The following is a 56977-nucleotide window of genomic DNA, read 5'->3' as shown; positions in this document are numbered from 1 at the left end:
TCTGCCCGTACATGGCGCCCAGCAACGCCACCTTGGCCCGGGGACGGTCACCGCCGAACGACTCCCGCGCCAGCGCGGCATAGAGGTCACCGGCCCCACCCGCCGCCGCCAACCGCCCGTCCCCGGAGACCGCGGCCAGGACGCGGGGCTCCAACTGGCCGGCATCGGCCACCACCAGCCGCCAGCCCGGGTCGGCCACCACCGCCCGACGGATCACCTTGGGGATCTGCAACGCGCCACCGCCACGGGTCGCCCAGCGGCCGGAGACGACCCCGCCCGGCACGTACTCCGGCTGGAACCGCCCGTCGCGAACCCACTGCTCACGCCAGGACCAGCCGTGCGCCGTCCAGATCCGGTACAGCTCCTTGTATTCCAGGACCAACGGCACCGCCGGATGGTCCACGCCGCGCAGCACCCAGGCCCGGGTGTTGGGCAGCTCCACGCCGGCCCGGGCGAACGCCCGGAGCAACTCGGCCGGAGAGTCGGCGTGCAGCCGCCGGACGCCGAACGCGTCGGCGATCCGGGCCGCCAACTCGGCCAACCGGCGCGGCGGCCCGCCGACCGGGGACGGCTCACCCAGCAGCTCGGCGAGGATCTCGTCGTGCACGTCCGCACGCCAGGGCAGCCCGGCGGCACCCATCTCGGCAGCGATCAGGGCGCCAGCCGACTCGGCGGCCACCAGCAACCGGAACCGGCCGGGGTGCTCGGTCCGCAAGACCCGGGCGAGCTGATCGGCGTACACCTGGGTCAGTGCCTCAAGGCCCGGGCCCGGCGGGCCCGGCAGCGTATCGAAGAGCGCGCCCTGGCCGTGCCCGGGCGGCGCGGCGGCACGCGGCGGCGGGTCGGCCGGCACCGGCCCGCCGGTCAGGCGGGCCCAGGCGGCGGCCAGCGCGCGGGGCTCGCCCCACCGACCGGCGTGCCCGAGCAGCAACGCCTCGGTCAACTCCACGTCGTGGCACCGCTCGACCCGCACCCCGGCCCGTAGCAGCGCCGGGTAGATCGTGCCCGCGCTCGCCCAGACCCAGCGCGGGCGCGCGACCGCCTCCCGGGCGGCCACCGCAGACGCGAGGTCGGTGACGGTCTCGGTCGGGCCGGCGGGGCGGCCGGCGGCGTCGAGCGGGCACAGCTCTCCCCCGCCCTGCTCATCTGCCACCACCGCCACCAGCACGAATGTGATTCTGCCTGCACCCTCCGACAGGAAAACGGGTCGGTGGGTCGGCCCGCCGCTCGGTAGCGTTACCGAGTGCCCGTCCAGATCCCGCACCCCGACCCTGGCACCCCCGACACCCGTGGTCCGATGCGGTACCTGTGGTGGCTGGTGCGTCGCCAGCCCGGCCGGGTGCTGCGCGGCAGCCTGCTCGGCACGGCCTGGATGGTCGGGCTGTCGGTCCGGCCCTACCTGATCGCCCGGGCCGTCGACGACGGGCTGCGCGACCGCGACACCCCTGCCCTGGTCCTGTGGGTCGCGGCGATCGTCGTGGCGGGTGTGGGGTTGTCGTACCTGGGGATCATGCGGCACCGCACGATGACCTTCATCCGGGAGGACGCCAAGGCCCGCTCCGCCGAGGTGCTGCTGCGGCACCTGTCCCGGGTCGGCGCGGCGCTGCCGCGCCGCTCCGCCGCCGGTGAGGTGGCCACCGTCGGCGGGTCCGACATCGAGTGGTCGGCGCAGGTGCTGACGCTGACCGGCCCCGGGGTCGGGGCGGTCGTCGCGTACGGGGTCATCGCCGTGGTGCTCTGGTCGATCTCCCCGCTGCTGGCGCTCTGCGTGCTGGTGGGCGTGCCGGCGGTCGCGCTCGTCGTCGGGCCGCTGCTGCGCCGGCTCGAACGGGCCGAGTCGGTCTACCGCGGGCAGCAGGGCGCGCTGACCGCCCGGTCCGGCGACATCGTGGCCGGGCTCCGGGTGCTCGCCGGGGTGGGTGGCCGGGACCTCTTCGCCCGCCGGTACGCGGCCCGATCGCAGGCCCTGCGGGCCGAGGGCTACCGCGTCGGAGCGGTGGTCAGTTGGATCGACGCGGCGACGGTCGCCATCCCCGGCCTCTTCCTGGCGGCGGTGGTGTGGCTGACCGCGCGGATGGCCGTCACCGGCGACGTCACGGTCGGCGAGCTGGTCGCCGTCTACGGCTACGTGGCGACGCTGATCGTGCCGGTCTGGTTCCTGCTGGAGGGCAGTCACCAGCTCATCCGGGGTCGGGTCGCCGCCCGACGGATCGCCGGCCTGCTCCGGCTCGCCCCGGACGACGTCGGTGGGCCGGGCCGCCGGTGGCCGGCCGGGGTCCCCGGCGCCCGCGACCCGCACGCCGTCCCCGCGCCGACCGGTCCCGCCAACCTGCACGACCCGTCGACCGGGCTCAGGGTACGCGCCGGCCAGCTGACCGCGGTGGCCGCCGACGACCCGGCCGACGCCGTGGCGCTGGCCGACCGGCTCGGCCGGTACGTGACCAGCGACGTCACCTGGGGCGGCGTACCGCTGACCGCAGTCGCCCTCGACGAGGTCCGGGCCCGGATCCTGGTCGCCGACCACGACTCGTACCTCTTCGCCGGCACGCTGCGCGACGTGCTGAGTTCGGGCGCCGACGACGCCGAGATCCGCGCCGCCCTGCGGACCGCGTCGGCCGACGACATCGTCGACGCCCTGCCGGCCGGGCTGGACACCCCGCTGGACCCCCGCGCCCGGACGCTGTCCGGCGGTCAACGCCAACGGGTACGGCTGGCCCGGGCGCTGCTCGCCGAGCCGGAGGTGCTGATCCTCGTGGACCCCACCTCGGCCGTGGACGCGCACACCGAGGCCCGGATCGCCGAGCGGCTCCGGACCGCGCGGGCCGGGCTGACCACCGTTGTGCTCGCCACGTCACCCCTGCTGCTCGGCCGCGCCGACGAGGTCGCGTACCTGACCGGGGGCGGGATCACCGCCACCGGCACCCACGACGGCCTGCTCGAATACGTCCCCGGTTACCGGCACCTGGTGGCCCGGGGCAGCGATGACGAGCAGCACTCCGACGCCGAGGAGGCGTACCAGTGAGCCGCCTGCCGGTCGCCGACCGCGGCACCGTACGCCACGCCCTGCGGGACATGATCAGCAGACATCGCCGGGCGGTCGGCGTCGTGCTGGCGCTGCACAGCGCCGCCGCGCTCGCCGGGCTGGCCCCGCCGTGGCTGCTGGGCACCATCGTCGACCGGGTCACGGCCGGCGCGGGCGTGGCGACGGTGGACCGGCTGGCCCTGGCGATCGCCGGCTGCGTCGTGGTGAGCGCGCTGCTCGCCCGGTACGCCCAGTACGCCGGTCACCGCTTCGGCGAACGCGCCGTCGCCGAGCTGCGCGAACAGTTCGTCGACCGGACGCTCGCGCTGCCCGTGTCGGTCGTGGAGCGGGCCGGCGCCGGGGACCTGGCGACCCGCAGTTCGGTGGACGTGGCGACCGTCGGCACCACGGTCCGGGACGTGGCGCCCACCATCGTCATCGCCTCGGTGCAGTTGACGTTGCTGTTCGGCGCGGTGTTCCTGCTGCACCCCCTGCTCGGGCTCGCGGCGCTGGCCGGGCTGCCGTCGATCGTGGCGGCGACCCGGTGGTACCTGCGGCGGGCCAGCTCCGCGTACCTCACCGAGGGCGCGGAGGCGGCCGAGCTGACCGAGGCGTTGACCACGACCGCCGAGGGCGCCCGCACGGTCGAGGCGCTGCGGCTGGCCGACGACCGCTTCCGGTACGGCACCGCCCGCGTCGCCCGCGTGTGGCAGGCCCGCCGGGCGACGCTCGCCCTGCGTACGGTGTTCTTCTCGGTGGTCGAGGCCAGCTATCCCCTGCCGATCGCCCTGGTGCTCCTGGTCGGCGGCTATCTGCTCTCCGCCGACCTGGTGTCCCTCGGATCGGTGGTCGCCGCCGCGCTCTACCTGCAACAGGCCATCGACCCGATGGACCGCTTGTTGCAGTGGACCGAGCAGGCGCAACGTGGGTTCGCGTCGTACGCCCGGGTGCTCGGGGTCGGGCTGGTCCCGCCCGAGCCGCCCGGCGGCACGGCCACGTCGCGGGGCGAGCGGCTCGTCGTGACCGAGGCGCGGTTCTCGTACGCCGACGGCCACGACGTGCTGCACGGCATCGACCTGGAGGTGCGGCCCGGCGAACGGCTGGCGATCGTCGGCCCGTCGGGCGCGGGCAAGTCGACGCTGGCCCGGCTGCTCGCCGGGATCGACGCTCCCCGGCAGGGCGTCGTCAGCATCGGCGGTTGCCCGGTCACCGACCTGGACCCGGCCGAACGACGACGGCGGATCGCCCTGGTCACCCAGGAGCACCACGTCTTCATCGGCTCGGTCCGCGACAACCTCGCGTTCGCCGCCCCGGACGCCACCGACGACCAGATGCGCGCCGCGCTCGCCACGGTGGGCGCCGACTGGTTCGACGCGCTGCCCGACGGTCTGGACACGGCGCTCGGCGACGGCGCCCGGCAGCTCGGCGCGGCCGAGGCCCAGCAGGTGGCGCTGGCCCGGTTGGTGCTCGCCGACCCGCACACGCTGATCCTGGACGAGGCGACCGCGGCCCTCGACCCGAGCACCGCCCGGCGGACCGAGCGGGCCCTCGCGGCGGTGCTCGTCGGGCGGACGGTCATCGCCATCGCGCACCGGCTGAACACCGCGCACGACGCCGACCGGGTGGCCGTCCTGGCGGACGGCCGGATCACCGAGATCGGTAGCCACGACGACCTGGTGGCGGCCGGCGGGGCGTACGCGGCGCTCTGGCGCTCGTGGCACGCCCGCGCCGACGCGCGGTGACCGGAGTTACTTGACCGCGCCGGAGGTGAGCCCCGCCTGGATCTGCCGCTGGAACACCGCGTACACGATGATCATCGGGAGGATGGCGATGGTCAGCGCGGCGAACAGCCCGGACCAGTCGGCCTCGTAGCCGGCGTTGACCGAGATGTCGGCGATGCCCTGGGTGAGCACCCACTTGTCCTTGGCGTTGGAGAGCAGCACCAACGGAAGCTGGTACTGCGCCCACTGGCCGATGATGTTGAAGATCGCCACGCTGATCAGGCCCGGCTTCGCCATCGGCATCATGACCTGGAAGAACAGCCGGGTGTGCCCCGCGCCGTCGATCATCCCCGCCTCGGCGACCGAAGTCGGCAGCGTCTTGAAAAACGCGGCCAGGAAGAAGATCGTGAACGGCAGCGAGTAGGCGATGTAGACCAGGATGACGCCCTGGTAGGTGTCCAGCATGCCGAGCTGCTTGACCACGAAGAAGAGCGGCACCAGAGCCAGGAACACCGGGAACGCCAGCCCCGAGACGAACAGGTAGTAGATCGCCCGGTTGCCCCAGAACTTGTACCGGGCCAGCACATACGCGGCCATCGAGCCGAGCAGCATGGTGCCGAAGGTGCTGCACGCGACCACGAAGACGCTGTTGAGGAAGTACCGGCCGACGTTCGCCTTGGTCCATGCCCGGCCGAAGTTCTCCCAGCGCAGCTCGGCCGGCAGGGTCCACGGGCTGCTGAAGATCTCGCTGGTGTTCTTGAACGCGGCGAGGAACGTCCACAGGATCGGGACGATCACGATCACCGCCCACACGGCGAGCGCGATGTGCCCGAGGCTGGCGAAGAGCCGTACCTCCGAACGGGGGCCCCTGCCCCGCCGGCCGCCGGTCGCGGACGGATCGCCGGTCTTCGGCGGTAGCGCCGCCGGCGTCGGCGGCAGCGTCGACTGCGGGTTCATCAGTACTCCACGCTTTCCCGCTTGGTGAGCCGCAGCGTCAGCGCCGCGAACGTGAGGGTGAGGAAGAACAGCGCCACGCCCATCGCGGAGGCGTAGCCGTACTTCGAGTAGACGAACGCGTTGCGGTAGATCTCCATGGCCAGGACGGTGGTGGCGCCGTCCGGGCCACCGCCGTCCACCGAGAGCACGGCCACGATGGCGAACGCGTCGAACGCCGCGATGCCCAGGTAGACCCACGCGACCTGGAGGGTGTCCCAGAGCAGCGGCAGGGTGACCCGGAAGAACAGCGTCACCTTCGTCGCCCCGTCCATCTCCGCGGCCTCGTAGATCTCGCCCGGGATGGAGGCCATCCCGGCCGAGAAGAGCACCACGTAGAAGCCGACGGCCTGCCAGACCAGCACCGCGATGATCGACCAGAGCGCCAGGTTCGGCTTGATGAGGAAGAGGATCGGCTCCAGGCCGAACTTCATCAGCACACCGTTGATCAGACCGGACTCGTTCGGCCGGTAGACCATCTGGAACAGCACCGCGATGATCGCCACCGCCAGGACCTGGGGGAAGAAGAACACCACCCGGTAGAACTTCGCCCCCCAGACCCCCTGGCGTTGACCGCCGCTGCTCTTGCCACCCACGTTGAGCAGGAAGGCGAAGAACAGCGCGATGGCGATCGTGATCAGCGGCAGGGCAAGCAGCAGTACGCCGTGGTGCTGGACCGCCTTCCAGAAGGCGCCGTCGTCGAGCAGCCTCCGGTAGTTGTCGAAGCCCACCCACTGCGGGGCGGAGAGCCCTCGCCAGTTGGTCATCGAGATCTGGAACGCCTGCGCGTACGGCCAGATCACGAATGTCACGTACAGCGTGACCGGGAGGAACAGGAACCCGACCACGAAGGGATACTTGCCGTGCCGCATGACCCTAGCTCCGATCGATCAGCGCTTGAACTTGGCGACCGAGCTGTCCTTCTTGATCGCGTCGGCGCGCTTCTGGATCCGCTCCACGAAGGCGTCCGCGTTGATCCGGCCGAACATCAGCTCGTTGGTGGCGCTGCGCGCCTCCGTGTCGAGCTCCTTGTACCAGCCGTCGAAGTACAGGTTGAACACGTCCTGACCGGCCGCCTTGAGAGCGGCCTGCGAGCTGGCCACACCGGGCGGGAAGGCGAAGCCCTCCGAACCGGCGGTGACCACGGTCGGGGCCTTGACCACCTCGGTGAAGCCCTTCGCGCCCTCCTTGGACAGCATCTGGCGCATGTACTCCAGACCGCCCTTGGGGTTCTTGCTCTTGGCCGAGACGAAGTAGCCCTCGCCCGCGGTGGCCCGCAGCGCGGTGGCCGGCAGCTTGTCCGACGCGGTGAGGCTCGGCACCGGCATGAGCTGGTAGTCGAAGCCGGCTGGGGTGTCCTTCTTCTGCTCGCCCTCCAGCCAGTCACCGCTGGGGTACAGGGCCACCTTGTACTGGTTCTGCCGCAGCTGCACGTCGGTGTGCTTGAGCCCTTCGAAGCTCTTGTCGCTGAACTTCGCCCCGACCTCGGCCCACGCCGTGGCCGCCTGCTTGACCGCGTCCTGCTTCCAGGCGCCGTCCTCCAGGTTGTCGATGTTCTTCAGCACGTCGGTGCCGCCGATCTTGGCGGCCTGGGTGAGGATCACGTTCCACTGGTAGTAGGCCGCGTTCGCGCCCGCGTACCCGTACGGCGTGATGCCCTTGGCCTTGATGGCGGTGAGCAGCTTGATGAAGTCGTCCCAGGTCTTCGCCGGGGCCCAGCCGTTGTCCTTGAACAGCTTGGCCGAGTACCAGATGCCGAAGACGGTGGAGACGTAGTAGAGCACGTACGGCTTGCCGTTGAACGAGCCCGCCTCGACGGTGCCCGGCACCACGGTGTCGCGGACCTTCTTGGCCGGGTCGTCGACCGACGGGGCGTCCCACAGCTCGGTGAGGTCCTGGAGCTGACCGTCGGCGACCAGCGAGCCGAAGTCGATCAGCTTCTCGCCCGAGTTGTTGACGAACTCCGGCGGGTTGCCGGACGCGAACCGCGGCTGGAGCACCGTGGAGACGGCCTGCGTGGACTGGTGCTTGATCTCCGCCTTGGGGAACGCCTTCTTGTACAGCGGCTCGTGCACGTCGGTCGCGTACTTCTCGCCGTAACCGCCGTTGAAGATGATCACCTCGATGGGAGCGTCTTCCTTGACGCCCAGCGGGTTCTTCTCGCTCTTGGTGCCCTCGGCGGCCTTCTCACTGTCCTTGTCACCGCCGCTGCTCGTCGCGCAGGCGCTGAGCAGGCCGATGGCCGGGGTGGCGAGCATGCCCACGGCGGCGGCGCGACGCAGCACCGTGCGGCGGTCGAGCGCGGCCGGGTGCTCGGGGGTAATCGACATCGTCGTCTCTCCTTGTGGAATTCGGGTCAGGCGGTACGCCGGAGACGTCCGGCGTACCGCGACTCGAGGGCGATGTTGTGCTCGTCCCCACCGGGGACGTTGGCGGAGAGGTAGATAGGGGGCACCTCTCCGGCCTGGTGGAACCGTCGTACGACCTCAGCGGTCAGCAACTGCGCCAGCAGCGCGGTGGTGACCGAGGAGACCGCACAGACCGCGCCGCCGCCCTCGAGCGGCAGCAGTGCGTCACCGTACGGCGCGCCGTTGTCCAGCACGACGTCGGCGAGGTCGGCGAGCCGTTGACCGGACGGGTGCCGTGGCGCCACCCGCGCGGTGTGCTCGACCGAGGTGACCGCGATCAACGGGTGACCGCGCTCGGTGACCAGCGCCGCCAGCTCGACCACCGAGCCGTTGATGCCGGACTGGGACGCCACCACGAACACGTCGCGCGGCTGGGGCGCCGCGAGCGCGTAGATCTGGTGGGCGATGGAGGGATCACGTTCCAGCTTCGGGTCGGCGAGCACGTCGCGTGGGGCGTCGCCGTGCACCACCAGGTCCCGTACCGAGAGCCGGTTCGTGGGGACCAGCCCGCCGGCACGCGCGACCAGCTCGGCGGCGAACGCCTCGGAGTGCCCGGCCCCGAACGCCTGGAGCACGCCGCCGGCACGCAGGCTGTCGGTGATCAGGTCGGCGGCCCGGGTGATCCCGTCGGCCTCCGAGTCGAGCAGGCGGTCGAGCACCGGCCGGACCGCGTCCGCGTACCCCTGTGCACTGATCATGAGAGGACCCCCTTGGCGGCCTTGTGTCCGTCGACGGCCTGCGCGGTACGCCGGAAGGCCGCGTGGGCGCGGTCGTGGGTGCGCTGTGCGACGGCGATGTAGAGCAGGTCGAGCACCACCAGTTGCGGGTGGCGGGCGGAGAGCGCGTCCGGCCGGAAGGTGGTCGCCTGGCTGGCCGTGAGCAGCACGATGTCGGCTAGCTCGGCCAACGGCGAGCGGGGGAAGCCGGTCAGGGCGAGGGTCGTGGCGCCCCGGCTGCCCGCCTCGGCGAGCATCTCGATGGTCTCCCGGGTCTGGCCGGTGTGCGAGATGCCGAGCGCGACGTCGCCGACGCCGAGCAGCGCGGCGCTGGCCAGCCCCTCGTGCACGTCGCTCCACGCCCAGGCGGCCACCCCGATGCGGTGCAGGCTGAACTGCATCTCCTCGCCCACCAGGGCGCTGCCGCTGGCCCCGAAGATGTTCACCCGGGTGGCGCCGGCGATCGCCACGGCGGCGCGTTCCACCTCGCCGAGGTCGAGCAGCGCGGCGGTGTCGTGCATGGCCCGGGTGTCGGCGGCCATGATCTGGTCGAGGACCCGACCGAGGGGGTCGTTCGGCTGGATCTCGCGGCCGATGTCGACGGTCCAGCCGGCCGAGCGGGCCCGCCCGGTCTCGGCGGCGATCCCGAGGCGCAGGTCGGCGTACCCCTCGAAGCCCATGGCCCGGCAGAAACGGGTGATGGTGGCCGGTGAGGTGCCGCTGCGCTCGGCCAGCTCCACGATGGTCGAGCGCGCCGCGGCCTCGGGGTCGCTGAGCACGTGCTCGGCGACCCGGCGTAGCGCGCCGGTCAGCTCGCCGAGCCCGTTGCGCACCCGGGCCAGCACCCCGTCGGAGGCCGCGCTCCTTCGGTCGATCGCGTGGGCGTCGACCACCGCGGTCCCCGCGGCGGTGTCCACCTCGTGATCAACCATGGGACGCCTCACCTTTCCGAAAAGACTGTTAACTGTTAGTGGTAAAAGTTCTTACTGAACGGCCCTCCGTGTCAAGACTGTGGGCGAAGTTTTCAAACTGTTACCTGGCGCACAGCCGTCCGGGCCCTCCCGGAGTTGCCCTCCACGGCCGTGCCGACCAGCATGAACAGGCCCGTGACCGCGCAGCGCAAGGAGGCCCGTGCCGATGTCCGACACCGTCGTGGTCGGTCTCGACGTCGGGGGTACGTCCACCCGGGCGACCGCCCTGACCCTCGCCGGCGAACGCCTCGGCACCGGCAAGGCCGGGGGTGGCAACCCCACCAGCCACGGCGCCGAACGGGCCGCCGCCGAGGTGCTGACCGCGCTGCGCGCCGCGCTCGCCGACGTCGACCCGACCCGGGTGGCCGCCGGCACCATCGGGCTGGCCGGCGCACCCCGTCTGCTCGCCGACCCCGCCGGACGCGCCGCCTTCGACTCCGCCTGGCACGACGCCGGCCTGCGCTGCCCGTACGCCGTGCACGGCGACGCCCTCGTCGCCTACGCCTCCGGCACCGCCGAGCCCAACGGGACGATCCTCATCGCCGGCACCGGCGCGATCACCGCGCAGGTCGTTGACCTGCGGCTCGACCGGGTCGCCGACGGGCACGGCTGGCTGCTCGGCGACGCCGGATCGGGCTTCTGGCTCGGCCGCGAAGCGGTCCGCCGACTCCTCGCCGACCTGGACGCCGGTCACACCCCGGGCAGGCTGGGCGCGGCCGTGCTCACCGAACTGCTGGGCAGCGCCGACGTGGCCCCCCGCCCCCGCGACACGGTGGACGCCACGATCCAGGCGGTCACCCAACGACCGCCGATCGACCTCGCCCGGCTGGCGCCGCTCGTCGTCACCGCGGCGACCGACGGCGAGCCGGTCGCCACCGCCCTGATCGCCGAGGCCGCCGCCCACCTGGCCGAGAGCGTCACCCGCATCCGCTCGGCGGAGTCGACGACGCCGGTCGTGCTCGGCGGTGGACTGCTCATCGCGGACACCCCGCTCGCCAGCGCCGTCCGCGCCGAGATCGGTCGACGCTGGCCGACGGCGCCCCTGCGTACCGCCGGCGACGGCGCGGCCGCAGCCGCCTGGCTCGCCGCCCGCGACCTACCCGAGGTCACCGACCCGGCAGCCCTACACACCCTCCTCTTCCCCACCCCCTGACCACCCGCGCCGCCACGCCGCCGTGCCCGCACGCGCGGCCCCGCCGCCACACCGTCCCGCCGCTACGCGACCGTGCCCGCACACGCCGTCCCGCCGCCACGCCGCCACACCGCTGTGCGACCGTGCCCGCACGCGCGGCCCCACCCCCTTGATCGCGCTCGAACCAGGATGTAGTGGCCTCACACCGCGAGGAGGGGACTACATCCAGGATCGAGCACGATCAAGGCGACGCCCGACCCTCCAGATGCGCCTCGACGCGCTCACCCCTACGCCCGCCCCCTCCGCCCGCCCCCTCCGCCCGCGCCGCACAAGATCCGCGCACTTTCTGGGAAACTGCTGCCTCAAGACGCGCTGAGGCAGCAGTTTCCCCGTAGTTGCGCGGATCTTGACAGAGGCTGGCCGGCCCCTGGCCTCCAACCTGGTGATCAAGAGATTTGCGTCAGCAGGAGCGCGTTCCATGACGCAAACCTCTTGATCACCGAGATCGGGCGGTGGGTGGGGGTGGGGGTGGGGGTGGGGGGGGAAGGGGTGGGGGGTGGGTGATCGGGATCGGTCAGGTTTGGGTGGGGAAGCCGAGGTTCACGCCACCGTGGCGCGGGTCCAGCCACCGGCTGGTGACCACCTTGCTCCGGGTGAAGAAGCGCACCCCGTCCTCGCCGTGGGCGTGCAGGTCGCCGAAGAGGGACGACTTCCAGCCGCCGAACGAGTGGTACGCCATGGGCACCGGGATGGGCACGTTGATGCCGACCATGCCGACCTCCACCTCGTGCTGGTAGCGGCGGGCCGCCCCGCCGTCGTTGGTGAAGATCGCCGTGCCGTTGCCGTACGGGCTGGCGTTGACCAGTGCCACGGCCTCGTCGTACGAGCCCACCCGTACGACGCTGAGCACCGGCCCGAAGATCTCGTCGGTGTAGATCGACATGTCCGGGGTCACCCGATCAAAAAGGGTCGGGCCGAGCCAGAAGCCGTCCGGGTCGCCGTCGGGCGTCACCTCCCGCCCGTCGACGACCGGTACCGCCCCGGCGGTCACACCCGCGTCCACATAGGACCGCACCCGCTCGGCGTGCGCGGCGCTGACCAGCGGCCCCATGTCGCAGCCCCGCCGGCCGTCACCGGTGCGCAGCCCGGCCATCCGGGCGGCGATCCGCTCCACGAGGGCGTCCGCGACCGGCTCCACCGCCACCAGCACGGAGATGGCCATGCACCGCTCCCCCGCCGAGCCGAACCCGGCGTTGACCGCCGCGTCGGCCGCCAGGTCCAGGTCGGCGTCGGGGAGCACCACCAGGTGGTTCTTGGCCCCACCGAGCGCCTGCACCCGCTTACCGGCGGCGGTGCCGCGTTGGTAGACGTGCCGGGCGATCGGGGTGGAGCCGACGAACGACACCGCGCGCACCTCGGGATGGTCCAGCAGCGCGTCGACCGCCTCGGCGTCACCGTTGACCACGTTGAACACCCCGTCCGGCAGGCCGGCCTCGGCGAACCACTCGGCCAGCAGCAGCGCCGCGCTCGGGTCCTTCTCGCTCGGCTTGAGCACCACCGCGTTCCCGCAGGCCACCGCCACCGGCACGAACCACAGCGGCACCATCACCGGGAAGTTGAACGGCGAGATCACCGCCACCACGCCGACCGACTGCCGGATCGTGTACGAGTCGACCTCGGTGGACACGTTCTCGCTGAACGCACCGCGCAGCGCCGCGGGCATTCCGCACGCGTACTCGATGACCTCCAGGCCGCGCTGCACCTCGCCGGCGGCGTCGGCGAGCACCTTGCCGTGCTCGGCGGTGATCACCTCGGCGAGCCGGTCCCGGCGGGCGTGCACCAACTCCCGGAAGGCGAACAGCACGGCGGACCGCCGGGCCAGCGACGCGTCGCGCCAGGTGCGGGCCGCCTGGGCGGCGGCCCGCACCGCGACGTCCACGTCCGCGGTCGAGGCCAGCTCGACCTCGGCGGTACGACGACCCGTGGCCGGATCGAAGACGTCACCCCGTCGCTCGGACGTGCCGCCGACCCGCTTGCCGTCGACGAAGTGGCCGATGCTCACGCCGCCCAGACCGCCCGTGCTCACCCCGCCCAGACCGCCCGTGCTCACGCCACCCAGACCGCCGGTGCTCACGCCACCCAGACCGCCGGTGCTCACGCCGCCCAGACCGCCGGTGCTCATGCCGTCACCTCCGCCGACGAGCGGATCGCGTCGACCAGGATCGCCAGGCCCTCGCGGGCCTCGTCCTCGGTGAGCGTCAACGGTGGACCCATCCGCAGTACGTTGCCGTAGAGCCCGCCCTTTCCGGTGAGCAGACCACGGTCGCGGCACGCCTCGAAGACCCGGTTGGTCAACGCCGGATCCGGCTCGCCGCTGCCCGGCCGGACGAACTCGACGCCCAGCATGAGCCCCTTTCCGCGTACCTCGGCGACGCAGTCGAGGCCGCCCACGGCGGACCGCAGGCCGTCGGCGAGGATCGCACCGACGCGGGCCGCGTTCGCCTGGAGGTCGTGCGCCACCAGGTAGTCGAGCACCGCGTTGCCGGCCGCCGTCGAGATCGGGTTGCCGCCGAAGGTGGAGAAGCTGATCCCCGGCACCGCCTCGAGCACCTCGGCCCGGCCGACCACCCCGGCCAGGGCGAAACCGTTGCCGATGCCCTTGGCGAAGGTGAGCAGGTCCGGGGTCACACCGTGGGCCTGGTAGCCCCAGAAGTGCTCCCCGGTACGCCCCCAGCCGGTCTGCACCTCGTCGGCGATGAACAGGATGCCGTGCTCGTCGAGGACCTTCTTCCAGGCGGCGAAGAGCCCGTCCGGTGGGTGCACGAACCCGCCCACGCCCTGGATCGGCTCGGCGATCAACGCGGCCACGTCGCCGGACGTCTGGGTGGCCAGCACCTCGCGCAGATCCTCCACGGCCACGTCGAGGCGCTCGTCGGCGCTCAACCGGGCCAGCAGGCCGCGTACCCGGTCACCGGAGTGCAGCCAGGCCACCTGCAACGGGTTGAGCGCGCTGGCCGACCAGGTGCGGTTGCCGGTGACGCCCATCGCCGCGTACGACCGGCCGTGGTAGCTGTTGCGCACCGCCAGGACCTGGTGCGAGCGGCGGTAATTGGTGGCGACCAGCAACGCCGCCTCGTTCGCCTCGGTGCCCGAGTTGGTGAAGAACACCCGGGCGTCCGGGATACCGGAGCGCTGGGCGATCTTCTCGGCCAGCTCGACCTGCTGACGGATCAGGTAGAGCGTCGAGGTGTGCACGATGCCGGTGGCGAGCTGCCGCTCGACGGCCTCCCGGATCTCCGGGATGTCGTACCCGAGCATGTTGGTCAGCACGCCGCCGAAGAAGTCCAGGTAGCTGCGGCCCTGCGCGTCGGTGACCCGGCGGCCGGAGCCGGAGACCAGCTCGATCGGCTCGGCGTAGTACAGCGGCATCCAGGGTGGGAGAACGGCCCGGTGCCGGGCCAGCAGGTCGTCGGTCATCGTGGCACCCTTCAGCGGCGTTCGTGGATACCGCACGCTCCCACCGGCGGCGAGCGCGGACAACTGGCAGGGTGTAGCGCAGAGCGGGTACGACCTGACAGGTACGTCCGCCGTCGCGCGGCCGACTGTCCGGGCTGGCCCGTGCCCGGCTCAGGACCCGCGCGGACGCGGCGGCAGGTGCAGGGCGGTGGCGACCACCGCGAAGGCCAACCAGCCCGCCCCCAGCGCGCCGGCCGACGAGACGTCCTGGACGTAGTGGTAAGCGGTGAGGAAGCCGACGAGCGCGAGGCTGTTGCGGGCGAAGTGCCCGCTGAACTCGGACAACTGGTGTCGGGCCTCGACGGCGACCAACACCCCCGAGTACGGGAACGTCACCACCATGCCCCGCAGCACCGCGCCGAGCAACGCGGTGAGGATCGCCCCGACGAGGATGACCACCAGCTTGAGCAGCGCCGGCAGTCCGGCGGCACGCCCTCCTGCGGCTGCCTCGTCGGCGGCGGCGACGGTGGGCGGGCGGGCGCGACGGCGACGCAGCAGCATGGCCGCCAGCCAGAGCGCGACCGTGCCGGCGAGGGCCGCCTCGAACGGGATGTGGACGGCCACCAGGCCGGCGCTCAACGCCACGTACGCGGCGATCCCCGCGCCGTCGGCGAGCAGGATGGGCCAGCGCAGCCGCTGGTAGGTGACCGCCACGATGCCGAAGAAGAGGTTCAGCCCCAGCACACCGAGCACCTGCGCGCCGTCCACGCCGTAGGGGGTGCTGACCAGGGCGAGCGTCATCGGCAACGGGAGGCTGTAGACCAACGCGCGGAGCCGCACCGAGCGGATCACGCTGACCGCCCAGACGACGGCCGTCACCAGCAGGACCGCGCTCCACGTCATGGGGTCGCCGTCGTGTCCTCGAAGGTCGCCGCGCCCACGCAGGCGTCGAACACGCGGGTGAGACGCTCGACGTCCGTGCGGTTGACCGAGAACTGGTTCTCACCGATCTCACCGTGGGCGGTCATCCGGGCCTCCCAGCAGCTCACGGAGTCCCAGAGCGTCAGGTTGACAAGGAGGTGCGGACCCACCGCGCCGAAGGGCAGCAGGCCCACCCGGGCCCCGGCCGCGCGTTGCCGGCCGACCAGGTCGGACAGCTCGTCGGTCAACGTGGCGTACACGAAGACCCGGGTGATCCGGACGCCGCGTCGCAGGGCATCGACGTTCGCCTCCCAGTAGCGGCGGCCGATCTCGCCACGCCACCAGCTCAGCTCCCCGCTCGCCCGGGGCATCACGTTCGTCAACGCGTCCAGCCGGTGCGCGCAGGTGCGGGTAGCGCCGACCAGATCCTCGTCCTCGTCGCCGCGCCGGATGATCCGCCCCTGCGCGAGATGCTCGGCCTCCAGCCGGAACTGCTCGTAGCGTCGCTGCGCCTCCACCGCCACCCGGGTGCCCGCGTGCTGTTCGGCCGCCGCGCGCATCGCGGCGGCCACCTCCGTGGTGGTATGGACGAGCCACGGCGGGCCGTCCAGCAACGTCCGTAGGTGAAACCGGCGCTCCGCGCGGGCCAGCGAGTCCACCAGCAGCGAGATGGTGATGCCCATCAGGCCGGCCAGCAGCGACTCCACCCCGGAGGCCGCGTTGGTGAGGTCGAGCAGGACGCTGAGGCTGATCGACAGTGTGATGCCGACCAACGCCACCGGGTCGGTGTGCGCCACCAGCCGGAGGAAACCGCCCGCGGAGGTGCCGCCCCATCCCCGCCGACGCGCACCGTCACGGGTCATCGGAGTCCCCCCTCAGCCGCTGCCGCCAGCGTAAACAGCGGCTACAACCGCGGACGCCGCCGCGGCGGCCGGTAGCATCCGGCAGGTGCAGGAAGCGGAGACGGTCCCCTCGGCAGGTTCGGCCGCCGAGCGGATCATGCCCGACGTCGAGGCCTGGGTCTGCTCCACCGCGCTGCGCGGCCTGGTACGGAACTTCGGCGGCGACTGGCCCACCGGCGACCTCGCCGAGGTACTGCGGTTCCTGGACGACTTCTCCGCCCGCCACTGGGACTTCCGGGGCGGGCGGGAACGACCCGACGCGCGCGAGCCGGACCTCGATCCGGCCACCGCGACGCTGGTCCTCGACGCGGCCGCCGCGCTCGGGCTCGTCCACCCGGTACCGCCGGCCCGGTCGGCGTACGCCCATCTGGTCGTGCTCGGCGGCCTGGCGCACGCCTGCGTGCGGCGCGTCGGGTACGCGGCGCACCTGCTGCGCGCCGGCCTGACGGTACGGGGCGAGGTCGCCGTGCTGGGCAGCTTCCGCCCACTGTCCGAGTGGGAACGGGCCACCCTCGCCGACGCGGGTCTGCCGGCCGACGAGACCGAGGTCGACGTGCTGGACACCGCCGTCCGGCGGGTGTTCGGGGTGGCCGCACCGGCGGAGCAGGCCGGTGTCGACGCCGGCCACCCCCACCACTCCTGGTCGTCGCGGACCTACCGGCTGGCAGGCCTGCCACCGGTACGGGTGCTGGCCGCGCCGTCCAGCGAACCGGACCGGCGGCGGGCGCACACCGCCGACACCCAGCGGTTCTGGGCCGGGCACGTCCGGCTCGCGCCGGGCGACGAGGTGCTGACGGTCACCGCGCCCATCTACGTGCCGTTCCAGCACTGCGACGCGCTGCGCACCCTGGCCCTGCCCTACGGCTGCGACATCAACACGGTCGGGGTGGATCCGGCGGTGGCCGACGTGGCGGTGCTACCCGAGCAGACCCTCACACCGGGCCGCTACCTCCAGGAGATCCGCTCGGCGATCCGCTCGATGCGCGCCCTGCACGAGAGCCTGGTCGCCCAGCGGTGACCCGACCGACCTGCCTCATCATCCTGTTGCCCGCCGGGTCATCCCGTCGCGGATTCGGCGGGTGCGGCACGCCCGGTGGTCGTGGCCGGCGCGAGGCGGCGGTGCCGCGGTAGCACGACGCCGGCGGCGGTGGCCGCGAAGGCGAGCGCGGCGGAGACGCCCATCGCCGGGACGTAGCCGTCGCTGAACACGCCAGCGGTGGCGTAGCCGCCGGCCGTGGCGAAGACGGCACCGGTGAGGGCGACCCCGAACGCGCCGCCGAACTGCCGGAGGGTGCTGAAGGTGCCCGATGCCCGGCCGATGTCCTGCGGCGCGACACGGCTGACGACCGATTTGGTGACGGCGGGAAGGGCCAGCGAGAACCCGAGGCCACCGACGGTCATCGCCACGGCGGTCGTGGCGTAGCCGATGCCGGGCTCGGAGATCAGCGCGATCCAACCCATGCCGACGCCGAGCAGGAGAGTGCCGGCGATGACCAGCGCCCGTTCGCCGATTCGATCGGTGAGCGCGCCCGCCCGTGGCGCGATCAGGAACGGTGCGATGCCCCACGGCAACAGCCGCAAGCCGGCCTGTACCGCACCGTGGCCGAGGGCGACCTGCTGGAACTGAGCGGTGAAGAAGATCGCGCTGGTCAGCGACGCGTTGATGAAGAACACTGCGGCGTTGCCGGCGGAGAAGGCCGGTGAGCGGAACAACCCCATCGGCAGCATCGGGGCGGGGGTCTTCAACTCCCTGACGACGAACAGGCCACCGAGCACGATCCCGCCGACCAGCGTCGACCGGGTCTCGGCGCTGCTCCATCCGGCCGCGTTGCCGCGTACCAGCGCCCAGGTGACGCCCAGCGCCGACGCGGCGGCCAGGGCCAGACCCGGGAGATCGAGTGTGCCGCCGGGCCCGCGGGCCTCGACGATCCGGCCGAGCACCAGCGGTATCGCGATGAGTGTGAGCGGAACGTTCAGCCAGAAGATCCACTGCCAGGCGAGGTTCTGGGAGATGACGCCGCCCAGAACCGGTCCGGCGATCGCGGCGAGCCCGGTGACGCTGCCGTAGACGCCCGTCGCCCAGCCACGCCGCTCGGGCGGGAAGGCGCCGTTGAGCACGCCCAGCGCGACCGGCATGATCATCGCCGCTCCGGCCCCCTGCACCACCCGCGCCGTGATCAGCGGGCCCGCCTGGGTGGACAGCGCGCACGCGGCCGAGGCCACGGCGAACAGGCCCAGCCCGATCGCGAACATTCGACGCCGCCCGTAGCGGTCGCCCAGCGCCGAGCCGGTCATCAGCAGGACCGCGAAGCTGAGCGTGTAGGCGTTGACGGTCCACTCGAGCTCTTCGAGCGAAGCGCCGAGGTCTCGCTGAACGGCGGGCAGCGCGGTCGCCACCACCAGCATGTCCAGCACCACGACGAACGATGCCAGTGAGCTGAGGGCCAGAGCCCACCGCTGTGCCGGCGTGGAGCGCGTTCTTGTTCCTGCCTTGTCCACGTTCTTCTCCAGAGTTGTTCGGGGTGTTCCGCCTCGCTGTCAGGGGCGGACGAGGCGCAGCGGTCAGGCCGCGGGGCAGTCGTGGTACGCCTCGACGAGCCATCGCCCGGAACGACCGGACAGGACCCACGTGGCGATCGACCAGCGCTCGTCGCCTGGCTCGTTCTCGCCGACGGCGATGGTCACGCTGCGGCTGACCACGATCGCGGTGACGTCGTCGAGGAACCGCACGCCCCGCACACGATGGACGCGCCGGGTGCCCTTGAGCTGGTCGGCGAACGCCGCCGCCATCGCGGTTCGGAGCACCGCCTTGCTCAGCAGGGCCACCCCGGGCAGTACCGCGGTCGCGTCGTCGGCATAGTGGGCGACGAAAGCGGCCACGTCGTTGTCGACCCACGCGGCCGAGACGGCGTCGATCACCGCTCGCACCGGTTGCTCCGCGGTGTCCGGGCTCGTCGTGGAAGTCATCGGTCGTCCTCTCCTCGGTGTGGGAGGTGCCTCGGGTGACCTGGGGACCAGGCGGATTCGGCAGCTCACCGGTCAGGAATGGAGACTCGGTGGAGGGATCGGACTGGTCGGCCGCCGACGGCGACGTGGGCTTGGCCACACCGCAGCCGCAGCCGATCAGTTCCCGACGGATCGCGGGTCCTTACCAAGACAGGTCAGACCGCAGACGGGTGGAGTGACACATGACCCAGGCAGCGCAGGCTCCGGCGCAGGGGACGGGCGACGAGGAGTTCTCCCGACTCACCGAGCCGTTCCGCCGCGAACTTCTGGCGCACTGCTACCGCATGCTGGGCTCGACGCACGACGCCCAGGACGTCGTCCAGGAGACCTACCTGCGGGCCTGGCGCGGCTTCGCCGGTTTCGAGGGTCGATCGTCGCTGCGGGTCTGGCTGTACCGCATCGCCACCAGCGCCTGCCTCACCACACTGAAGCACCGCAGTCGACGGGTCCTGCCCTCCGGGCTGGGCCCGTCGGGCGACCCGGACCAGCCGTTGACGGTGGCCGGCCCCGACGTCGCCTGGGTCCATCCGCTGCCGGAGGCGGAACTGCCCGGCGCGGATCCCGCCACGATCGTCACCACCCGCAGCAGCGTCCGGCTCGCCCTGGTGGCGGCTCTGCAATATCTTCCGGCCCGACAGCGGGCCGTACTGATCCTGCGCGACGTGCTCGCCTGGCACGCCTCCGAGGTCGCCGACCTGCTCGACACCACTACCGACGCGGTCAACAGCGCGCTCGCGCGGGCCCGCGCGCACCTGGCTCGCACCGGCCTTACCGAGGACATGTTCACCGAACCGGTCGATCCGGCCGACCGGCTGCTGCTCGACCGGTACGCACGGGCCTTCCAGAACGCGGACACGGCGGCACTGCTACAGGTGTTACGCGAGGACGTCACGATGGAGATGCCGCCACACCTCACCTGGTTCGCCGGACGCGACGCTGTCACTCGCTTCCTCGCCACGACCGTGTTCGGCCGCGCCGGCACGGTCCGCACAATTCCGGCGAGGGCCAACGGTCAGCCGGCGCTCGCCACGTACACCCGGAGCACCGCAGGGCTCTACCACCCGCACAGCCTCCAGGTGCTCACCCCCACCCGAACAGGCGTCTCCCGGATCGTCTCCTTCCACGACCCGAGCCTCTTCGCACCCTGCGGTCTCCCGCCGTGTGTCGACGAGACCGGCCGACCCGTCGCAGGACGGTAGTCCCGCCGGGCCGAGCATCCGTGGGAGGAGAAGCCGCCGGACCCTACGCCCCGGCGGTGTCGGCGACGGCCTGGGCGAAGACCTCGGAGCGGTGCTCGAAGTTGCGGAACCGGCCGTAGCTCGGGGCGGCCGGCGACAGCAGCACCACCCCGCCGGTCGGGGTGACCTCCCGGGACAGTCGCACCGCTTCCACCAGGTCGTCGACCAGTTCCGTGCGCACCTTCGGCAGGTTGGCCAGCGCCTCGACGATCCGCGCGCCGCTGTCCGGGATGCCGATGACGGTCAGCTCGCGCTCGGCCAGGTGCTCGGCCAACGGGGTGTAGTCCAGCCCTCGGTCGTTGCCGCCGACGATCACCGTCAAGGGCCGCCCGTCGTACGCGTCGATGGCGTGCATGGCCGCGTACGGGCTGGTGGCCAGCGTGTCGTCGACGAAGGTCAACCCGGACGGGTCGGTGATCTCGGTGAGCCGGTGGGCCAGCCCCTGGAACTCGGCGACGGCGACGGCGAGGTGGTCCTTGGCGGCCACCACGTCGACACCGAGCGCGTCGAGCACGGCGAGCGCGACGCAGAGGTTGCCCTCGTTGTGCCGGCCCACCAGGGGCAGCACGGCACGCGGGAAGAGTGGGTGGTCACCGAGGTGGAACCAGGGCGTGCCGTCCGCGCCGGTGGCGACGTGGGTGGTGTCGGGCCGGCCGGCCCGGGTCGCGGGCAGGTCACCCAGCTCGGCGGCGAGCCGCGGGTCGCCACCGTTGACCACGATCGTCTGCGGGTCGTGGGCGAGCAGGTTGAGCTTGTCGCGGTAGTACTCCCGCTCGCCGCCGTGCGCGTCCAGGTGCTCGGGGAACAGCGCGGTGACCACGGCGACCCGGGGCGAGTCGGTGAGGTCGCTGCACTGGTAGCTGGACAGTTCCAACACGTACAGCTCGGCGTCGGGCAGGTCGAGCGTGGGCACCCCGATGTTGCCGCCGAAGACGTTGGGTCGGCCCATCGCGGTGAGCAGATGGCTGATCAGGCTGGAGGTGGTGCTCTTGCCCTTGCTGCCGGTGACCCCGACGGTGCGGGCGGCGTGGTCGGCCATCCACAGGGCGGTGCCCTGGGTCACCGGGACGCCACGTCGCCGCAGCTCGACCAGCCACGGGTGGGTCTGCGGCACCCCCGGCGAGCGGACCACCACGTCGGCTGCGGTCAGCCGGGCGAACCCCGCCTCGCCGGTCACCAGGGGGGCCGCCTCGGCCAGCGGACCTTCCCACGGCAGCGACAGGAAGTTGGCGCTGTCGTCGACGGCGACCAGATCGGCGGGGCCGTGCGCCGCGATGGCGGTCACAGCAGCCCGGCCCTCCCGACCGGCGCCCCAGACGGCGACGGTACGTCCGCGCAGGTCAGACAGGCGCACGGGGCTCTCCTCGGGGGTCACGGCGGCGGCTGGCGGGGCCCGGTCCGGACACGGCCGGACGAACCAGGGCCTAGTATGGCGTGTGCCCAACGAGCAGCTCCGGCGGATGGACGCCTTCACCTTCCCGTCCTACTCGATCGACTTCGCCACCGGCGAGGTGTTGTTCGACTACGCGCTGACCGGCCCGGCCGGTGAGCAGCGGTTCACTGAGGTGATCACACTTCCGCTGCCGGCGGAGCCGCCGTCGGACGAGACGGTGGCGACCCTCAACCGGGTGCTGGAGGTGCTGCACCTCGTCGCCGGGGTCAGCTACTACAAGGCCGCCGCGCCGCCCCGGCTGGTGCTGCCGGCGCCGCTGGGCGCGGCCACCGTCGACTACGTCACGGCCGTCTACACCAAGGGCCTCGCCGAGTACGCGTACCGCAACGAGCTGCCGTACGTGCTGGAACTGCGTCCGGAGGTGCCGGCCGGCTCACCGGAGTCGCCGCGCGTCTACGACAACTCCGACCGTCGCCCGCTCTCGGCCGTCGGCGGCGGCAAGGACTCGATCGTGAGCTTGGAGGCGCTGCGCCGCGCCGAACTGGACCCGGTGCCGTTCTCGGTGAACCCGAACCACGTGATCGTCGCGGTGAACGAGGCGTCCGGGCTGACCCCGCTCGCCGCCCGTCGGCGGATCGACCCGGTGCTGTTCGACCTCAACGCCAGCGGGGCGTTGAACGGCCACATCCCGGTCACCGCCATCAACTCCCTGATCGCGGTGGCGACCGCTGTGCTGCACGGGCTGGGCCCGGTGGTGATGTCCAACGAGCGCTCGGCGTCCGACCCGAACCTGATCTGGAACGGTCACGAGATCAACCACCAGTGGTCCAAGGGCGTGGAGGCCGAGGGGTTGCTGCGGGGGGCGCTGGCGGAGCACGCCGGGCTCACCGAGCCGTACTTCTCGCTACTGCGGTCGCTGTCGGAGCTGCACATCGCCCGGCTGTTCGCCGAATTCACCCGGTACGACGACGTGGTGACCAGCTGCAACGCCGCCTTCAAGCTGCGTGACGCGTCCGAGCGCTGGTGCCGCAACTGCCCGAAGTGCCGGTTCGTCTTCCTGGCCATGGCGCCGTTCATGCCCCGGGAGCGGGTCACCCACATCTTCGGCGGGGACCTGCTCGCCGACCCGGACCAGATTCCCGGCTACCGGGAGCTGCTGGGCGTGGACGGGCACAAGCCGTTCGAGTGCGTGGGCGAGGTCGAGGAGTCGGTGGTGGCCCTCGGCCTACTCGCCGAGCAGGACCAGTGGCGCGACGCCCCGGTGATCAAGGCCCTGGTGGAGGCGGTCCCCGCCACAGCCTGGTCCGCAGTGGCGCACACGGATGTCTTCACCCCCGGCGGCCCCAACCACATCCCCCCAACCTACGCAAAAGCCCTAACCGCCCTCTCCTAACCCACCCCCACCCCACCCACCCCCCACCCCACGCCCACCCGGCCTCCGCGCGGGCGCTCCGCCCCACTCCGCCTGCTCCCGGTGATCAAGAGGTTTGCGTCAGGAAAGACGGCTTTCCTGACGCGAACCTCTTGATCAACAGGGCTGAGAGGGGGTGGGGTGGGGTGGGGGGTGGGGTGGGGGGTCTGGGTTAGGGGGCGCGGACTGCTTCTAGGGCTAGGAGGGCCACGTGGAGGGAGAGGCTGGCCTCTACCGAGTCGAGGTCCACGTCGAGGATGCGGGCTATCCGGGCGAGGCGTTCGTAGAAGGCCGGTCGGGACAGGTGCGCGGCGGCCGCGCCGGCGGATTTGTTGCGCCCCTGCTCCAGGTACGCGCGCAGGGTGTCGAGGAGCCGCTCCCGGGGGTGCTGGGCGTCGTACTCCAGGAGCGGGCCGAGTTCCCGCTCGACGAAGGTCTGGAGTCGGGGCTCGTCACGCAGCAGGTGCAGCAGGCCGGCCAGACCCACGTGCGGCAGCCGGAAGACGGGCAGGTCACGCCGGTCCCGGCGGGCGGCCTCGGCGATCTGCCGCGCCTCCACCAGCGACCGCCGGGCCTCGCGCAGGCTGCTCACCCCGGACCCGGCGGCCACGAAGACCCCGGCGGGGGCGTTGGACACGGCCCGGCCTGTGGCGCCGTCGAGGCGTACCCGACGAAGGGCCTCGGCGAACGCGGACAGCGCGCGGTCCTCGGCGGCCGGGTCGGTCAGGGCCAGCAGCGCGCCCACCGAGTTGTCGTCGACGGCGCTGGTCAGTGCCGTCAATTTGGCCTCCCGCAGCGCCTGGCCGACGGCCTCGGAGAGGTCGCGTAGCCGGGCCTGGCCGGCTTCGGGGCCGCCGTCCGCGGCGGAATCGTCGGTTCGGTGGCGGACCAGCACGCCGACGAGGTGCCGACGGTCCAGCGTCACACCGAGCGCCTTGGCGCGCAGCGCCACCTCGTCGACCGGCCGGGAGTGGTCGAGCAGGGCGGTGAGCAGGGTGCGGTGCAGCTGTCGTTCCAGCCCTTCGGCGTCGCGGCGGATCAACCGGCCCAGCGCGAGGGTGGACGCGGCCCGCTCGACGAGGATGCTCAGCCGATTGGGGGGAGCGTCGGTGGGCGCGTCGCCGCTCGCCGGCCAGCGCAGCAGCAGCCGTCCCCAGTCCTGGCCCCGCGCGCCGACGACGGTCACCAGCCAGCCGCTGTTCGGGTCGTACGCGGTCCGGCCGGCGGGCCGAATGCGCCGGGAGTGCTGCTCCCAGCCGTCCAGCAGCAGCTCCGCGCTCTCCCCCGCCGGGTCGTATCCGAGGACCTGCCGGGACAGGTTCTCCAGCACGACCGGGCAGCCGGACAACTCGGCGGCCTGCCGGATCACCTCGGCGGCGTCGGCGCCCTCGACGGAGAGGTCGGTGAACCGCTGGTGGATCTCCTCGGCGGCCCGCAGCTCGGTGAGCTGCGCGTCGACGATCAGCGCGTGCACGGCCTCGGTGATCCGCACGAACGGGGTGGCCCGGCGTAGCTCGACCAGCGGTAGACCGCGCCGTTCGGCGGCGGCGGTCATCACCCGGGGTACGCCGCTGACGTAGCGGCGGCCCAGTTCGACGACGAGTCCGGAGACGCCCACGTCGGCGAGGTCGCCGATGAACGCGCGCAGTCCCGCGTCGTCGGCCGGCAGGCCGATGCCGGTGGTGAGCACCAGTTCGCCGCCGCCGAGGAGGGTGGCGATGTCGGGGACCTCGGCGACGTGCACCCAGCGGACCGGCCGGTCCAGCCCGGCGTCCCCGGCGACCACCCGCGGGGCGCCGTGGCGGACCGGGTCCAGGGCCAGGACCTCACGCACGGTAGGGAACACGGCCGACACGCTACCGTGCGTGACCCCGGACCTCGGCCTGCCGGTACCGGTCAGTCGACGCCGAACTCCATGGCGGCGCGGTCGAGCGCCTCGTCCGCGGCGGTGGCGACGCCTCGGGAGGCGATGGCTTCCGCGCCGCCCTCCGGCATCGCGCCGATCAGTCCGGTGGAGGCTGCCTGTGCGGCCCCGATCATCCGCTCGCTTCCCGCGCCACCGACCATGCCGAGGGAGGCGTACTGCTCCAGCTTCGCCCGCGAGTCGGCGATGTCGAGGTTGCGCATGGTGAGCTGGCCGATCCGGTCCGACGGGCCGAACGCCGAGTCCTCGGTGCGCTCCATCGACAGCTTGTCCGGGTGGTAGCTGAACGCGGGGCCGGTGGTGTCGAGGATCGAGTAGTCCTCGCCCCGGCGCAGCCGCAGGGTCACCTCACCGGTGACGGCCGTGCCGACCCAGCGCTGCAACGACTCGCGCAGCATCAGCGCCTGCGGGTCCAGCCAGCGACCCTCGTACATGAGGCGGCCGAGGCGGCGACCCTCGCTGTGGTAGTTGGCCAGGGTGTCCTCGTTGTGGATGGCGTTGACCAGCCGCTCGTACGCGGTGTGCAGCAGCGCCATCCCGGGCGCCTCGTAGATGCCCCGGCTCTTGGCCTCGATGATCCGGTTCTCGATCTGGTCGGACATGCCCAGGCCGTGCCGGCCGCCGATGGCGTTGGCCTCCAGCACCAGGTCGACGGCGCTGCCGAACTCCTTGCCGTTGATCGTCACCGGGCGGCCCTGGTCGAAGCCGATCGTGACGTCCTCGGTGGGGATCTCCACCGACGGGTCCCAGAACCGGACGCCCATGATCGGGCTGACCGTCTCGATGCCGGTGTCGAGGTGCTCCAGGGTCTTCGCCTCGTGCGTGGCGCCCCAGATGTTGGCGTCGGTGGAGTACGCCTTCTCGGTGCTGTCCCGGTACGGCAGGCCGCGCTCGATCAGCCACTCGGACATCTCCTTGCGCCCACCCAGCTCGGTGACGAAGTCGGTGTCGAGCCACGGCTTGTAGATGCGCAGCATCGGGTTGGCCAGCAGGCCGTAGCGGTAGAACCGCTCGATGTCGTTGCCCTTGAAGGTCGAGCCGTCGCCCCAGATCTGGACGTCGTCGGCGATCATCGCGCGGACCAGCAGGGTGCCGGTCACCGCCCGACCCAGCGGGGTGGTGTTGAAGTAGGAGCGTCCGCCCGAGCGGATGTGGAAGGCGCCGCAGGTCAGCGCGGCGAGGCCCTCCTCGACCAGGGCGGCGCGGCAGTCGACGAGTCGGGCGACCTCGGCGCCGTAGCTGAGCGCACGGCCGGGGACCGAGCCGATGTCGGGCTCGTCGTACTGGCCGATGTCGGCGGTGTACGCGCAGGGGACGGCGCCCTTGTCGCGCATCCACGCGACCGCGACCGAGGTGTCGAGGCCGCCGGAGAAGGCGATGCCGACACGTTCGCCGATGGGCAGGGAGGTGAGAACCTTAGACACAGGGAAGATTATTCAACAAGACGCATGATCATGCAAGCGGATCGTCGCGTCCCAGTTCCCAGAACGCCACGGCCGCCGCCGCGGCGACGTTCAACGAGTCCACTCCACGCCGCATCGGCAGGACCACCCGCACGTCGCTGGCCGCCTGCGCCGCCGCCGTCAGGCCGGGCCCCTCGGCGCCCAGCAGCAGCGCCGCCCGCTCGCGCTGCGCCGGGGTCAACCGCTGCATGGGTACGGCGTCCGGCGCGGGCGTCATGGCGAGAACGGTGAACCCCGCCTCCCGTACCTCGTCGAGACCGGCCGGCCAGCGGTCGAGCTTGGCGTACGGCAGCGCGAAGACCTCCCCCATGCTCACCCGCACGCTGCGCCGGTAGAGCGGGTCGGCGCAGGACGGCGACAGCAGCACCGCGTCGATACCCAACGCGGCGGCCCCCCGGAAGATCGCGCCCAGGTTCGTGTGGTTGTTGACGTCCTCGAGGATCACCACCCGGCGCGCGCCGGCGAGCACCTCGGCCGCCGTCGGCAGCGAGCGGCGGTGGAACGACGCCAGCACCCCCCGGTGTACGTGGAAGCCGGTGGCCCGTTGCAGCACGTCCTGGGTGGCGGCGTAGACGGGCGCGTCGCCGGTGTCCAGGTCGGCGAGCTGGTCGACGCGCTTGGCGTCGACCAGGTACGACCGGGCCGGATAGCCGGCCCGCAGCGCCCGGCGCAGCACCAGCTCGCCTTCGGCGATGAACAGGCCGTGCGGAGGCTCCCAGCGGGTGCGCAGCTCGACGTCGGTGAGCGCGCGGTAGTCGGCGATCCGGTCGTCGTCAGGGTCGGTGATCTGGTGGACGGGCACCCGACGATTCTGCCGGACGGCCGGCGGCCGTCCCGACGTCCGCCCGGCGGGGGTGTTTTGTCCGGTCGAGAAGGGGAACGACCGGTGGGGTACCGGACGCCACGGGAAGGACCAGCCAGGTGAGCGCAGAGCACACGGCAGCGGCCGAAGGGGGCACCCTGCCCCGCCGTCCGACCGTCGCGGACCACATCGTCTCCCGCCTGTTCAGCTGGGGCGTACGCCGGTACTTCGGCTATCCGGGAGACGGCATCAACGGCATCACCTCCGCCCTGCAACGCACCAACGAACGCGCCCAGTTCGTCCAGGTGCGGCACGAGGAGACCGCCGGGTTCGCCGCGTCCGCGCACGTCAAGTACGGCGGCGGCCCACTCGGCTGCGCGCTGGTGACCAGCGGCCCCGGCGCCATCCACCTGCTCAACGGCCTGTACGACGCCAAGCTCGACCACCAACCCGTGGTCGCCCTGCTCGGGCACACGGCGGTCACCGCCGAGGGCGGCGGCTACTACCAGGAGGTCGACCTGCTGGCCCTCTACAAGGACGTGGCGGCGGCCTTCCTGGCCCAGCTCGACCACCCCGCGCAGGTCCGCCACCTCGTCGACCGGGCGTGCCGCACGGCGCTGTCCCGTCGGACGGTGACCGCGCTGGTGCTCCCCTCCGACATCCAGGACGAGCCGGCCGTCGTGGATCCCCCGCACGCGCACGGTTACTACCACACCAGCAACGTGCCGAGCAGTACGCCGACCGTCCCGCCGACGGCCGACCTGCGCCGCGCCGCCGAGGTGCTGCGCGGCGGCGAACGGGTGGCCATGCTGGTCGGTCAGGGCGCGCTCGGGGCCGAGGCCGAGGTACGCGAGATCGCCCACCGGCTCGGCGCCGGGGTCGCCACCGCGCTGCTCGGCTTCACCGTCGTCGACCATCGCGAGCCGTGGGTGACCGGCGCGATCGGGCTGCTCGGGACCCGGCCGAGTTGGCAGCTCATGACCGGCTGCGACCGGCTGCTGATCGTGGGCAGCAACATGCCGTACTCGGAGTTCTACCCGCCGCCCGGCCAGGCCCGCGCGGTGCAGATCGACCTGGACGGCACGCAGCTCGGCCTGCGGTACCCGACCGAGGTGAACCTGACCGGCGACGCCCGCCCCACCCTGCGGGCGCTGCTGGACGAGCTGGGCCCCGGCCCCGGACCGACCGCCTGGCGGGCGGAGATCGCCGAGGCCACCTCGGCGTGGCGACGCGCCCAGCGCGACCTGGCCGGGCAGCGCGCCGACCCGGTCAACCCGCAACTGCTGTTCAGCACCCTCAGCGATCGGCTCCCCGACGACGCGATGCTCGCCGTGGACTGCGGCACGGCGACCGCCTGGTATGCCCGGCACGTGCAGGTCCGGCCCGGGATGCTGGCCAGTCTCTCCGGCACGCTGCTGTCCATGGGCGGCGCGATGCCGTACGCGCTGAGCGCGAAGTTCGCCCACCCGGACCGGCCGCTGATCGCGATGATCGGCGACGGGGCCATGCAGATGAACGGCGTCAACGAGCTGATCACGGTGGCGAAGTACTGGCGCGGCTGGGCCGACCCACGGTTCGTGGTGCTGGTGCTCAACAACCGGGACCTGGCGTTCGTCAGCTGGGAGCAGCGCTCCTCGGAGGGGACGCCGATGTTCCCGGACAGCCAACAGCTCCCGGACATCGGCTACCACCAGTGGGCCGAGGTGCTCGGGTTGCGTGGTGAGCTGGTCGACTCGCCGGATCAGATCCCGGGCGTCTGGGACCGGGCGCTCGCCGCCGACCGTCCGGTGGTCATCAACGCGCTGGTCGACCCGGCCGAGCTGATGCTGCCGCCACACTTCACCGCCGAGCAGGCCCGCAAGACCGCCGCGGCGGTGCTACGCGGCGACACCGACTGGGCCGGCATCATCCGCCGCGGCCTGCCCGCGACGATCGCCAGCTACCGCCCCCGCCGCCGCGAACGCTGACCCACCCCCTCCCCCTCCCCCTCCCCCTAGCCCTCCCCCCGCGATCTTGCACTTTCGGTGGGGACAAAGCGCCATAGGGGCGGCGAATCGGCAACCGAAAGTGCAAGATCGCCGGGGATGGTGGGTGGGACGGGGTGCGGGCGAGGCGTCGCTAGTCGCCGTCCCCGTCGCGGCTAGCGCTGACCGGGCCGGACAGGGCTTCCCGCGCGGCTTGGAGGATCTCCGCCGACAGGGGCGTCTGGCCCGTCGCACGGGCCAGCGTGAGCGCACCGACCATCGTCGCGAGATCGACAAGCGCCACCCGACGGGCGTCGGGCCCGTCTCGGCCGGGCGCATCCTCGATGTCAGTCAATCGCCTGATGGTCTCCTGGACACCCTCCGCGTACGACATGCGGAGCGGGCTGTCGGCGGGCGACCGGGCGGCGTCGGCGGCCAGCGCGGTATTGGCACATCCCGTGCCGGGTGTGTCGCGATGCTCGGGTGACAGGTAGTGCCGCAGCAGCGCGTTCCGCGCTTCCGAGCGGTCGGGGAAATCGTCGGAGAGTTGGTCCAGCAGGGCCAGGAGTTCGCCGAAGGCCGTCGCGGCGGCGATGCCCAACAACTCGTCCTTCGAGCTGAAGTGCTTGTAGAACCCGCCGTGGGTCAGCCCGGCGGCACCCATGAGGTCCTGCACGCTCATGCCCGCCGCGCCGCGTTCACGGAGCAGCCTCGACGTGGCGGCCACCACTTCCTCGCGGTGCCTCGCCGCTTCCGCACGGGACGTCCTGCCCATCGCGCTCCCCCTCTCACCAGTCGACCCCCCAACTATAGAGGACGACCCTAATCCAAAACTTGCCGCAGCTGCGCGCCTCGGTTAGATTATGGGCGTCATCCAAAATTCGAGGACTGGAGGTCCCCATGAGCACCTACCTGATCAACCACCTGCGCATCCCTGGCGGCATCCCGAACGAGGCGGGGCTGTCGTACCTGGAGCAGGTCGAGGCCACCGTGCACCCGTACGGCGGCAAGTGGCTCGCCCAGGGCGACGTGGACGTGGTCGAGGGAGCCTGGCCCGGCTCCGTCGTCCTGATGGAGTTCCCCAGCCGCGCCGACGCCGAGAAGTGGTACAACTCGCCCGAGTACCAGGCGATCCTGCCGCTTCGGATGAACAACGCGATCTCGGACATCATCCTGGTCGACAGCCTGGCCTCGGACTTCACCGTCGCCGGTTTCGCCCAGCAGGTGCGCGCAGCGATCTCGGCAGCCTCGACCAACAACTGAGGCTGCGTCCGGTCACGTCGCCTCCGAGGTCACCGCCAAGCTCGGCAGTGACCTCTCAAGTGACCGACGCCAGCCAGCGGACGTGTGGAGAAAGCACGACGGCCCGGCTCGAAGCGAGCCGGGCCGCCGCTGGATCCGGGGTCAGCCCCGACGGTCGAGCCAGCGTTGCAGGGCCGAGAGCGGGTCCTGGTCCGGGGTGGGCTGCTGGCGTTCGGGGACGGCCGGGCGCTCCACCGGGCGGCGGGGCTCGCCGGCCAACTCCTTGCTGGGGGCGGTGAACGCCTTCTCCGGCTGGCCCTTCACGGCGGTGGCGATGACCCGCGCGACCGCGTCGATCACCTTGCTCTGCACCGCCGAACCCACCGAGTCGGTCGGGTCGTCAGGGTTGGCCGCGATGCCCGCGACGGCCACCTGCGGGGTGAAGCCGACGAACGTCTCGGTGGCGTTCTCCTCCGAGCTGCCCGTCTTACCGGCCACCGGACGGCCGTCGAGAATGTCGTTCACACCGGTGGCGGTGCCGCCGTTGCACTGCCCGTACGGCGACTGCTGGCCCACGGGGCAGCGGGCCGCGTCGGTCGCGGCGCGCGCCACGTCGGCGTCGAGGACCTTCTTGCAGGACGGCTCACCGACCGGCACCTTCGTGCCCTTCGCGTCGGTCACCGAGACCACCGGCACCGGCGTGCAGTAGGTGCCCTCGGCGGCCACCGTGGCGTACGCGTTGGCCAGGTCGAGGGGGGTGGTGGCAGCCACGCCGAGGGTGAACGATCCCCAGTTCGCCGCGTTGTTCTTGGCGAAGGCGGCGTCGGTGTCGGCGCGGAACGTGATGCCGAGCCGCTGCGCCATCTCGACCACCTTGTCCTGGCCCACCTGCTCGGCCAGCCACACGAAGTACGTGTTCACCGAACGGCCGAAGCCGTCCCACATCATCCGGTACCCGTCCATCCACGCCGGGTTGGCGTTCGCCGGGCACCACTTGCCGTCACAACTGCCCGGCCCCTCGGCCGGGTACCGGGTGGGCAGCTTGGCGGGGGCGTCGAACCCGGTGGAGAGGGTACGGCCCGACTCCAGCGCCGCGAGCATGGTGAACAGCTTGAACGTCGAGCCCGCCTGGTACCCGTCCACGCTGGCCCCACCGGAGATCAGCGGGTTGACGGTGTTGGGGTAGTTGCCCTGCCCGGCCGGGTTGTCGGCGAGGCTGTAGTGCCGGTTGACCGCCATGGCGAGCACCCGCCCCGTGCCCGGCTGGACGGCCGCGATCGGCAGGGCGCGCTTGTTGTCGTACCCGTAGACCTTGGTGGCCTGCTGCTGCGCGGTGGCCTGGATCTTCGGGTCGAGCGACGTGACGACGGTGTAGCCGCCCGCGCGCAGGGCCTGCTCGCGCTCGGCGGGGGTGGCGCCGAACGCCGGCTGGGTCAGCCACCACTGGCGCAGGTAGTCGCAGAAGTAGCCCCAGTCGTCGTGGCCCTGGGCGACGGCGGTGCAGCCGTTGGGCTGGGCGGTGGGGTGCAGAGCCAGCGGCTCGACCTTGGCCTGGGCGGCCTGCGCGGCGGTGATCGCCCCGGTGGCGACCATCGAGTCCAGCACGTACGACCGGCGGGCGAGGGCCTGGTCCTTGTCGCCGCTGATCGGGCTGTACGCGTCCGGGGACTGCACCAGACCGGCGAGCAGGGCCGACTCGGCGAGGGTCAACTGCGCCGGGGGCTTGCCGAAGTAGCGCTGGCTGGCCGCCGCGATCCCGTACGCGCCGGAGCCGAAGTAGGCGATGTTCAGGTACCGGCCGAGGATCTCGTCCTTGCCGAGGCTCTTGTCCAGCGCGCCCGCGTACCGAATCTCCTGGATCTTCCGACCGACGGTGGGGTCGGTCGCGGCGGCCCGCTCCTCGGCGGTGCGGGTGGGGTCGGTCTTGAGGACGTTACGGACGTACTGCATGGTCAGCGTCGAGCCGCCCTGCTCGGTGCCACCGCCCTTGACGTTTGCGACCAGCGCCCGGGCCAGGCCGCGCAGGTCCGCGCCACCGTGGTCGTAGAACCGCCGGTCCTCGGCCGCCACGATCGCCTGCCGCATCACCGGGGCGACGTCCGCCAACGCGACGTCCGTCCGGTTCACGTCGTAGAACGTGGTGAGCAGCGTCTTGCCGTCGTTGGCGTAGAGGTAGGAGCGCTGCGGCGTCGCCGGGGTGCGCAGCGCGTCGGGCAGCGCGGCGTACGAACTGAGCGCGGCGCGCGCGGTGAACCCGACCAGCAAGTTGCCCGGCAGCGCCGCGGCGGCCAGGACCAACCCGGCCAGCAGGCCGGTGAGCAGCACGGTGAACAGCCGCGACAGCGGCGAGCGGGGGGCGGCCATGCAACCCAGGATTGCCACAAATAACGCCAACCGACCACCCCCTGTAGCCAACCTCACCCCAACTCCCCCACCCCACCCCACCCCACCCCCGCCCACCCCCACTGCCACCCGGTGATCAAGAGGTTTGCGTCAGGTAAGGGCCGATTCTTGACGCGAACCTCTTGATCACCGAGGCGAGGCGAGGTGGGGTGGGGTGGGGTGAGGCGGGGCCGGCGCGGGTTCGGGGGGTTGGGGGTTGGGGGGGTTAGGGGGTTGGGGGGGTGGAGAGGCTGGCGTTGGCGGCGTCGTCGGCGGTTTGGCGGGGCATCAGGCGGCCGCTGCGGTAGCCGATGCCGATGCCGGCGATCAGCACGAAGATCGCGCCGAACGTCTGGAGCGACCCGATCAGGGCGCCGCCGAGGCCGAGCAGCGGCGCGGCGATGATCAGCATGACCCCGTCGCCGAGGCTGAAGGTGCCCGAGCGGGCCACCGCCCACCCGGTGAGGAACCACCCCGCGCTGTAGAAGGTCGCGCCGAGCAGCACCAGCGACCGCGCGGTGGTGCCGAAGACCGGCGTCTGCTCCTCGAACCCGGCGAACGGCAGCATCAGCACCGTGCCGGCGATGCTGACCAGCAGCCCGGCGGCGGCCACCCGCCGGCTGCGGGTCGCGGCCAGCAGGCCGGTGAGGGCCAGCAGCGCGAGCAGGCCGAGCCAGACCGCCGCCACCCAGCCGATCAGGTACACCGCCTGGCCGTCCGCCGGATACGGGTCGTTGCCCACCCCGCCGTCGCTGGCCATCGCCACCGCGCCGTAGAGGATGGCGTACGCGGGCAGCAGCCACACCGCGGCCCGCGCGAACCGGCGTACCGACCAGGCCCAACTGGCGTTCGTGGCGGGCGCGAGCGGGCTGGGCTCGCCGACGAATGGCAGTACGCCGAAGCCGCCGCCGCTGCGCCGGGAGCCCAGTGGCGCGACCGGATCGTGCGCGCCGGGTACGGGGGCCGAGGACCACATCCGATTCGCCGGATCCTTCATGCGTCACCTCGCTCGTCCACGAGCGGTGCGGGACGCGCCGGGGCGCCCCGATTGCCTGGTCACCACCCGTCCTAGGACCGATCGTGGCAGGCGTCGGAGCGCCCCATGAGCCTTTCTCGCATTTACCTCCGGCGTCCGGACCCCGGCCCGGCACCGCCCGGCCAGCCGCACCCACTCGACGCCGCCGGACGCGCTTTACCCGGCGCTCGACGCCGCCGGACGCGCTTACCCGGCACTCGACGCCGCCGGACGCGCTTTACCCGGCGCTCATTGCCGCCGGACGCGCTTACCCGGCGCTCGGTGCCGCGCGGCGGCCCGGGTGCCGGGTCAGCCGCGCTCGCGCTGGTCCGTCGGGTCGTTGACCAGACTGTCCGGGGTGACCGGCTCCGGCGCGGGCAGGCCCTGCGGCTTGTTGCCGCCGGTGGCCTGCGCCTCGGCGACGCGTACCTCGTCGTGGATCTGCTGGGCGGCGGCGGCAGCAGCCTGCGCCGCCGCCGCGGCCTCGCGCTCGACCTGGCTCGCGTGGTCGGCGGCCTCCGGCGCGGGCACGTCACCCACCATCTGGCTCAGCCCACCGAGCGCGCCACCCATGCCCTCCAGCGCCTTGGTCAGCTCGGCCGGCACGATCCAGACCTTGTTGGCGCTGCCCTGTGCGATCTGCGGCAGCGCCTGCAGGTACTGGTAGGCGAGGACCTTCTGGCTCGGGTTCGCCTGGTGGATCGCGTCGAACACCGTCCGGATCGCCTTCGCCTGGCCCTCGGCCTGCAGGATCCGGGCCTGCCGGTCACCGTCAGCCCGCAGCACCGCGGACTGCTTCTCGCCCTCGGCGGTGAGGATCTGCGACTGCTTGTGCCCCTCGGCCGTGAGGATCGCGGCGCGGCGGTCCCGCTCGGCGCGCATCTGCTTCTCCATCGAGTCGCGGATGCTGGCCGGCGGCTCGATCGCCTTGATCTCGACCCGGGTCACCTTGATGCCCCAGCGGCCGGTCGTCTCGTCCAGCACCCCGGAGAGGTGCCGGTTGATCTCGTCGCGGCTGGTCAGCGCCCGCTCCAGATCGAGCGAGCCGATCACGTTGCGCAGCGTGGTCACCGTCAACTGCTCGATCGCCTGGAGGAAGCTGGAGATCTCGTACGTCGCCCGGACCGGGTCGACCACCTTGAAGTAGAGGACCGTGTCGATCGAGACCACCAGGTTGTCCGAGGTGATCACCGGCTGCGGCGGGAAGCTGACCACCTGCTCGCGCATGTCGACCTTGGTACGGACCGCGTCGATGAACGGCACCAGCAGGTTGAGACCGGGGCTGAGGGTGCGCTTGTACTTGCCGAGCCGTTCCACCACGTCATGGCGCTGCTGCGGCACGATCCGCACCGCCTTGGCCAGCGTTATCACGGCGATCAGCGCCACCGCGATCACCAGCACCCCGAATATCGTCATCCCGTTCACCCTCTCGCTTCCGGCAGCTCGCCGGCGGAAGAAACGTCGTCCTGCCACACCAGGGCGGTCGCGCCCCGGACCTTTATCACCCGAACCCGTTGACCGGGCTCGAAAGTCTGCGTCGTGTCGTACGCCCGGGCCGTCCACAACTCACCGTCGATCTTGACGAGCCCGTGGTCGGCGTCCACCCGCTCCAGCACCAGCGCCGTGGAGCCCTCGATGGCCTCCACGCCGAACGGCTGTTCGCCGCTCTCCAGCGCCGACCGGCCGTGCCGCTTGATCACCGGTCGGACCACGACCAGGCTCAGCGCGGACACCACCGCGAAGACCAGCGCCTGCACGGCGACCGGCGCGCCCAGGGCCGCAGCGCCCGCGGCGGCGAACGCCCCGGCCCCGAACATGATCAGAAACAGGGTCGTCGTGAAGATCTCGGCGACCGCCAGCACCACACCCAGAACGATCCACACCACCGCGTCCACACCACGATCGTGACACGCAAATGCTCGCGCGGCTCCCCCGCGAAGATCAGTAGGCTCGGCGAGGCCCATCCAGCGGCGGCCCGACCCGAGGAGATGCGTTGACCCTGCTACCCGAGACCGCCCGACAGATCGACGCGCGGGTCGCCCAGGCGCAGGCCGACGGCCACGTCCCGTCGCTGGTGCTGGGCGTGGTCCGCGACGGCGCGCTGGCGCACCTGGCCGTCGCCGGCGAGCACCCCCGCCCGGACGTCGACCTGCAGTACCGGGTGGGCTCGATCAGCAAGACGATGACCGCCACCCTGATCATGCAGTTGCGCGACGCCGGCCGACTGGCTCTCGACGACCGGCTGGAGCAGCACCTGCCGGGCACCGGCCTCGGCGCGCTCACCCTGCGCCAACTCCTCGGGCACGCCAGCGGGATCCAGCGCGAACCCGAGGGCGACTGGTGGGAGCGCAACGAAGGCGTCGACCTACCGACCCTGCTCGCCGGGGTCACCGCCGACAAGATCGCTTACTCCCCGCACAGCACGTACCACTACTCCAACCTGGCGTACGGGCTGCTCGGCGGGGTGCTCGAACGACTCACCGGGACGCCCTGGGCAGACCTGCTCGACCAGCGGATCCTCACCCCGCTGGGCCTGCGCCGCACCACCTACGCGGCCACCGAGCCGTACGCCCGCGGTTACGTCGTCCACCCCTGGCACCACACGTTGCGCGAGGAGCCGCGCACCGACACCGGCGCGATGGCCCCGGCCGGGCAGCTCTGGTCGACGATCGAGGACCTGGGCCGCTGGGCCGCGTTCCTGGCCGACCCCGACCCGTCGGTGCTGGCCGCCGAGACGCTGACCGAGATGTGCGCCCCCGTGGTGATCAGCGACCTCGACTCCTGGACCGGCGGGCACGGCCTGGGGCTGGAGCTCTACCGCGACGGCGAGCGCGTGTACGTCGGGCACGGCGGCTCGATGCCCGGGTACGTGGCCGCCCTCGTGGTGCACCGGCCCAGCCGTACCGCCGTGATCGGCTTCGCCAACTCGTACGGCTTCCCGATCACCACACTCGGCCGTCGGCTGTTGACCACCGTGCTGGATGCCGAACCGGCGCTCAGCCAGCCATGGCGGCCCGCCACCACCGCGCCCGCTGCCGACGTGGCCGAGCTGACCGGTCGCTGGTGGTGGATGGGCACCTCGCTGGACCTGAGCTGGGATGCGGGTGAGCTGGTGGCTCACGTACGCGGCGAGCGGGTGAGCCGGTTCACCGCCGAGGGGACGGACCGCTGGCGGGGACGCTCCGGTCCGGAGAACGGCGAGATCCTGTCGGTGCTGCGCGACGACGACGGACGGGCGACGGCGATCGACATCGCCACATTCGTCTTCACGCGCAGCCCGGACGAGGCCCCCTGACCCGCCGTCCGACCTTGAGCGCCCGGCCTCGAGCGCCCGGCCTCGAGCGCCCGGCCTCGAGCGCCCGGCCTCGAGCGCCCGGCCTCGAGCGCCCGGTCGGCGGTCACGGCGGAGCAGGCGGTCAGGCCGGCTCGGTGACGAAGTCGATCAGGCGCTCCATGGCGTTGATCAACGGAGTCTCGACGTCGGCGAAGCTGTTCACCCGGGACAGGATGTGCCGCCACATGTCGGCCGGCTCCGCCACCCCGAGAGCCGCGCAGACGCCCTCCTTCCACGGCCGCCCCGGGGGCACCACCGGCCAGGCCGCGATGCCCAGCGCCGCCGGCTTCACCGCCTGCCACACGTCAACGTACGGATGCCCGGTCACCAGCACGTACGGCGAGGTCACCCGGGCCACGATGCGGCTCTCCTTGCTGCCCGGCACCAGGTGGTCGACGAGCACGCCCAGTCGTCGGGTCGGACCGGGGGCGAAGTCCCGCACCGCCGCGTCCAGGTCGTCGATACCGTCCAGCGGCTCCACGACCACACCCTCGACGCGCAGGTCGTCGCCCCAGATGCGCTCGACCAGCGCGGCGTCGTGGATGCCCTCGACCCAGATCCGGCTGGCCTTGGCGACCTGGGCGCGGACGTTGTCCACCGCCACCGAACCGGACGCGGTCCGCCGGCGGGCCGCCGGCACCACAGCGCGGGTCGGGCGGCGCAGCGTCACCGGGCGGCCGTCGAGCAGGAACGCCGCCGGCAGCAGCGGGAAGTTGCGCCGTTTACCGTGCCGGTCCTCCAACACCACCGCGCCGGCCTCGAAACCCACCACCGCGCCGCAGAAGCCGGAGTCGGCGTCCTCCACCACGAGATCCACTTCGGCGTCCACCTCGGGGGTGACCTTCCGTCGCCGCCAGTCCCCCGCCAGCACGTCCTCGCCGTATCGCCCCGCCATGGAGATCACGCTAACCCGCCCTCCCCCAACCACCTCCCCCCGACACACCGCCACGCCCCGTTCCCACCCCGCCCCGCCCCAACCCGCCCCGCCCCACCCGCCGCGCCCCCGCCGCGCCGCGCCCCGCCCCGCCCCGCCCCGCCCCGCCGATCATGGAGTTGTGGTGGCGCACGAAGCCCTATCAACCGTCAGCAATCAGGCACCGCAACTCCATGATCGACGGGATCGGGGGTGGGTTGGGGGCGGGGTGGGGGTGGGTTGGGGCAGGGCGGTAGTGGACGGGGCGAAGGGGGCAGTTCGGGGCAGGCAGGGCGGCCGGAGCGGCAGCCGAGACAGGGCCACCGATCACCACGTACCCTTTCGGCATGTCCACCCCCGCAACGGGCGCGGCCACGCTTGCGCCGCGCCGGTCGAGCCGGTTCGTTGCCTGGGTGCGCGCGTGGCGCGCCGGGTTGGTGCCGTACGACGAGGTCGCCGACGCGATCGCCGGTGACGAGGAGCATCTCGTCGCGGACGCCCCGGGCACCTGGACCGACGTGCCGCTGGGTGCCGCGCTGCCCACCCTGGCCAAGCTGTCGCCCGACGAGATCCGGCTGGTGCTGCCCGCGCCGGGCGACCCGAGGGGTCTGCCCGGCCCCGGCGACTTCGCCGGAGCGGCGCTGGTGGCGGGCGAGGCGGTGGTGGCCGGTGGGCTGGGCCTGATCCCGCAGGTACGCAGCCACACCTCCGGCTCCGGGGACTGTTTCGAGACGGTGTTGTGGCGGGTCTACCCGCTGCCGGCCGACGCGCCGGCCGCCTCGCTGTCGCTGCCCGGGGCCGCCGAGGCCGAGGCCGAGTTGGCCGCCGCGCTGGCCGAGACGACCGCCGTGCTGACCCGGCTCGACGTGGCCCAGTGGCGGCCCGAGCTGGCCGGCGCGCTGGCCGCGCTGCGCCGCCCCGACGGCACCACCGACCTGCCACCGGGATTCGACCCGCGGGCCCGTCGGCTGTTCGCCCGGGCTGCGGTGCTCGACCGGGTGCTGGCGTTGGCCGGGCACGCCGCCCCGGGCGGCGCGATCAACAACTACGAGGCCCAGCAGCGCGACGCCGCGCTCCGCCCGCTCACCGCAGCCTGCCGCCAAGCCCTGGTGGCCGCCTGCAACGCCCCCCTACGCCCGTAACGCCCCCGCGCGCCACGCCCCCGCGCCGCGCCGCGCCGCGCCGACTCACCACGTCGATCTTGCACTTTCTGCTGCGACCTAAAGGGCGTCACGCCCCATATCGGCGACAGTAAGTGCAAGATCGACGAGAGCGGGGCGCGCGGGCGGGGTCACACCTCGTCGATCAGGTCCGCGACCGAGTTGACGATGCGGGACGGGCGGTACGGGTAGCGCTCGGCCTCGGTACGGCTGCTGATGCCGGTGAGCACCAGGATGGTCTCCAGCCCGGCCTCCAGGCCGCAGAGGACGTCGGTGTCCATCCGGTCGCCGATCATCGCGGTGGTCTCCGAGTGCGCGTTGATCGTGTTCAGCGCCGATCGCATCATCATCGGGTTGGGCTTGCCGACGAAGTACGGCTCCACCCCCGTCGCCTTGGAGATCATGGCGGCGACCGAGCCGGCGGCCGGCAACGCCCCCTCGACGGACGGGCCGGTCACGTCCGGGTTGGTGCAGATGAACCGGGCCCCGTCGTTGATCAGCCGGATCGCCTTGGTGATCGCCTCGAAGCTGTAGGTGCGGGTCTCACCGAGCACCACGTAGTCCGGGGCGAAGTCGGTGAGCACGTACCCGACGGCGTGCAGCGCGGTGGTCAACCCGGCCTCGCCGATGACGTACGCGGTGCCGCCCGGCCGCTGGTCGGCGAGGAACTGGCCGGTGGCCAGCGCTGAGGACCAGATCGACTCCTCCGGCACGTCCAGCCCCATCCGGCTCAACCGGGCCGTCAGGTCCCGCGGCGTGTAGATCGAGTTGTTGGTCAGCACCAGGAACGGCTTGCCGGAGGCGCGCAGCCGGTTGACGAACTCCGGCGCTCCGGGCACCGGCTGGCCCTCGTGCACCAGCACGCCGTCCATGTCGGTGAGCCAGCTCTGCACGGGCTTGCGGTCATGCATCGGTGCCCCCAGCAGGCGTCGGTCGGCGGGTCGGTACACAGCAGACGGTGGGACAGGTGTCCCACCTGGGCAGGTCCCCGAGGTGGCGGCGCAGCTGCGCGCCGTCCGGATCGGTGCGCTCGGTGACCAACTCCCGGACCATGGTCGCGAAGCGCGGGTCGGTGCCCGGGGTGCCGGCCCGGACGAAGTCGAGGCCGAGCTGCTTGGCGGTCTCCAGGGCCTCGGTGTCCAGGTCCCACACGACTTCCAGATGGTCCGAGACGAACCCGATCGGGCTGACCACCACGCCGGTGACACCGCCCTCGGCAAGCGCGTTGAGGTGGTCGTTGATGTCGGGTTCCAGCCACGGCACGTGCGGTGGGCCGGACCGGCTCTGCCACACCAGGTCGTACGCCAGGTCGGGGGCGGCGGCCGCGGCCACCAGGCGGGCGGTCTCGCGTAGCTGCGCCTCGTAGCGGCCGCCGTGCGGGCCGGCGTTGGCCGCCATCGAGGTGGGGATGGAGTGGGCGGTGAACACCAGTCGGGTGGTGACCCGCTTCGCGGGGTCGAGCTGGGCGAGGGCGGCCCGGACCGCGTCGACGTGGGGCTCGACGAACCCGGGGTGGTCCCAGAACTGCCGCAGCTTCTCGATCACCGGTGCGTCGGGCCCGACGGCGGCGCGGGCGGCGGCGATGTCCTCCTGGTACTGCCGGCAGGACGAGTAGCCGCCGTACGCGCTGGTGACGAAGGCCAGCGCGCGGGTCACGCCGTCGTCGCGCATCTGGCTGACGGTGTCGGCGAGCATCGGGTCCCAGTTGCGGTTGCCCCAGTAGACGGGCAGGTCGACACCGTGCGCGGCGAAGTCGGCGCGGACGGCGGCGAGCAGGTCACGGCACTGCTGGTTGATCGGGGACACCCCGCCGAAGTGCTGGTAGTGCTCAGCGACCTCGGCCAGCCGCTCGGGTGGCACCCCCCGGCCACGGGTCACGTTCTGCAGGAACGGCATCACGTCCTCGGGCCGTTCGGGCCCGCCGAAGGACACCAGCACCACCGCGTCGTACGCCATGGGGGTCATTCTTGTCCCTCGCTCAGGACGGCCCGGCGACGCCCCCTGCCGGCGGGTGCGGGCGCCGTGTTAGGAAGGGCCCCCTGCTCTACGGCAAGCGTTAACAGGGTGCCCTTCCTTACAACGTCAGGAACCCATGGCGTGGTAGCCGCCGTCGACGTGCACGATCTCGCCCGTGGTGGCCGGGAACCAGTCGGAGAGCAGCGCCAGGCAGGCCCGCGCGGCGGGCTCCTGGTCGTTGAGGTCCCAGCCGAGCGGGGCGCGGTCGACCCAGGCGTCCTCGAACTGGTCGAAGCCGGGGATCGACTTGGCGGCGATGGTACGCAGCGGCCCGGCGGCGACCAGGTTGCTGCGGATGCCCTGCTTGCCCAGGTGCAGGGCCAGGTAGCGGGAGGCGGACTCCAGGCCGGCCTTGGCGACGCCCATCCAGTCGTAGACCGGCCACGCCTTGGTGGCGTCGAAGGTCAGACCGACCACCGCGCCGCCGGCCGACATCAGCGGCAGCGCCGCCATCGCGAGGGACTTGTACGAGTAGGTCGACACGTGCAGGGCGGTCGCCACGTCCTCCCACGGCGCGTCGAGGAAGCCACCGCCGAGGCAGCTCTGCGGGGCGAAGCCGATCGAGTGCACCACACCGTCGAGCCCGTCGACGTGCTCGCGGACCCGGTCGGCGAGGCTGGCCAGGTGCTCGGCGTTGGTCACGTCGACCTCGATCACCGGCGCGGGCTCGGGCAGCCGCTTGGCGATCCGCTCGACCAGGGAGAGCCGGCCGAAGCCGGTGAGCACGACTTGAGCGCCGTTCTCCTGGGCGAGTTTCGCCACCGAGAAGGCGATCGAGGCGTCGGTGATGACACCGGTGACGAGCAGCCGCTTACCGGCGAGCAGTCCGGACATGCAGGGTTTCCTCCGTAGTCAGAGAAGGTCAGTGGCCCATGCCGAGGCCGCCGTCGACCGGGATCACGGCCCCGGAGACGTACCCGGCGCCGTCCGATGCCAGCCAGGTGACCACGGCGGCCACCTCGTCCGGGCTGGCCATCCGGCCGGCCGGGATGGACTTGCGGATCTCCGCCTTGCGGTCGTCGGACAGGCCGGCGGTCATGTCGGTGTCGATGAAGCCGGGCGCCACCACGTTCGCGGTGATGTTGCGGCTACCCAGCTCGCGGGTGACCGAGCGGGCGACGCCGACCAGGCCGGCCTTGCTGGCGGCGTAGTTGACCTGTCCGGCGCCGCCGGAGAGGCCCACCACCGAGGAGATGAAGATCATGCGGCCCCACTTGGCCCGCAGCATCTTGCCCGAGGCGCGCTTGGCGACCCGGAACGCGCCGGTGAGGTTGGTGTCCACCACGTTGGTGAACTGCTCCTCGGACATCCGCAGCAGCAGCGTGTCGTCGGTCATGCCGGCGTTGGCGACCACCACCTCGACCGGGCCCAGCTCGGCCTCGACAGCGGTGAACGCGGCATCGATCGAGGCCGCGTCGGTGACGTCGGCGCGTACGCCGAACAGCCCCTCGGGGGCCTCGCCACTGCGGTGGGTGACCGCCACCCGGTCGCCCTGCTTGGCGAAGGCCTGCGCGATGGCCAGGCCGATTCCCCGGTTGCCGCCGGTCACCAGCACGGTACGGGCCACGGTTCCTCCTTGCGACTGCTCAGCATGGACGCGTCGGAGCCTAGGCGTTACCCGCAAGTAAGCGCTAACGGGTGTGGTGTCCCACCCAGGTACGACCTGGGGATCAACCTGCGGGGGCACGCCCGGTGGCACCCTCGGCCCGTAGCCTCCGGGTGGTGAACCGGCAACCTCTCGTCGTGGCTCTGGGAGCGCTGGGGCAGACCCTGTGGGGCCCGGACGCCCCGCCCGAACGGTCGTTGCTGGCCCGTTGGCCCCGGCTCGCCCGCTACGCCACTCCGGTGGGGCTGCTCGCCGCGCTCGGCCTCTTCCTGATCACGCTGACCGTGGAGAGCGAGTGGGGCCTGCCGCTGCCGGTCGCGCTGCTGTTCGCGGCGATGACCGTGGCGCCGCTGCTGGCGCTGCCCCGGCGTCCGCTGCTGGCGTGGCGGCTGACGGTGTTGGCCCTGCTGATCTGCACGTTCAACGCGCCGGCCGACCGGTCCTGGCCGTGGACCCCGCCGCTGGCGCTCGGGTCGGTCGCGGTGCTGGCGGTGGTCGTCGCGCGGGTCGACCGGCCGGTGCTGGCCTGGGTGGTGACGATCAGCACGGTGCCGGTGTTCACTCTGGTCCACCCCGACAACCGGGTGCCTGTCCTGCTGCTGCTCGGTGCGCTGGCGATCGTCGGCGACCTGTTCCGTCACAACCGGCTGTCGCGGCGCGCCCTGGCCGCGCAGACCGAACTGAGCGAGCGCGAGCAGGAGCGCCGCGCGGTGCTGGAGGAGCGCACCCGGATCGCCCGTGAGCTGCACGACGTGGTCGCACACCACATGTCGCTGATCGCCGTGCAGGCCGAGACCGCGCCGTACCGCCTCGACGACGTGCCCGCCCCGGCCGCCGCCGAGTTCGTCGCCATCGCCGGCTCGGCCCGCGACGCGCTGACCGACATGCGGCGGCTGTTGGGGGTGCTGCGCAGCGAGGCCAGCGGGCCGCAGACCACTCCGCAGCCCGACCTGGCCGACCTGGGCGCGATGGTGGACGCGGCCCGTCGCGCCGGGCTGGCCGTGACCCTGGACGCCGAGCCGCCGGGTCCGGTGCCCGCGCCGGTCGGGCTGGCCGCGTACCGCATCGTCCAGGAGGGCCTGGCGAACGCGGCCCGGCACGCGCCCGGCGCCGCGGTGCGCGTCACCGTCCGCTCCGGTCCGTCCGCTCTGGGAGTACGCGTCGACAACTCCCCGCCCGACGCCCCGCCGACCGCCTTTCCGCGCGGTGCCCCACCGACCGCCGACGGCGGGGCGGGGCACGGGTTGACCGGCATGCGGGAGCGCGCCACCTCGCTCGGCGGTACGTTCACCGCCGGGCCGCTACCCGACGGCGGGTACGCGGTGGCGGCCGAACTGCCGTACGAGGTGGGGAGCCTGGACACATGATCAAGGTGCTGATCGTCGACGACCAGGCGATGGTCCGGCAGGGCTTCGGCGCGCTGCTCGCCGCCCAGCCCGACCTGCTGGTGGTGGGCGACGCCGCCGACGGCGCGCAGGGGGTGGCCGCCGCGCGTCGGCTCGACCCGGACGTGGTGCTGATGGACGTGCGGATGCCGGTCCTGGACGGGCTGGCCGCCACCCGTCAACTGTTGGGCGACCGCTCGGCGCAGCGCCCCCGGGTGCTCATCCTCACGACGTTCGACCTGGACGACTACGTGTACGAGGCGCTGCGGGCCGGCGCGAGCGGCTTCCTGCTCAAGGACGCGCCCGCGGCCGACCTGGTGCAGGCGGTGCGGGTGGTGGCCGCCGGGGACGCGCTGCTCGCCCCGGCGGTGACCCGTCGACTGATCGCCGAGTTCGCGGCCCGCCCGGACCGTCGCCGGCCCCGCCCCACCGACCTGGCCGGGCTGACTCCGCGCGAGACCGAGGTGCTGCGGTTGATCGCCCGGGGCCGCAACAACGCGGAGATCGCCGCTGACCTGGTGGTGGCGGAGCAGACCGTGAAGACCCACGTCGGGCGCATCCTGGCCAAACTCGGCCTGCGCGACCGCGCCCAGGCCGTGGTGCTGGCGTACGAGACGGGTCTGGTCGCCGCCGGCGAGTAGCGCCTCGGGGCCACCCGGGAGACAGCTCCCCGGTACGACGACCGCGACCCGTTCGCCCCCGCACTCTCCCCTTCCGGACGTCATTCGGGAGGGAGAACGTGATGCGACGACGAGGTGTCACACGTGTCGCTCTGAGCGCGTTGCTCGGGGGGAGCCTGGTCCTGCCCGGCCCACCGGAGCCGGTCATGGAGGTGGGGTTCGTCGAGGCGTACCCCGGCACGGCGGCGGCGATGCGCGCGGCCGGCCCCCCGTACGCGGACTGGGCGGCGCACGGACGCCGTTTCCTGGCCTTCGACCCGCGCGGCGACGGGCGGGCGGTGGAGGTCCTCGGCGACCTGGCGGGCGCGGACCGGATCGCGGTGCTCGTGCCGGGCGTGGGCAGCACACTCGCCGACTTCGACCGTGGACTGGGCGGGGTGCCGCGGCGGGCGCCGTCGGTGCAGGCGGCGCAGCTCTACCGGCAGATCCGGTCGAGCGACCCCACGGCGCGGGTGGCCGTGCTGGCCTGGCTCGGCTACGACCCGCCGGACGGGTTGGTGGGCGCCGCCAGCGACGCCGACGCGCGGCGTGGGGCGACCGGACTGGCCCGGCTGCTGCGGGAGCTGGTCGCGCGCCGTCCGGCCGCGACGATCACGCTGATCGGGCACAGCTACGGGGCCCTGGTGGCGGCGCTGGCGGCGGCGCACGCCCCGGCGCAGGTCACCGACGTGGTCAGCCTCGGTGGCGTCGGCGCAGGTGTGCCGCGCGCCGACGATCTGCGCGCCGGACTGCGGTTCTGGGCGGCCGAGGCGCCGTCCGACTGGATTCGCCGGGTGCCGCCCGTGCGGCTCGCCGGCCTCGGGTACGGGCGTCGCCCCGGCGATCCGGCGTTCGGGGCCCGTCCGCTGCCGGTGGACGGGGTGTCCGGGCACGACGACTACCTTGACACGGGCACCGCCACCCTGATCGCGGTCGCGGCGGTCGTGCGGGGCGCCGGTCCGGTCGAGGACGCCCGATGAGCCGCGACCGCACCGTCGACGCGTTGCGGGCGTACGCGATCGGTGGGGTGGTGCTCGGGCACTGGCTGGTCACCGGGCTGGTGCTGACCGGTGACGGCGGGCTGCGTCAGGCCAGTCCGCTGACCGCGCTGCCGGCCCTGGCACCGGTCACCTGGGTGTTGCAGACGCTCGGCCTGTTCTTCTTCGCCGCCGGCTTCGGTTCGGCCCGGTCGTTGGCCCGTCACCGGGGCACCTCGGCCGGCTGGCTGGCCCGCCGTTCACGTCGGTTGCTGCTGCCCACGGTGGCGCTGCTGGGCACCGGGGCCGCCGTGCTGCTGGCCGCCACCGTGGCGGGCGCGTCGGACGACACGCTCGCCGTCGGGCTCCATCTCGCGGCCAGTCCGCTCTGGTTCCTGGCGCCGCTGCTGCTCCTGGTCGCCTTGAGTGGCCCGCTGCGCGCCGCCGTACGCCGATGGGGTTTGACGCGCTGCGCGCTGCCGGCGGTGGCCGTGGTGGCGGCGAGCGACCTCGCGGTCCGCCTGCTGCCCGACGGCGTTGCCGTGCCACCGGTCGGCGTGCTGGCGGCCTGGTCGGTGCCGTACCTGCTCGGCGTCGCGTACGCCGACGGACGGCTGGCCGGCCGGCGGGCGGCGGGACTGCTCGCCGGTGGCGGGGCCGTGGCGCTGGCCGTGCTGGTGGCGGTGGGCTACCCGATCAGCGCGGTCGGCGTGCCCGGGGCCGGCGTGTCCAACCTGAACCCGCCGTCGCTGCTGGCCGTGGCGCTGGCGGTCACCCAGGTCGGGCTGGGTCTGCTGGCCCGGACCGGGTGGGAACGGCTGCTGGACCGGCCGCTCGCGGGCCGGGTGGTGACCGCGGTGAACAGCGACGCCGTGCGGATCTACCTGTGGCACCAGCCGGTGCTGGTCGCGGTGACCGCGCTCACCGCCCGGGGTGGCCTGGCCCTGCCCGGACTGCAAACGACGCCGGACGGCCCGGGCTGGGTGCTGGCCCGGTTCTGCTGGTTGCCGCTGCTCGCCACGGTGCTGGTCACGGTGGTACGCGGCGGACGCGGGAGCGGCTCGACGCCGCGTCCGGCCGGGCCGGGCCGGCCGCGCGGTGGAGCGCTCGCGGACCGGTCGGCCGAGTGCGTGCCGAGGGCGGCTCAGGTGTACGATCATCGACGTTCGGACCGGGCCGACCTGCAGGAGGTGATCGCTGTGCGAGATAGCGATCCTCCTAGTCGTGGCCGGGCCGATGGTCAGCCCCGCTGAGCCACGACTCAGTCTGGCGAGCTGACCCCGCTCCGCTCCCGCACCACCGCGGCCACCGCCGCGGTGCGTGCCGCCCCGTCCGGTCACCGGACGGTCGCCGGGAGCCGCCCGGTCACGACTTCGTGTGCGCGTCCCCACCCCCTGCGGTCCGCCCCCGCTCGCGGACCGTCCAGCCGCCACTCGGAGCCGTCCATGAGCCGCTACGTCGCCCCGCTGGGCTTCACCCTCGCCGCCGTCTGGGTGGCCGTCGTCTTCGTCCTGGCCGGCGGCGGTCACTGACCACCACCGGCCGTTCGTCGGCCGCTCGCCTCGCTGTCCCGACCGTCGGCCGCCCCGGCCTCGCACGGGCCGTCGGGCGTCCCGGCTGGCGGTCAGATCATCCGTGACGACCAGAGCAGGCTGAGCGCGCCGGCGCAGAGCGCCAGCAGCAGCGCCAACCCGGCGTACCACTGGGTCACCTCACGCGGCTCGGTCCGGAAACCAATCGAACTGCCCATGTCCTGGTAGACCTGCTTCAGCTCGCTCACCGAGGCCGCCTCGTAGAAGTAACCCTCGGTCGTCTCGGCCAGCTCGGCGAGGGCCAGCCGGTCCACCGGCACCCGTTGGAGCTGCCCGCCGATGTCGACCTGACCCGTGTCGGTGCCGAACGCGATGGTGGAGACCGGCACGTTGGCCGCCTGCGCGGCGGCCGCCGCCTCCTCCACCGACCGACCCGAGGTGCGGAACCCGTCCGACAACAGCACGATGCGCGCCGGCGGGATACCCGCCGCGCCGTCGGCCGGCACCGACCGGATCGCCTCCAGGCAGGTGAACACCGCCTCACCCGTCGCGGTCGCCTCGGCCAGCACCAGCCCGTCGATCGCGGCGGTCACCGCGTCCCGGTCCTTGCCCGGCGGCACCAGCACGTTCGCCGCCTTGGCGAACGAGACGAGGCCCAGGTTGTAGCTCGCCGGCAACTCGCCCACGAACTGCTTGGCCGCCTCCTGCGCGGCCTCCAACCGGTTCGGCGCCACGTCGTCGGCCTGCATCGACAGCGACACGTCGATGGCGAGCATCACGGTCGCCCGCTCCAACGGCTCCTTCGTGTCGATCGCGGGGCGGGCCAGGGCCGTGGCGAGCACCAGCAGACAGAGCAGGAACGCGGTCGCCGGCACGTGCCGCCGCCAACCCAGGCCCTTGGGCGCGACGGTACGCAGCAGGTCCACGTTGGTGAACCGCATCGCGTACGCCCGGCGGTGCAGTTGCCGCCAGACGTAGAACGCGGCGAGCGCGAGCACCGGCAGCACGGCCAGCAACCACCACGGTTGCAGAAAACGGATCATCGTGTCGTCCCCCGGGTACGCGCGTGCCGCTGCGCGGCCACGAAACGCACCATGTCCAGCAGCCAGTCTCGGTCCGTACGCAGACGCAGGTGGGCCGCGCCGGCGCCGCGCAGCGCGGCGGCGATCGTGGCCCGTTGGGCGGCGGCGGCCTCGGCGTAGCGCTGCCGCAGCCGGGGGTCGGCGGTCTGCACCTCGTGCAGCTCACCGCTCTCCGGGTCGACCACCGGCAACACGCCCACATCGGGCAGCTCCAGCTCACGTGGGTCGACCACCTCGATCGCCAGCACGTCGTGCCGGACGCGCAGCTTGCGCATCGGCCGGGCCCACTGCTCGACCGGCGCCAGGAAGTCCGAGACCACCACGGCCACCCCGCGCCGCCGGGGCGGGCGGTTGAGCATGTCGACAAGCGCACCCAGGTCACCCCGGCCGGGCTGGATCGCCGTGCCGGCGACGGCGCGCAGCAGACCCTGCGCCTCCTTGCGGCCGGAGCGGGCCGGCAGCCGGGTCAGCACGCCCGGACCGGCCGGAGGTGGGCCAGCCCGCCAGCGCCGCGCAGGCGTGGACGCGCCACCGCCGGTGCCGATCACCGCGCCGATCCGGTTGCCGCCGCGCACGGTCAGGTGGGTGATGGCGGCGGCAGCGGCCACCACCACCTCCCGCTTGAGCCACTGCCCGGTGCCGAAGTCCAGGCTCGCCGACAGGTCCAGGGCCAGCCAGGTCTCCAACTCCCGGTCCGCGACCGTGCGCCGCACGTGCGCGGTCGTGGTCCGCGCGGTCACCGGCCAGTCCATCCGGCGTACGTCGTCACCGGGGCGGTACTCCCGCGACTCCCCCGCCTCACTGCCCGGCCCGGGGAGCAGACCGGCGTAGTCGCCCTGGAGCAGACCGTCGAGCTTGCGGGTGACCAGCAACTGGAGTCGGGAGAGCACGGCCTCGCTGCGGTCACCCAGAGGGGCGGGACGAGGGGTGGGTGAGGTCACGGCCGCTGCCCGGGCCAGCCCGCGCCGGGTGGTGGGGCGCTCGACGGCGGGGTGGCCTGCTGCCGGGGCGCGACCGACGGAAGCGGAATCGTCGACATCACCCGCTGCACGATGTGGTCGGCCGGCACGTCGTCGGCGAGCGCGTCGTAGCTGAGCACCAGCCGGTGACGCAGGATGTCCGGGGCGATGTCCTGCACGTCCTGCGGCAGGGCGTAGTCGCGTCCCCGCAGCAGCGCCAGCGCGCGGGTGGCCCGGACCAGACCGAGCGAGGCGCGCGGGCTGGCCCCGTACTGGATCAGTTGAGCGACGTCCGGCATGCCGTGCTCGGCGGGCGTACGGGTGGCCAGCACCAGACGAACCGCGTAGTCGACGAGCGCGTTGTGCACGAAGACCTGGTCGGCCTTGCGTTGCAGCGCGATCAACTCGGGGGTGTCGAAGACCGCCGTCGGTTCCGGCGCGGCCACGCCCATCCGGTAGACGATCTCCCGCTCCTCGGCGTCGGTCGGATAACCCACGACGATCTTCATGAGGAAGCGGTCCCGCTGGGCCTCCGGCAGCGGGTAAACGCCCTCCTGCTCGATCGGGTTCTGGGTGGCCATCACCAGGAACGGATCGGGCACCCGGTGGCTCTCCCCGCCGATCGACACCTGCCGCTCGCTCATCACCTCCAGCAGCGCCGACTGCACCTTGGCCGGAGCACGGTTGATCTCATCGGCGAGCAGGAAGTTGACGAAGACCGGGCCCAACTCCACGTCGAACTTCTCGCTCGACTGCCGGTAGATCCGGGTGCCCATGATGTCGGCCGGCACCAGGTCGGGGGTGAACTGCACCCGGGCGAAGGACCCGCCGACGACCTTCGCGAGGGTCTCCACGGCAAGGGTCTTGGCCACGCCGGGCACACCCTCGAGTAGGCAGTGGCCGCGCGCCAGCAGCGCGACGAACATCCGCTCGACCATCCGGTCCTGGCCGACGATCACCCGTTTAATCTCGAACAACGCCTTCTCCAACAGGGTGGCGTCCTGTGCGGGCGTGGTCACCGGGGCGGGCGCCTGGGGTGCCGCCCCGTTGGGCGTCGGGGCGTCGGGCGTGGTCGGCTGGGCCACCGGTCCTCCACAGCGTTGGTCGGTCGTCGCGGCTGGTGCGGTATCAAGACTCGCATGCCTTCCTGAGTGTCGAGGCGGGGAGAAGCCGATTTTCGCCACGCGGTCCCGAGCATCGAATCGCGCGTCACGGGTGGACAGGTACCGGGCCGCCGCGTGTACGATTCATCCCGTCGCCGGGCGGCTCCCCCCGTGGCCGCCCGGCGCTCAAACTTTCGCCCCCGGCCGCCCTAGACTGGCCCGGATGAACGTCCCCACCCCCGCCGACGAGGCCCTGGTCTGTTCGGCACGAGGCTGCCGCGCCCCCGCCGTCTGGGCGCTGGAGTGGAACAATCCCCGCCTGCACACCGCCGACCGGCGCAAGACCTGGCTGGCCTGCGCCGAGCACCGGGACACTCTCGGAGCGTTCCTGGACGCCCGTGGCTTTCTCCGTACCGTCATTCCGGTGTCCGGATCGCCTACCCTCGACGTGTGAGCGAGCGATGAGGCACAGCAGCGCGGCGGCGCGGGGCGCGTGGAACGGATCTGGTCGATGAGCCCGGAGGACCGCGCCGACCCACCGGCCTCCCCTGGCCCCACCGTCCCGTCCCCACCGACCTCCCCGGCGGCGGCACCGCCCGACATCGCGCCGCCGCCCGGCGCGTTCCCGGCGCCCGGCACGCTCGGCCCGGACCCGTCCCCGCCGGACGCCTCGTCGCCGGCCCCGCTGCCGCCGAACGCCGTACCGCCGTCGGCCGGTCACGCCGCCCTCTCACCCCCGCCCGACCTGCCGGCCCCTGGCCCCCTGCCACCTCCCGGCCCCGCGCCGGCTCCCGGCTCCCTGCCGGCTCCCGGCCTTCCGGCGGCTCCCGGCCCCGTGCCGGCTCCCGGCCTTCCGGCGGTGGGGCACGCCTCCGCGACGTCGGACCGTGGACCGTTGGAGCCGTGGCCCGACACCGTACGGTGGCAGCGGATCTCGACCGACCTGATCTGGGTGGAGTTGATCCGACTCGCGATCGTGGTGGCCATCGGCCTGGCCGTGACGGCGGTCGGCTGGGCACTGAGCGGTCACTGGCTGTTCGGACTCGCCCTCGCCATCGTGCTGGTGCTCGGCGGGTGGCGGGCCACGGCCATCGTCCGGGCGGTACGCGCCTGGGGCTACGCCGAGCGCGACGAGGACCTGCTCGTGCGGCACGGACTGCTGGTCCGCCGGTTGTCCATCGTCCCGTACTCCCGCATGCAGTTCGTCGACGTGAGCGCCGGCCCGCTGGAACGCGCCTTCGACCTGGCCACCGTGCAGTTGCACACGGCGGCGGCCGCCAGTGACGCGCGGGTGCCCGGCCTGCGTCCGGCGGAGGCATCCCGACTGCGCGACCGGCTCACCGCGCTCGGTGAGGACCGGGCGGAGGGGCTGTGACCAGCCACGCCGACCGCCGACGCCACCGGGCGCTGGCCCGATGAGCGAGAGCCCCGTCGAGCCCGGCACCGTGCCGCCACCGCCCGACCGCGACGCGCCCCCTGCCGGCCCGCCGCACGTTGGTGTGCCGCCGCACGCCGGTGTGCCGCCGCACCCTGCGGGGTCCCCGGATGGCGGCGGGACGCCGTATCCCGCTACGCCGCCGTACTCGGCCGGGCCGCCGTACTCGGCCGGGCCGCCCGGGGCGGTCCAGCCCTGGCCCGCCCCGGCAAGCGGTGGTGGCGGGGAGCCTCGACAGCGGCTGCACCCGCTCAGCCCGCTGCTGCACGGTGCCAAGTCACTGGTCGTGGTCATCGCCGGCCTGTCCTGGTCGACACTGTCGCGGGTGGGCTTCGGTTGGTTCGCCGCCATGGTCGTGGTGCTGGCGCTCGGCGCGACCGTGCTGTCGGTGATCAGTTGGTACAACACCGGCTACCACGTGGTGGGCCGCGAGTTGCGGGTGCACGAGGGGCTGCTCTGGAGGCGTACCCGGGCCATCCCGTTGGAGCGGTTGCAGGCCGTGGAGGTGGTGCGGCCCCTGCTCGCCCAGCTCACCGGCCTGGCCGAGCTGCGCCTGGAGGTCGTCGGAGGAGGCAAGACCGAAGCGCCGCTGGCGTACCTCGGGGTGGCCGACGCGACCCGCCTGCGGGAGCGGCTGCTGGCGCTCGCCGGGCGCGTGGCGCCGCCCGGCGACACCGCGCCCGCCACGCGGGTCGAGACGCCGACGGCCGTGCGGGCTCGGCCACTGCACGCGGTACGCAACCGGGACCTCCTGGTCAGCCAGTTGCTCACCCCGCAGGCGTTCCTGCTCCCGTTCGGCGTTGCCTTCGTCGTGGTGCAGTTCGTCACCGCCGGGTCGTGGTCGTTCATCGCGGTGGCGAGCACGTTGACCGCGATGGCCGGTGTGCTCCTGCAACCGATCCGTCGGGTCCTCGATGACTGGAACTTCCGGCTGGCCCGCGACGGTGGCACCCTGCGGGTGCACAACGGCCTACTGGAGACCCGGGCGCAGACCGTGCCGCTGGACCGGGTCCAGACCGTACGGGCCACCTGGCCGCTGCTGTGGCGGGTCAACGACTGGCTGCGACTGCGGTTGGAGGTGGCCGGCTACTCGATCGCGGAGGCCGACGACCGCAACCGACCGGACCGGCTGCTGCCGGTGGGTGACCTGCCGACCGCCACGATGATCGTTGGCGAGGTGCTGCCCGGCGTACGCCTGGACACGCTGACGCTGAGCCCGCCACCGCCCCGGACGCGCTGGCTGCACCCGCTCGGACGTGGCGCGCTCGGCGCGGGCCTGTTCGATCGGGTCTTCGCCACCCGGTCCGGGCTGCTCACCCGGCAGTTGGCGATCGTGCCGTACGCCCGGATCCAGAGTGTGCGCGTCGTGCAGGGACCGGTGCAGCGCCGGCTGCGGCTCGCGACCGTGTACGCGGACACGGCCGGCGGCTCGGGCGCGGCGGCCCAGGACCGCGACCTCGCCGAAGCCTGGTCCCTGGCAGCCGAACTAACCCGCAGAGCCCACCACCAAGCCCACCCCCCAACCCCCTAACCCTCACTCCCACCCCCTGACTCCTGTTGATCAAGAGGTTGGCGTCAAGAATCGGGCATTCGGTGACGCGAACCTCTTGATCAACAAGGACAGGGCGGTCAGTGGTCGGCGGGGACCGAGCGGTGGGTGGTGGTGCTGTCTGGTTCGCCGGGGGTCGGGGGGTCGGGCTGGCTGGTCGGGGGGTCGGGCTGGTTGGGGGGCGGTTGCGTTCCGGCCTTCGGGTGGCGGGCGCGGTAGGACCTCCACGCCCGCTCGGCCAGGCCGACGACCAGGTAGGTCAGCCCGACGTACGTCCAGCCCACCAGCACGTCGATCACGTAGTGCTCGCCGGAGTAGACCAGGGTGAAGGTCATCGCCAGGGGGTACGCGAGCAGCAGCGGCCACCACCGGCGGCGGGTGGTGTGCAGGAAGAACAGCACCACGAACAGCGCCCACGCGGTGTGCAGCGACGGCATGGCGGCGACCGGGTTCGAGGCGATCTGGCCGGCGTTGAGCACGTTGCCGGCGCCGTGCATGCCGAACGCCTTCCAGCCCCGGGTGGAGATCCGCGCCACCTCGGTGAGCAGGCCGTTCTGCGCGGCCCACCAGGGCGGCGCGGCCGGGTAGATGAAGTACGTGACCAGGCCGGCGGCGCACAGGAATCCCCACCGCCGCATGTAGGCGGCCCAGCGGTGCCGGTCGCGCATCCAGAGCACGGCGGCGGCGGCCAGCGCCACCACGAAGTGCGAGAAGTACACCCAGCTCGCCGCGATGTCCCACCAGTGCACCTGTGGGCGGTAGAGGTGCTCCTGCAGCCAGACGGTGGGCACCTCCCCGCCGGTGGCCCAGCCGAACATGAACCGGTCGGCGACGATCAGCTCCATGGCGTGCGGGGTGGCGCCGTTGTCGGCGAACCCGCGCGAGAGGTTGTACGCGGCCAGTAGCAGCACCACCGGTACCCAGTCCCGGGCGAAGCGCAGGTGGCTGCGCCACGGGCGGTCGCTGTTCCAGGCGATGGTCCCGAGCCAGATCCACACGAAGGCGTACGCCGGGTCGGTGGGCAGCCCGATGCCGAGCCACGCGCCGACGAAGGCGACCGCCCAGATCGTCATGGCGACTATGCGCCGACGACCCGCGTCCGGGGACGCGGGTGGGTCGGTCCGGGCGGGGGGCTGGGGGTCAGTCACGACGGCCATCGCGGTCAAGGTTAACGACGGCTACGGCATCGACCGACGGGTACCACCCTGCGCGGCGGCGCCGGGATCGCCGGGCGCGTGCTCGGCGGGCGCGGGGAACACCTAGGCTGACGACCATGCAGGAGCAGCCCGAGCCGGCCCTCGCGCCGGGTCTGACCGCCCAGGTCGAGCTGACCGTCACCGACGCGGACACCGCCCAGGCGGTCGGTTCGGGGGACGTACCGGTGCTGGGCACGCCCCGGGCGCTCGCGCTCGCGGAGGCGGCCACCGTCGCGGCCACGGCGACGGCGATGCCGCCCGGCTCGACGACGGTGGGCACCCGGGTCGAGCTGGAGCACCTCGCGCCGACGGTGGTGGGCCGCACGGTACGGGCGCAGGCGCTGCTGACGACGGTCGACGGTCGACGGTTGTCGTTCGAGGTCAGCGTCTCCGACGGCGACCAGACGGTGGCCCGGGGCCGGGTGGACCGGCTCCTGGTGGACCGGCAACGCTTCGTCGACCGGGCCGGGCGGGCGTCGTGAGCGGCGGGTTCGTCGAGGTCGCCGACCGGGTGTACGTGATTGTCGAGCCCCTGCTGCGGGTCAACGTCACGCTCGTCGTCGGCGACGACGGGGCGCTGCTGGTGGACACGCTCTCCGCGGCGGGGCAGGCGACCGAGCTGGCCGCCGCCGTCCGCGCGGTCACCGACCGTCCGCTGACCCTGGTCAACACGCACCACCACTACGACCACTGCTTCGGCAACGCCGTCCTGGCCGGCGACCCACCCCGACCGGTGTACGCGCACGAGCGGGCCGCCGCCGCTCTGCGCGACGACCCGGAGGGGCTGCGCCGGGAGGCGTACGAGGAGGTGCGCGCGGAGCACCCTGAGCTGGCCGCCGACCTGGCGGACACCCCGCTGCTGGCCCCGACGCACGCGGTGCACACGGAGACGACGCTCGACCTGGGCGGCCGGCGGGTGGTGCTGCGGCACCCGGGGCGCGGGCATACCGACGCGGATCTCGTGGCGCACGTGCCCGACGCGGACGTGCTCGTCGCCGGCGATCTGGTGGAGCAGAGTGGTCCGCCCGCCTTCGAGGACTCGTACCCCCTGCAGTGGCCGGACGCGGTCGCGGACCTGCTGCGGCTGACGACCCCGGGCACGGTGGTGGTCCCGGGCCACGGCGACGTGGTGGACGTCGACTTCGTCCGGGCCCAGCACGCCGAGCTGGTGCGGCTGGCCTGGCTGATCCGGGCCGCGCACACCGGCGGCGCGCCGCCGGAGCGGGTGGCCGCCGAGGCGCCCTTCGGGGCACGCGCGGCCCTGATCGCCGCCCGCCGCGGCTACCGCGAGCTGAACGGCGAAGCCTGACCCGGCCCACCCCCGGCCCGGCCCGGGCCCCGCGCCCGGCCCACCCCCGGCCCACCCCGTCGATCAAGAGGTTTGCGTCACATTCACGCCGGATCCTGACGCAAACCTCTTGATCACCGAACGACAATCGGGGAGCTAGACCGCTGTGCGGCGCCACTGTTGGTTGGTGGCGGTGGTGCAGGTGGACTGGACCGCGCGGGCGCCGTCGGTGGTGGCGGCGTTGAGGATGGTCAGGCACTTGTTGCTGTGTCTCGCTATCAGCTGGACTACGCCGGTGGTCCCGGAGTCCTGGACGCGCCACTGCTGGTTGGTGCCGCCGTTGCAGGTCCACTGCGTGACCCGGACGCCGTCGGCGGTCGCGGACGCGCCGCCGTACACGTCCAGGCACTTGCCGCTGTGCACGCTGACCACCGTCTGGTAGCCGCCACCGGCGTCCTGGAACCGCCACCGCTGGTTGGCCTGCCCGTTCGCGCTCCACTGCACGATGTCGGCGCCGTCGGTCGTGGCGTTGTTGGAAACGTCCAGCAGCTTCCCGCTGTGCTGGGCGGCGAGGGTGTAGGCGGTCGGGACGGGCACGGTGCTTCCCGGGGTCAGCCGGTACAGCCCGGCGCCGTGGGCCGGGAGCGAACGGGTGAGGGTCCCGGTCACCGTGCCGAGGGCCGCGCCGGACCACAGGTCGG

General features: G+C 72.8%; 50 protein-coding genes (2 of these 50 cut by a window edge). 19 read left to right on the top strand and 31 right to left on the bottom strand.

Annotated elements, in window-relative coordinates; genetic code table 11:
- Positions 1 to 1198: the 5' portion of a bifunctional 3'-5' exonuclease/DNA polymerase gene (locus AB0B55_RS07325; protein WP_357128589.1), read on the bottom strand. Its footprint begins 512 nt before the window's first position; only the first 1198 of its 1710 coding nucleotides appear in the window; the start codon lies at positions 1196 to 1198; the stop codon falls past the left edge of the window.
- Between the two features lie 99 nt (positions 1199 to 1297).
- Between AB0B55_RS07325 and AB0B55_RS07320 the strand changes: the two genes are divergently transcribed.
- Positions 1298 to 3022: an ABC transporter ATP-binding protein gene (locus AB0B55_RS07320; RefSeq protein ID WP_357171232.1), complete on the top strand. Its 1725-nt coding sequence runs from the start codon at positions 1298 to 1300 to the stop codon at positions 3020 to 3022.
- 50 nt (positions 3023 to 3072) lie between these two features.
- Positions 3073 to 4764 carry an ABC transporter ATP-binding protein gene (locus tag AB0B55_RS07315; protein WP_357171230.1) on the top strand — a complete coding sequence of 564 codons (1692 nt, stop codon included), beginning with the start codon at positions 3073 to 3075 and terminating at the stop codon, positions 4762 to 4764.
- Positions 4765 to 4770: 6 nt separating this feature from the next.
- Here the strand turns inward: AB0B55_RS07315 and AB0B55_RS07310 are convergent, their stop codons facing one another.
- From AB0B55_RS07310 to AB0B55_RS07290, 5 genes are read right to left on the bottom strand one after another with little or no spacing between them, the layout of a single operon-like run.
- Complete coding sequence (locus AB0B55_RS07310) at positions 4771 to 5700, bottom strand: carbohydrate ABC transporter permease (RefSeq protein WP_357128193.1); 930 nt, start codon at positions 5698 to 5700, stop codon at positions 4771 to 4773.
- Entirely contained in the window at positions 5700 to 6608 is a 909-nt protein-coding gene (locus AB0B55_RS07305; RefSeq protein WP_357128190.1) for a sugar ABC transporter permease, read from the bottom strand. The genes AB0B55_RS07310 and AB0B55_RS07305 overlap by 1 nt, the downstream gene beginning before the upstream one ends.
- 18 nt (positions 6609 to 6626) lie before the next feature.
- Entirely contained in the window at positions 6627 to 8066 is a 1440-nt protein-coding gene (gene ngcE / locus AB0B55_RS07300; RefSeq protein WP_357128186.1) for an N-acetylglucosamine/diacetylchitobiose ABC transporter substrate-binding protein, read from the bottom strand.
- A 26-nt stretch (positions 8067 to 8092) separates the two neighbouring features.
- Positions 8093 to 8842 (bottom strand): SIS domain-containing protein, encoded by a 750-nt coding sequence (locus AB0B55_RS07295; RefSeq protein WP_355052754.1) that lies wholly within the window; start codon positions 8840 to 8842, stop codon positions 8093 to 8095.
- Positions 8839 to 9792: a MurR/RpiR family transcriptional regulator gene (locus tag AB0B55_RS07290; protein ID WP_357128182.1), complete on the bottom strand. Its 954-nt coding sequence runs from the start codon at positions 9790 to 9792 to the stop codon at positions 8839 to 8841. Before AB0B55_RS07290 ends, AB0B55_RS07295 begins: the two co-directional genes overlap by 4 nt.
- Positions 9793 to 9997: 205 nt before the next feature.
- Between AB0B55_RS07290 and AB0B55_RS07285 the strand changes: the two genes are divergently transcribed.
- The gene (locus AB0B55_RS07285; protein ID WP_357128179.1) at positions 9998 to 10984 is read left to right on the top strand and encodes a BadF/BadG/BcrA/BcrD ATPase family protein; all 987 of its coding nucleotides are present in this window, start codon (positions 9998 to 10000) and stop codon (positions 10982 to 10984) included.
- A gap of 553 nt (positions 10985 to 11537) precedes the next feature.
- Here AB0B55_RS07285 and AB0B55_RS07280 read toward each other — a convergent pair.
- The 4 genes from AB0B55_RS07280 to AB0B55_RS07265 form a co-directional block, all read right to left on the bottom strand.
- Positions 11538 to 13025 (bottom strand): CoA-acylating methylmalonate-semialdehyde dehydrogenase, encoded by a 1488-nt coding sequence (locus AB0B55_RS07280; RefSeq protein ID WP_357171228.1) that lies wholly within the window; start codon positions 13023 to 13025, stop codon positions 11538 to 11540.
- A gap of 116 nt (positions 13026 to 13141) precedes the next feature.
- Positions 13142 to 14440 carry an aspartate aminotransferase family protein gene (locus AB0B55_RS07275; RefSeq protein ID WP_357170929.1) on the bottom strand — a complete coding sequence of 433 codons (1299 nt, stop codon included), beginning with the start codon at positions 14438 to 14440 and terminating at the stop codon, positions 13142 to 13144.
- A gap of 150 nt (positions 14441 to 14590) precedes the next feature.
- A complete protein-coding gene (locus tag AB0B55_RS07270; protein WP_357170927.1) occupies positions 14591 to 15322 on the bottom strand; it encodes a hypothetical protein in 732 nt (243 codons plus the stop codon).
- Positions 15319 to 16203 carry a hypothetical protein gene (locus AB0B55_RS07265; RefSeq protein ID WP_357128171.1) on the bottom strand — a complete coding sequence of 295 codons (885 nt, stop codon included), beginning with the start codon at positions 16201 to 16203 and terminating at the stop codon, positions 15319 to 15321. Before AB0B55_RS07265 ends, AB0B55_RS07270 begins: the two co-directional genes overlap by 4 nt.
- 85 nt (positions 16204 to 16288) lie before the next feature.
- Here AB0B55_RS07265 and AB0B55_RS07260 point away from each other — a divergent pair, with 85 nt between their 5' ends.
- Positions 16289 to 17260, top strand: a complete 972-nt coding sequence (locus AB0B55_RS07260; RefSeq protein WP_357170925.1) for a hypothetical protein — start codon at positions 16289 to 16291, stop codon at positions 17258 to 17260.
- Positions 17261 to 17298: 38 nt separating this feature from the next.
- Here AB0B55_RS07260 and AB0B55_RS07255 read toward each other — a convergent pair whose 3' ends face one another.
- Both AB0B55_RS07255 and AB0B55_RS07250 read right to left on the bottom strand, forming a co-directional pair.
- On the bottom strand, positions 17299 to 18741 hold the full coding sequence (locus tag AB0B55_RS07255) for an MFS transporter (RefSeq protein WP_357128165.1): 1443 nt from the start codon (positions 18739 to 18741) through the stop codon (positions 17299 to 17301).
- Between the two features lie 63 nt (positions 18742 to 18804).
- Positions 18805 to 19209, bottom strand: coding sequence for an SgcJ/EcaC family oxidoreductase (locus tag AB0B55_RS07250; protein ID WP_357128162.1), 405 nt, complete (start codon positions 19207 to 19209; stop codon positions 18805 to 18807).
- A 221-nt stretch (positions 19210 to 19430) separates the two neighbouring features.
- Here AB0B55_RS07250 and AB0B55_RS07245 point away from each other — a divergent pair, with 221 nt between their 5' ends.
- Complete coding sequence (locus tag AB0B55_RS07245) at positions 19431 to 20447, top strand: sigma-70 family RNA polymerase sigma factor (RefSeq protein ID WP_357128159.1); 1017 nt, start codon at positions 19431 to 19433, stop codon at positions 20445 to 20447.
- A 43-nt stretch (positions 20448 to 20490) separates the two neighbouring features.
- Here the strand turns inward: AB0B55_RS07245 and murD are convergent, their stop codons facing one another.
- The gene (gene murD, locus AB0B55_RS07240) at positions 20491 to 21840 is read right to left on the bottom strand and encodes a UDP-N-acetylmuramoyl-L-alanine--D-glutamate ligase (protein ID WP_357170923.1); all 1350 of its coding nucleotides are present in this window, start codon (positions 21838 to 21840) and stop codon (positions 20491 to 20493) included.
- Between the two features lie 82 nt (positions 21841 to 21922).
- Between murD and AB0B55_RS07235 the strand changes: the two genes are divergently transcribed.
- Positions 21923 to 23272, top strand: a complete 1350-nt coding sequence (locus AB0B55_RS07235) for a hypothetical protein (RefSeq protein WP_357170921.1) — start codon at positions 21923 to 21925, stop codon at positions 23270 to 23272.
- Positions 23273 to 23462: 190 nt separating this feature from the next.
- Here the strand turns inward: AB0B55_RS07235 and AB0B55_RS07230 are convergent, their stop codons facing one another.
- From AB0B55_RS07230 to AB0B55_RS07220, 3 genes are read right to left on the bottom strand one after another with little or no spacing between them, the layout of a single operon-like run.
- Positions 23463 to 25145, bottom strand: a complete 1683-nt coding sequence (locus AB0B55_RS07230) for a PucR family transcriptional regulator ligand-binding domain-containing protein (protein ID WP_357170919.1) — start codon at positions 25143 to 25145, stop codon at positions 23463 to 23465.
- A 41-nt stretch (positions 25146 to 25186) separates the two neighbouring features.
- Positions 25187 to 26638: an argininosuccinate synthase gene (gene argG, locus AB0B55_RS07225; RefSeq protein WP_357128147.1), complete on the bottom strand. Its 1452-nt coding sequence runs from the start codon at positions 26636 to 26638 to the stop codon at positions 25187 to 25189.
- Positions 26639 to 26666: 28 nt separating this feature from the next.
- The gene (locus AB0B55_RS07220; protein WP_357128144.1) at positions 26667 to 27479 is read right to left on the bottom strand and encodes an RNA methyltransferase; all 813 of its coding nucleotides are present in this window, start codon (positions 27477 to 27479) and stop codon (positions 26667 to 26669) included.
- A 119-nt stretch (positions 27480 to 27598) separates the two neighbouring features.
- Between AB0B55_RS07220 and AB0B55_RS07215 the strand changes: the two genes are divergently transcribed.
- Positions 27599 to 29446 (top strand): thiamine pyrophosphate-requiring protein, encoded by a 1848-nt coding sequence (locus AB0B55_RS07215; protein ID WP_357170917.1) that lies wholly within the window; start codon positions 27599 to 27601, stop codon positions 29444 to 29446.
- Between the two features lie 151 nt (positions 29447 to 29597).
- On the opposite strand, the gene AB0B55_RS07210 is transcribed toward AB0B55_RS07215, so the two are convergent.
- Positions 29598 to 30218, bottom strand: coding sequence for a TetR/AcrR family transcriptional regulator (locus AB0B55_RS07210; protein WP_357170915.1), 621 nt, complete (start codon positions 30216 to 30218; stop codon positions 29598 to 29600).
- A gap of 125 nt (positions 30219 to 30343) precedes the next feature.
- Here AB0B55_RS07210 and AB0B55_RS07205 point away from each other — a divergent pair, with 125 nt between their 5' ends.
- A complete protein-coding gene (locus AB0B55_RS07205; protein ID WP_357170913.1) occupies positions 30344 to 30706 on the top strand; it encodes a DUF1330 domain-containing protein in 363 nt (120 codons plus the stop codon).
- A gap of 141 nt (positions 30707 to 30847) precedes the next feature.
- Here AB0B55_RS07205 and AB0B55_RS07200 read toward each other — a convergent pair whose 3' ends face one another.
- From AB0B55_RS07200 to AB0B55_RS07185, 4 genes are all read right to left on the bottom strand, one after another.
- Positions 30848 to 33049 (bottom strand): transglycosylase domain-containing protein, encoded by a 2202-nt coding sequence (locus AB0B55_RS07200; RefSeq protein ID WP_357170911.1) that lies wholly within the window; start codon positions 33047 to 33049, stop codon positions 30848 to 30850.
- A gap of 244 nt (positions 33050 to 33293) precedes the next feature.
- Positions 33294 to 34064 carry a hypothetical protein gene (locus tag AB0B55_RS07195; protein ID WP_357128129.1) on the bottom strand — a complete coding sequence of 257 codons (771 nt, stop codon included), beginning with the start codon at positions 34062 to 34064 and terminating at the stop codon, positions 33294 to 33296.
- Between the two features lie 327 nt (positions 34065 to 34391).
- A complete protein-coding gene (locus tag AB0B55_RS07190) occupies positions 34392 to 35498 on the bottom strand; it encodes an SPFH domain-containing protein (RefSeq protein ID WP_357128126.1) in 1107 nt (368 codons plus the stop codon).
- A gap of 5 nt (positions 35499 to 35503) precedes the next feature.
- Entirely contained in the window at positions 35504 to 35977 is a 474-nt protein-coding gene (locus AB0B55_RS07185; RefSeq protein ID WP_357128123.1) for an NfeD family protein, read from the bottom strand.
- 98 nt (positions 35978 to 36075) lie between these two features.
- Here AB0B55_RS07185 and AB0B55_RS07180 point away from each other — a divergent pair, with 98 nt between their 5' ends.
- Entirely contained in the window at positions 36076 to 37377 is a 1302-nt protein-coding gene (locus tag AB0B55_RS07180) for a serine hydrolase domain-containing protein (RefSeq protein WP_357170909.1), read from the top strand.
- A 121-nt stretch (positions 37378 to 37498) separates the two neighbouring features.
- Here AB0B55_RS07180 and AB0B55_RS07175 read toward each other — a convergent pair whose 3' ends face one another.
- The gene (locus tag AB0B55_RS07175) at positions 37499 to 38311 is read right to left on the bottom strand and encodes a DUF3097 domain-containing protein (RefSeq protein WP_357170907.1); all 813 of its coding nucleotides are present in this window, start codon (positions 38309 to 38311) and stop codon (positions 37499 to 37501) included.
- A gap of 365 nt (positions 38312 to 38676) precedes the next feature.
- Between AB0B55_RS07175 and AB0B55_RS07170 the strand changes: the two genes are divergently transcribed.
- Positions 38677 to 39471, top strand: coding sequence for a hypothetical protein (locus AB0B55_RS07170; RefSeq protein WP_355052729.1), 795 nt, complete (start codon positions 38677 to 38679; stop codon positions 39469 to 39471).
- Positions 39472 to 39620: 149 nt separating this feature from the next.
- Here AB0B55_RS07170 and AB0B55_RS07165 read toward each other — a convergent pair whose 3' ends face one another.
- From AB0B55_RS07165 to fabG, 4 genes are all read right to left on the bottom strand, one after another.
- Entirely contained in the window at positions 39621 to 40400 is a 780-nt protein-coding gene (locus AB0B55_RS07165) for an HAD-IIA family hydrolase (protein WP_355052728.1), read from the bottom strand.
- Positions 40393 to 41445, bottom strand: a complete 1053-nt coding sequence (locus AB0B55_RS07160) for a ferrochelatase (protein ID WP_357170904.1) — start codon at positions 41443 to 41445, stop codon at positions 40393 to 40395. The genes AB0B55_RS07165 and AB0B55_RS07160 overlap by 8 nt, the downstream gene beginning before the upstream one ends.
- Positions 41446 to 41571: 126 nt before the next feature.
- Positions 41572 to 42339 carry an enoyl-ACP reductase FabI gene (fabI, locus tag AB0B55_RS07155; RefSeq protein WP_357170902.1) on the bottom strand — a complete coding sequence of 256 codons (768 nt, stop codon included), beginning with the start codon at positions 42337 to 42339 and terminating at the stop codon, positions 41572 to 41574.
- Positions 42340 to 42367: 28 nt separating this feature from the next.
- Complete coding sequence (gene fabG / locus AB0B55_RS07150; protein ID WP_355052725.1) at positions 42368 to 43072, bottom strand: 3-oxoacyl-ACP reductase FabG; 705 nt, start codon at positions 43070 to 43072, stop codon at positions 42368 to 42370.
- A 155-nt stretch (positions 43073 to 43227) separates the two neighbouring features.
- Between fabG and AB0B55_RS07145 the strand changes: the two genes are divergently transcribed.
- The 4 genes from AB0B55_RS07145 (at position 43228) to AB0B55_RS07130 (ending at position 47385) form a co-directional block, all read left to right on the top strand.
- Positions 43228 to 44478 carry a histidine kinase gene (locus AB0B55_RS07145; RefSeq protein ID WP_357170900.1) on the top strand — a complete coding sequence of 417 codons (1251 nt, stop codon included), beginning with the start codon at positions 43228 to 43230 and terminating at the stop codon, positions 44476 to 44478.
- On the top strand, positions 44475 to 45137 hold the full coding sequence (locus AB0B55_RS07140; protein WP_357128104.1) for a response regulator transcription factor: 663 nt from the start codon (positions 44475 to 44477) through the stop codon (positions 45135 to 45137). Before AB0B55_RS07145 ends, AB0B55_RS07140 begins: the two co-directional genes overlap by 4 nt.
- A 101-nt stretch (positions 45138 to 45238) precedes the next feature.
- Positions 45239 to 46135: an alpha/beta fold hydrolase gene (locus tag AB0B55_RS07135; protein ID WP_357170898.1), complete on the top strand. Its 897-nt coding sequence runs from the start codon at positions 45239 to 45241 to the stop codon at positions 46133 to 46135.
- The gene (locus AB0B55_RS07130) at positions 46132 to 47385 is read left to right on the top strand and encodes an acyltransferase family protein (RefSeq protein WP_357170896.1); all 1254 of its coding nucleotides are present in this window, start codon (positions 46132 to 46134) and stop codon (positions 47383 to 47385) included. Before AB0B55_RS07135 ends, AB0B55_RS07130 begins: the two co-directional genes overlap by 4 nt.
- A 371-nt stretch (positions 47386 to 47756) precedes the next feature.
- Here the strand turns inward: AB0B55_RS07130 and AB0B55_RS07125 are convergent, their stop codons facing one another.
- Genes AB0B55_RS07125 through AB0B55_RS07115 form a run of 3 tightly spaced genes read right to left on the bottom strand, consistent with a single transcriptional unit; the run spans position 47757 to position 50790 of the window.
- Positions 47757 to 48707, bottom strand: coding sequence for a VWA domain-containing protein (locus AB0B55_RS07125; protein ID WP_357128095.1), 951 nt, complete (start codon positions 48705 to 48707; stop codon positions 47757 to 47759).
- Positions 48704 to 49705: a DUF58 domain-containing protein gene (locus AB0B55_RS07120; protein WP_357128577.1), complete on the bottom strand. Its 1002-nt coding sequence runs from the start codon at positions 49703 to 49705 to the stop codon at positions 48704 to 48706. Before AB0B55_RS07120 ends, AB0B55_RS07125 begins: the two co-directional genes overlap by 4 nt.
- Positions 49684 to 50790, bottom strand: coding sequence for a MoxR family ATPase (locus AB0B55_RS07115; RefSeq protein ID WP_355052719.1), 1107 nt, complete (start codon positions 50788 to 50790; stop codon positions 49684 to 49686). The genes AB0B55_RS07120 and AB0B55_RS07115 overlap by 22 nt, the downstream gene beginning before the upstream one ends.
- A gap of 241 nt (positions 50791 to 51031) precedes the next feature.
- Here AB0B55_RS07115 and AB0B55_RS07110 point away from each other — a divergent pair, with 241 nt between their 5' ends.
- From AB0B55_RS07110 to AB0B55_RS07100, 3 genes are all read left to right on the top strand, one after another.
- Positions 51032 to 51262, top strand: a complete 231-nt coding sequence (locus AB0B55_RS07110; protein WP_357170894.1) for a hypothetical protein — start codon at positions 51032 to 51034, stop codon at positions 51260 to 51262.
- 381 nt (positions 51263 to 51643) lie between these two features.
- Positions 51644 to 52183 carry a PH domain-containing protein gene (locus AB0B55_RS07105; protein ID WP_357171225.1) on the top strand — a complete coding sequence of 180 codons (540 nt, stop codon included), beginning with the start codon at positions 51644 to 51646 and terminating at the stop codon, positions 52181 to 52183.
- 40 nt (positions 52184 to 52223) lie between these two features.
- On the top strand, positions 52224 to 53774 hold the full coding sequence (locus tag AB0B55_RS07100) for a PH domain-containing protein (protein WP_357170892.1): 1551 nt from the start codon (positions 52224 to 52226) through the stop codon (positions 53772 to 53774).
- 98 nt (positions 53775 to 53872) lie between these two features.
- On the opposite strand, the gene AB0B55_RS07095 is transcribed toward AB0B55_RS07100, so the two are convergent.
- Entirely contained in the window at positions 53873 to 54949 is a 1077-nt protein-coding gene (locus AB0B55_RS07095) for a phosphatase PAP2 family protein (protein ID WP_357170890.1), read from the bottom strand.
- A gap of 116 nt (positions 54950 to 55065) precedes the next feature.
- Here AB0B55_RS07095 and AB0B55_RS07090 point away from each other — a divergent pair, with 116 nt between their 5' ends.
- Positions 55066 to 55470, top strand: a complete 405-nt coding sequence (locus tag AB0B55_RS07090; RefSeq protein WP_355052715.1) for a hotdog domain-containing protein — start codon at positions 55066 to 55068, stop codon at positions 55468 to 55470.
- Positions 55467 to 56297 (top strand): MBL fold metallo-hydrolase, encoded by an 831-nt coding sequence (locus AB0B55_RS07085; RefSeq protein WP_357128083.1) that lies wholly within the window; start codon positions 55467 to 55469, stop codon positions 56295 to 56297. Before AB0B55_RS07090 ends, AB0B55_RS07085 begins: the two co-directional genes overlap by 4 nt.
- Positions 56298 to 56432: 135 nt before the next feature.
- Here AB0B55_RS07085 and AB0B55_RS07080 read toward each other — a convergent pair whose 3' ends face one another.
- Positions 56433 to 56977 carry the end of an RICIN domain-containing protein gene (locus AB0B55_RS07080; protein WP_357128080.1) on the bottom strand. It continues 1285 nt past the right edge of the window, so only the last 545 of its 1830 coding nucleotides appear in the window; its start codon lies off the right edge, out of view — the gene reads right to left on this strand; its stop codon occupies positions 56433 to 56435.

Source organism: Micromonospora sp. NPDC049107, from assembly GCF_040648595.1.
Classification (GTDB): Bacteria; Actinomycetota; Actinomycetes; order Mycobacteriales; family Micromonosporaceae; genus Micromonospora.
Note: the sequence above shows the minus strand (reverse complement) of the source record. Positions and strands in the feature narration are given on the sequence as shown.

Coding starts and splice junctions, on each gene's coding strand:
- AB0B55_RS07320 (WP_357171232.1), top strand. CDS start 1,298: ATGCGGTACCTGTGGTGGCTGGTGCGTCGCCAGCCCGGCCGGGTGCTG.
- AB0B55_RS07315 (WP_357171230.1), top strand. CDS start 3,073: ATGATCAGCAGACATCGCCGGGCGGTCGGCGTCGTGCTGGCGCTGCAC.
- AB0B55_RS07310 (WP_357128193.1), bottom strand. CDS start 5,700: ATGAACCCGCAGTCGACGCTGCCGCCGACGCCGGCGGCGCTACCGCCG.
- AB0B55_RS07305 (WP_357128190.1), bottom strand. CDS start 6,608: ATGCGGCACGGCAAGTATCCCTTCGTGGTCGGGTTCCTGTTCCTCCCG.
- ngcE (WP_357128186.1), bottom strand. CDS start 8,066: ATGTCGATTACCCCCGAGCACCCGGCCGCGCTCGACCGCCGCACGGTG.
- AB0B55_RS07295 (WP_355052754.1), bottom strand. CDS start 8,842: ATGATCAGTGCACAGGGGTACGCGGACGCGGTCCGGCCGGTGCTCGAC.
- AB0B55_RS07290 (WP_357128182.1), bottom strand. CDS start 9,792: ATGGTTGATCACGAGGTGGACACCGCCGCGGGGACCGCGGTGGTCGAC.
- AB0B55_RS07285 (WP_357128179.1), top strand. CDS start 9,998: ATGTCCGACACCGTCGTGGTCGGTCTCGACGTCGGGGGTACGTCCACC.
- AB0B55_RS07275 (WP_357170929.1), bottom strand. CDS start 14,440: ATGACCGACGACCTGCTGGCCCGGCACCGGGCCGTTCTCCCACCCTGG.
- AB0B55_RS07270 (WP_357170927.1), bottom strand. CDS start 15,322: ATGACGTGGAGCGCGGTCCTGCTGGTGACGGCCGTCGTCTGGGCGGTC.
- AB0B55_RS07265 (WP_357128171.1), bottom strand. CDS start 16,203: ATGACCCGTGACGGTGCGCGTCGGCGGGGATGGGGCGGCACCTCCGCG.
- AB0B55_RS07250 (WP_357128162.1), bottom strand. CDS start 19,209: ATGACTTCCACGACGAGCCCGGACACCGCGGAGCAACCGGTGCGAGCG.
- AB0B55_RS07245 (WP_357128159.1), top strand. CDS start 19,431: ATGACCCAGGCAGCGCAGGCTCCGGCGCAGGGGACGGGCGACGAGGAG.
- AB0B55_RS07210 (WP_357170915.1), bottom strand. CDS start 30,218: ATGGGCAGGACGTCCCGTGCGGAAGCGGCGAGGCACCGCGAGGAAGTG.
- AB0B55_RS07205 (WP_357170913.1), top strand. CDS start 30,344: ATGAGCACCTACCTGATCAACCACCTGCGCATCCCTGGCGGCATCCCG.
- AB0B55_RS07200 (WP_357170911.1), bottom strand. CDS start 33,049: ATGGCCGCCCCCCGCTCGCCGCTGTCGCGGCTGTTCACCGTGCTGCTC.
- AB0B55_RS07195 (WP_357128129.1), bottom strand. CDS start 34,064: ATGAAGGATCCGGCGAATCGGATGTGGTCCTCGGCCCCCGTACCCGGC.
- AB0B55_RS07190 (WP_357128126.1), bottom strand. CDS start 35,498: ATGACGATATTCGGGGTGCTGGTGATCGCGGTGGCGCTGATCGCCGTG.
- AB0B55_RS07175 (WP_357170907.1), bottom strand. CDS start 38,311: ATGGCGGGGCGATACGGCGAGGACGTGCTGGCGGGGGACTGGCGGCGA.
- AB0B55_RS07170 (WP_355052729.1), top strand. CDS start 38,677: ATGTCCACCCCCGCAACGGGCGCGGCCACGCTTGCGCCGCGCCGGTCG.
- AB0B55_RS07165 (WP_355052728.1), bottom strand. CDS start 40,400: ATGCATGACCGCAAGCCCGTGCAGAGCTGGCTCACCGACATGGACGGC.
- AB0B55_RS07160 (WP_357170904.1), bottom strand. CDS start 41,445: ATGGCGTACGACGCGGTGGTGCTGGTGTCCTTCGGCGGGCCCGAACGG.
- fabI (WP_357170902.1), bottom strand. CDS start 42,339: ATGTCCGGACTGCTCGCCGGTAAGCGGCTGCTCGTCACCGGTGTCATC.
- AB0B55_RS07140 (WP_357128104.1), top strand. CDS start 44,475: ATGATCAAGGTGCTGATCGTCGACGACCAGGCGATGGTCCGGCAGGGC.
- AB0B55_RS07135 (WP_357170898.1), top strand. CDS start 45,239: ATGCGACGACGAGGTGTCACACGTGTCGCTCTGAGCGCGTTGCTCGGG.
- AB0B55_RS07130 (WP_357170896.1), top strand. CDS start 46,132: ATGAGCCGCGACCGCACCGTCGACGCGTTGCGGGCGTACGCGATCGGT.
- AB0B55_RS07125 (WP_357128095.1), bottom strand. CDS start 48,707: ATGATCCGTTTTCTGCAACCGTGGTGGTTGCTGGCCGTGCTGCCGGTG.
- AB0B55_RS07110 (WP_357170894.1), top strand. CDS start 51,032: ATGAACGTCCCCACCCCCGCCGACGAGGCCCTGGTCTGTTCGGCACGA.
- AB0B55_RS07100 (WP_357170892.1), top strand. CDS start 52,224: ATGAGCGAGAGCCCCGTCGAGCCCGGCACCGTGCCGCCACCGCCCGAC.
- AB0B55_RS07095 (WP_357170890.1), bottom strand. CDS start 54,949: ATGGCCGTCGTGACTGACCCCCAGCCCCCCGCCCGGACCGACCCACCC.
- AB0B55_RS07090 (WP_355052715.1), top strand. CDS start 55,066: ATGCAGGAGCAGCCCGAGCCGGCCCTCGCGCCGGGTCTGACCGCCCAG.